At 59.2% G+C, this 55877-nt stretch carries 58 protein-coding genes and 1 tRNA gene; 47 read left to right on the top strand and 12 right to left on the bottom strand.

The genetic code is table 11. From position 1 onward, the window contains the following. Positions 1-54 precede the first annotated feature (54 nt). Positions 55-345: a hypothetical protein gene (locus tag AC1DF8_RS26455; RefSeq protein WP_478155640.1), complete on the bottom strand. Its 291-nt coding sequence runs from the start codon at positions 343-345 to the stop codon at positions 55-57. A gap of 21 nt (positions 346-366) precedes the next feature. Between AC1DF8_RS26455 and AC1DF8_RS26450 the strand changes: the two genes are divergently transcribed. The 3 genes from AC1DF8_RS26450 to AC1DF8_RS26440 are packed head-to-tail and all read left to right on the top strand — an operon-like array spanning position 367 to position 4244. After that, on the top strand, positions 367-978 hold the full coding sequence (locus AC1DF8_RS26450) for a terminase small subunit (RefSeq protein WP_478155639.1): 612 nt from the start codon (positions 367-369) through the stop codon (positions 976-978). Then, complete coding sequence (locus AC1DF8_RS26445) at positions 945-2381, top strand: PBSX family phage terminase large subunit (RefSeq protein WP_478155638.1); 1437 nt, start codon at positions 945-947, stop codon at positions 2379-2381. The genes AC1DF8_RS26450 and AC1DF8_RS26445 overlap by 34 nt, the downstream gene beginning before the upstream one ends. Positions 2382-2390: 9 nt before the next feature. Next, complete coding sequence (locus tag AC1DF8_RS26440; RefSeq protein ID WP_478155637.1) at positions 2391-4244, top strand: anti-CBASS protein Acb1 family protein; 1854 nt, start codon at positions 2391-2393, stop codon at positions 4242-4244. Position 4245: 1 nt separating this feature from the next. Here the strand turns inward: AC1DF8_RS26440 and AC1DF8_RS26435 are convergent, their stop codons facing one another. Then, a complete protein-coding gene (locus AC1DF8_RS26435; RefSeq protein ID WP_478155636.1) occupies positions 4246-4731 on the bottom strand; it encodes a hypothetical protein in 486 nt (161 codons plus the stop codon). 92 nt (positions 4732-4823) lie between these two features. On the opposite strand from AC1DF8_RS26435, the gene AC1DF8_RS26430 reads away from it, so the two are divergent. The 11 genes from AC1DF8_RS26430 to AC1DF8_RS26380 all read left to right on the top strand — a co-directional run bounded on the left by AC1DF8_RS26430 (position 4824) and on the right by AC1DF8_RS26380 (position 13044). Continuing rightward, positions 4824-6431 (top strand): SGNH/GDSL hydrolase family protein, encoded by a 1608-nt coding sequence (locus AC1DF8_RS26430; RefSeq protein ID WP_478155635.1) that lies wholly within the window; start codon positions 4824-4826, stop codon positions 6429-6431. Positions 6432-6942: 511 nt separating this feature from the next. Beyond that, positions 6943-7209, top strand: a complete 267-nt coding sequence (locus AC1DF8_RS26425) for a DUF6894 family protein (protein WP_478155634.1) — start codon at positions 6943-6945, stop codon at positions 7207-7209. 310 nt (positions 7210-7519) lie between these two features. Further along, on the top strand, positions 7520-8653 hold the full coding sequence (locus AC1DF8_RS26420; RefSeq protein WP_478155633.1) for a DUF2213 domain-containing protein: 1134 nt from the start codon (positions 7520-7522) through the stop codon (positions 8651-8653). Between the two features lie 13 nt (positions 8654-8666). Then, positions 8667-9134 carry a structural cement protein Gp24 gene (locus AC1DF8_RS26415; RefSeq protein WP_478155632.1) on the top strand — a complete coding sequence of 156 codons (468 nt, stop codon included), beginning with the start codon at positions 8667-8669 and terminating at the stop codon, positions 9132-9134. Positions 9135-9146: 12 nt separating this feature from the next. Continuing rightward, positions 9147-10163: a DUF2184 domain-containing protein gene (locus AC1DF8_RS26410; RefSeq protein ID WP_478155631.1), complete on the top strand. Its 1017-nt coding sequence runs from the start codon at positions 9147-9149 to the stop codon at positions 10161-10163. A gap of 12 nt (positions 10164-10175) precedes the next feature. Next, the gene (locus AC1DF8_RS26405) at positions 10176-10487 is read left to right on the top strand and encodes a hypothetical protein (protein WP_478155630.1); all 312 of its coding nucleotides are present in this window, start codon (positions 10176-10178) and stop codon (positions 10485-10487) included. Between the two features lie 14 nt (positions 10488-10501). After that, complete coding sequence (locus tag AC1DF8_RS26400; RefSeq protein WP_478155629.1) at positions 10502-10996, top strand: DnaT-like ssDNA-binding protein; 495 nt, start codon at positions 10502-10504, stop codon at positions 10994-10996. Further along, complete coding sequence (locus tag AC1DF8_RS26395) at positions 10993-11361, top strand: hypothetical protein (RefSeq protein ID WP_478155628.1); 369 nt, start codon at positions 10993-10995, stop codon at positions 11359-11361. The genes AC1DF8_RS26400 and AC1DF8_RS26395 overlap by 4 nt, the downstream gene beginning before the upstream one ends. Then, positions 11358-11531: a hypothetical protein gene (locus tag AC1DF8_RS26390; RefSeq protein ID WP_478155627.1), complete on the top strand. Its 174-nt coding sequence runs from the start codon at positions 11358-11360 to the stop codon at positions 11529-11531. The genes AC1DF8_RS26395 and AC1DF8_RS26390 overlap by 4 nt, the downstream gene beginning before the upstream one ends. Continuing rightward, a complete protein-coding gene (locus AC1DF8_RS26385; protein ID WP_478155626.1) occupies positions 11531-12583 on the top strand; it encodes a phage minor head protein in 1053 nt (350 codons plus the stop codon). Before AC1DF8_RS26390 ends, AC1DF8_RS26385 begins: the two co-directional genes overlap by 1 nt. Then, complete coding sequence (locus AC1DF8_RS26380) at positions 12583-13044, top strand: hypothetical protein (protein WP_478155625.1); 462 nt, start codon at positions 12583-12585, stop codon at positions 13042-13044. Before AC1DF8_RS26385 ends, AC1DF8_RS26380 begins: the two co-directional genes overlap by 1 nt. Here AC1DF8_RS26380 and AC1DF8_RS26375 read toward each other — a convergent pair. Continuing rightward, a complete protein-coding gene (locus AC1DF8_RS26375; protein WP_478155624.1) occupies positions 12998-13213 on the bottom strand; it encodes a hypothetical protein in 216 nt (71 codons plus the stop codon). The two genes, AC1DF8_RS26380 and AC1DF8_RS26375, sit on opposite strands and share 47 nt — an antisense overlap. A gap of 16 nt (positions 13214-13229) precedes the next feature. On the opposite strand from AC1DF8_RS26375, the gene AC1DF8_RS26370 reads away from it, so the two are divergent. The 4 genes from AC1DF8_RS26370 to AC1DF8_RS26355 all read left to right on the top strand — a co-directional run bounded on the left by AC1DF8_RS26370 (position 13230) and on the right by AC1DF8_RS26355 (position 15426). Beyond that, the gene (locus tag AC1DF8_RS26370) at positions 13230-13661 is read left to right on the top strand and encodes a phage tail terminator-like protein (protein WP_478155623.1); all 432 of its coding nucleotides are present in this window, start codon (positions 13230-13232) and stop codon (positions 13659-13661) included. A 58-nt stretch (positions 13662-13719) separates the two neighbouring features. Further along, complete coding sequence (locus tag AC1DF8_RS26365) at positions 13720-14460, top strand: hypothetical protein (protein WP_478155622.1); 741 nt, start codon at positions 13720-13722, stop codon at positions 14458-14460. A gap of 190 nt (positions 14461-14650) precedes the next feature. After that, a complete protein-coding gene (locus AC1DF8_RS26360; protein ID WP_478155621.1) occupies positions 14651-15079 on the top strand; it encodes a hypothetical protein in 429 nt (142 codons plus the stop codon). Positions 15080-15138: 59 nt separating this feature from the next. Next, complete coding sequence (locus AC1DF8_RS26355) at positions 15139-15426, top strand: phage tail assembly chaperone (protein ID WP_478155620.1); 288 nt, start codon at positions 15139-15141, stop codon at positions 15424-15426. Here the strand turns inward: AC1DF8_RS26355 and AC1DF8_RS26350 are convergent, their stop codons facing one another. Next, positions 15427-15714 carry a hypothetical protein gene (locus tag AC1DF8_RS26350; RefSeq protein WP_478155619.1) on the bottom strand — a complete coding sequence of 96 codons (288 nt, stop codon included), beginning with the start codon at positions 15712-15714 and terminating at the stop codon, positions 15427-15429. Positions 15715-15771: 57 nt separating this feature from the next. Here AC1DF8_RS26350 and AC1DF8_RS26345 point away from each other — a divergent pair, with 57 nt between their 5' ends. From AC1DF8_RS26345 to AC1DF8_RS26315, 7 genes are read left to right on the top strand one after another with little or no spacing between them, the layout of a single operon-like run. Then, complete coding sequence (locus AC1DF8_RS26345) at positions 15772-18603, top strand: phage tail tape measure protein (RefSeq protein ID WP_478155618.1); 2832 nt, start codon at positions 15772-15774, stop codon at positions 18601-18603. Positions 18604-18605: 2 nt separating this feature from the next. Then, positions 18606-19337 carry a hypothetical protein gene (locus tag AC1DF8_RS26340; protein WP_478155617.1) on the top strand — a complete coding sequence of 244 codons (732 nt, stop codon included), beginning with the start codon at positions 18606-18608 and terminating at the stop codon, positions 19335-19337. After that, on the top strand, positions 19337-19951 hold the full coding sequence (locus AC1DF8_RS26335) for a hypothetical protein (protein ID WP_478155616.1): 615 nt from the start codon (positions 19337-19339) through the stop codon (positions 19949-19951). The genes AC1DF8_RS26340 and AC1DF8_RS26335 overlap by 1 nt, the downstream gene beginning before the upstream one ends. Before the next feature lie 6 nt (positions 19952-19957). Next, on the top strand, positions 19958-20374 hold the full coding sequence (locus AC1DF8_RS26330) for a DUF6950 family protein (RefSeq protein WP_478155615.1): 417 nt from the start codon (positions 19958-19960) through the stop codon (positions 20372-20374). After that, positions 20371-22572 (top strand): phage tail protein, encoded by a 2202-nt coding sequence (locus AC1DF8_RS26325; protein WP_478155614.1) that lies wholly within the window; start codon positions 20371-20373, stop codon positions 22570-22572. The genes AC1DF8_RS26330 and AC1DF8_RS26325 overlap by 4 nt, the downstream gene beginning before the upstream one ends. A 13-nt stretch (positions 22573-22585) precedes the next feature. Continuing rightward, positions 22586-24175 carry a hypothetical protein gene (locus AC1DF8_RS26320; protein WP_478155613.1) on the top strand — a complete coding sequence of 530 codons (1590 nt, stop codon included), beginning with the start codon at positions 22586-22588 and terminating at the stop codon, positions 24173-24175. Then, a complete protein-coding gene (locus AC1DF8_RS26315; RefSeq protein ID WP_478155612.1) occupies positions 24169-25209 on the top strand; it encodes an SGNH/GDSL hydrolase family protein in 1041 nt (346 codons plus the stop codon). The genes AC1DF8_RS26320 and AC1DF8_RS26315 overlap by 7 nt, the downstream gene beginning before the upstream one ends. Here AC1DF8_RS26315 and AC1DF8_RS26310 read toward each other — a convergent pair whose 3' ends face one another. Then, positions 25210-25554 (bottom strand): hypothetical protein, encoded by a 345-nt coding sequence (locus AC1DF8_RS26310; protein WP_478155611.1) that lies wholly within the window; start codon positions 25552-25554, stop codon positions 25210-25212. Between the two features lie 385 nt (positions 25555-25939). Here AC1DF8_RS26310 and AC1DF8_RS26305 point away from each other — a divergent pair, with 385 nt between their 5' ends. The 4 genes from AC1DF8_RS26305 to AC1DF8_RS26290 are packed head-to-tail and all read left to right on the top strand — an operon-like array spanning position 25940 to position 27712. Further along, positions 25940-26533, top strand: coding sequence for a glycoside hydrolase family 19 protein (locus AC1DF8_RS26305; RefSeq protein WP_478155610.1), 594 nt, complete (start codon positions 25940-25942; stop codon positions 26531-26533). Continuing rightward, positions 26530-26880, top strand: coding sequence for a hypothetical protein (locus tag AC1DF8_RS26300; RefSeq protein ID WP_478155609.1), 351 nt, complete (start codon positions 26530-26532; stop codon positions 26878-26880). Before AC1DF8_RS26305 ends, AC1DF8_RS26300 begins: the two co-directional genes overlap by 4 nt. After that, positions 26880-27263, top strand: coding sequence for a ubiquitination-like system serine protease family protein (locus AC1DF8_RS26295; protein ID WP_478155608.1), 384 nt, complete (start codon positions 26880-26882; stop codon positions 27261-27263). Before AC1DF8_RS26300 ends, AC1DF8_RS26295 begins: the two co-directional genes overlap by 1 nt. After that, entirely contained in the window at positions 27263-27712 is a 450-nt protein-coding gene (locus tag AC1DF8_RS26290) for a hypothetical protein (protein ID WP_478155607.1), read from the top strand. The genes AC1DF8_RS26295 and AC1DF8_RS26290 overlap by 1 nt, the downstream gene beginning before the upstream one ends. A gap of 125 nt (positions 27713-27837) precedes the next feature. On the opposite strand, the gene AC1DF8_RS26285 is transcribed toward AC1DF8_RS26290, so the two are convergent. Beyond that, complete coding sequence (locus AC1DF8_RS26285; protein ID WP_478155606.1) at positions 27838-28191, bottom strand: DUF982 domain-containing protein; 354 nt, start codon at positions 28189-28191, stop codon at positions 27838-27840. An 873-nt stretch (positions 28192-29064) separates the two neighbouring features. Here AC1DF8_RS26285 and AC1DF8_RS26280 point away from each other — a divergent pair. Next, positions 29065-29265: a hypothetical protein gene (locus AC1DF8_RS26280; RefSeq protein ID WP_478155605.1), complete on the top strand. Its 201-nt coding sequence runs from the start codon at positions 29065-29067 to the stop codon at positions 29263-29265. Positions 29266-29910: 645 nt separating this feature from the next. Further along, complete coding sequence (locus tag AC1DF8_RS26275; protein ID WP_478155604.1) at positions 29911-30318, top strand: DUF1515 domain-containing protein; 408 nt, start codon at positions 29911-29913, stop codon at positions 30316-30318. Positions 30319-30421: 103 nt separating this feature from the next. On the opposite strand, the gene AC1DF8_RS26270 is transcribed toward AC1DF8_RS26275, so the two are convergent. The 3 genes from AC1DF8_RS26270 to AC1DF8_RS26260 all read right to left on the bottom strand — a co-directional run bounded on the left by AC1DF8_RS26270 (position 30422) and on the right by AC1DF8_RS26260 (position 34026). Continuing rightward, the gene (locus AC1DF8_RS26270) at positions 30422-30643 is read right to left on the bottom strand and encodes a hypothetical protein (RefSeq protein WP_478155603.1); all 222 of its coding nucleotides are present in this window, start codon (positions 30641-30643) and stop codon (positions 30422-30424) included. 17 nt (positions 30644-30660) lie between these two features. Then, positions 30661-30939: a hypothetical protein gene (locus AC1DF8_RS26265; RefSeq protein WP_478155602.1), complete on the bottom strand. Its 279-nt coding sequence runs from the start codon at positions 30937-30939 to the stop codon at positions 30661-30663. Positions 30940-31710: 771 nt separating this feature from the next. After that, on the bottom strand, positions 31711-34026 hold the full coding sequence (locus AC1DF8_RS26260) for a P-loop ATPase, Sll1717 family (RefSeq protein WP_478155601.1): 2316 nt from the start codon (positions 34024-34026) through the stop codon (positions 31711-31713). Between the two features lie 499 nt (positions 34027-34525). Here AC1DF8_RS26260 and AC1DF8_RS26255 point away from each other — a divergent pair. Further along, positions 34526-34599 (top strand) — tRNA-Cys (locus tag AC1DF8_RS26255). 69 nt (positions 34600-34668) lie between these two features. Here the strand turns inward: AC1DF8_RS26255 and AC1DF8_RS26250 are convergent. Next, positions 34669-34959, bottom strand: coding sequence for a hypothetical protein (locus AC1DF8_RS26250; RefSeq protein WP_112545157.1), 291 nt, complete (start codon positions 34957-34959; stop codon positions 34669-34671). Positions 34960-35428: 469 nt separating this feature from the next. Between AC1DF8_RS26250 and AC1DF8_RS26245 the strand changes: the two genes are divergently transcribed. The 6 genes from AC1DF8_RS26245 to exoR all read left to right on the top strand — a co-directional run bounded on the left by AC1DF8_RS26245 (position 35429) and on the right by exoR (position 43366). Further along, positions 35429-36094, top strand: a complete 666-nt coding sequence (locus tag AC1DF8_RS26245; protein ID WP_183845886.1) for a protein-L-isoaspartate O-methyltransferase family protein — start codon at positions 35429-35431, stop codon at positions 36092-36094. 232 nt (positions 36095-36326) lie between these two features. Further along, positions 36327-37214: a PopZ family protein gene (locus AC1DF8_RS26240; protein ID WP_478155600.1), complete on the top strand. Its 888-nt coding sequence runs from the start codon at positions 36327-36329 to the stop codon at positions 37212-37214. 119 nt (positions 37215-37333) lie between these two features. Beyond that, positions 37334-40177, top strand: coding sequence for a valine--tRNA ligase (locus AC1DF8_RS26235; RefSeq protein WP_478155599.1), 2844 nt, complete (start codon positions 37334-37336; stop codon positions 40175-40177). Positions 40178-40567: 390 nt separating this feature from the next. Beyond that, complete coding sequence (locus AC1DF8_RS26230; RefSeq protein WP_112545785.1) at positions 40568-41848, top strand: OmpP1/FadL family transporter; 1281 nt, start codon at positions 40568-40570, stop codon at positions 41846-41848. 32 nt (positions 41849-41880) lie between these two features. After that, positions 41881-42540, top strand: a complete 660-nt coding sequence (locus tag AC1DF8_RS26225) for a hypothetical protein (RefSeq protein WP_478155598.1) — start codon at positions 41881-41883, stop codon at positions 42538-42540. A 22-nt stretch (positions 42541-42562) separates the two neighbouring features. Further along, the gene (gene exoR / locus AC1DF8_RS26220; protein ID WP_112545783.1) at positions 42563-43366 is read left to right on the top strand and encodes an exopolysaccharide production regulator ExoR; all 804 of its coding nucleotides are present in this window, start codon (positions 42563-42565) and stop codon (positions 43364-43366) included. Positions 43367-43443: 77 nt separating this feature from the next. Here the strand turns inward: exoR and xth are convergent, their stop codons facing one another. Together xth and erpA are read right to left on the bottom strand one after the other, a co-directional pair. Then, a complete protein-coding gene (gene xth / locus AC1DF8_RS26215; protein WP_478155597.1) occupies positions 43444-44235 on the bottom strand; it encodes an exodeoxyribonuclease III in 792 nt (263 codons plus the stop codon). A gap of 118 nt (positions 44236-44353) precedes the next feature. Further along, positions 44354-44686, bottom strand: a complete 333-nt coding sequence (gene erpA / locus AC1DF8_RS26210) for an iron-sulfur cluster insertion protein ErpA (RefSeq protein ID WP_112968516.1) — start codon at positions 44684-44686, stop codon at positions 44354-44356. A 220-nt stretch (positions 44687-44906) separates the two neighbouring features. On the opposite strand from erpA, the gene AC1DF8_RS26205 reads away from it, so the two are divergent. The 9 genes from AC1DF8_RS26205 to tatC all read left to right on the top strand — a co-directional run. Further along, positions 44907-46124 carry a deoxyguanosinetriphosphate triphosphohydrolase gene (locus AC1DF8_RS26205; protein WP_478155596.1) on the top strand — a complete coding sequence of 406 codons (1218 nt, stop codon included), beginning with the start codon at positions 44907-44909 and terminating at the stop codon, positions 46122-46124. 62 nt (positions 46125-46186) lie between these two features. After that, entirely contained in the window at positions 46187-47944 is a 1758-nt protein-coding gene (argS, locus tag AC1DF8_RS26200) for an arginine--tRNA ligase (protein WP_112968514.1), read from the top strand. Between the two features lie 61 nt (positions 47945-48005). Continuing rightward, positions 48006-51362, top strand: coding sequence for an SPOR domain-containing protein (locus AC1DF8_RS26195; RefSeq protein ID WP_478155595.1), 3357 nt, complete (start codon positions 48006-48008; stop codon positions 51360-51362). 108 nt (positions 51363-51470) lie between these two features. Further along, positions 51471-52484: a beta-N-acetylhexosaminidase gene (nagZ, locus tag AC1DF8_RS26190; RefSeq protein WP_478155594.1), complete on the top strand. Its 1014-nt coding sequence runs from the start codon at positions 51471-51473 to the stop codon at positions 52482-52484. Between the two features lie 25 nt (positions 52485-52509). Next, positions 52510-53370, top strand: coding sequence for a segregation and condensation protein A (locus AC1DF8_RS26185; RefSeq protein WP_183887861.1), 861 nt, complete (start codon positions 52510-52512; stop codon positions 53368-53370). Beyond that, complete coding sequence (gene scpB, locus AC1DF8_RS26180; protein ID WP_112545776.1) at positions 53367-54089, top strand: SMC-Scp complex subunit ScpB; 723 nt, start codon at positions 53367-53369, stop codon at positions 54087-54089. The genes AC1DF8_RS26185 and scpB overlap by 4 nt, the downstream gene beginning before the upstream one ends. 183 nt (positions 54090-54272) lie before the next feature. Beyond that, positions 54273-54464 (top strand): twin-arginine translocase TatA/TatE family subunit, encoded by a 192-nt coding sequence (locus tag AC1DF8_RS26175; protein ID WP_007813596.1) that lies wholly within the window; start codon positions 54273-54275, stop codon positions 54462-54464. A gap of 51 nt (positions 54465-54515) precedes the next feature. Next, positions 54516-55157 carry a Sec-independent protein translocase protein TatB gene (tatB, locus tag AC1DF8_RS26170; protein ID WP_478155593.1) on the top strand — a complete coding sequence of 214 codons (642 nt, stop codon included), beginning with the start codon at positions 54516-54518 and terminating at the stop codon, positions 55155-55157. Next, positions 55154-55877 (top strand): twin-arginine translocase subunit TatC (gene tatC, locus AC1DF8_RS26165; RefSeq protein ID WP_478155592.1); only part of this gene is annotated, 724 nt, incomplete at its 3' end. The genes tatB and tatC, both read left to right, overlap by 4 nt.

Genomic DNA, 55877 nt, shown 5'->3' with positions numbered 1-55877 from the left:
CCTAACGGCGTGCCGGTCCTATCAGCCTCCGGGTGAGGGGATATGGCGGGCGCTTTAGGAGAGTTCGTCAGCGCGCCACAGGGTGGCGATGATGTACGGGTTCTCTCCCGCCATGTAGATGAGGCGATCGCCTTTGCCTTCATCGCGATCGGCCTTGAAGAGAGACGGTGACTCAGCGATTTCCCGCTCCGACAAGTGCCTCTTGGCCATTCTCTCGATCTTCGCAATGATCTGGGCTTCAGTCGCGTTCGATAACGGGATGAACTCTTCAGAAATCATCTCGGCACCATCCATTTCGACGATGCGCCATATCTGCTCTTTGAAGCCCTCAACTATCTTCTTCACTTTTCCTCCAATTGGTGATGCATGCCAGTCCTAAAGAATCCACGGCATGAGAAATTTGCTCAGGCTCTCTTCAAAGGCAAGACAGCAGATGACGCATATGCGGAGGCCGGCTTCAAACCTGACCGGGGAAATGCATCTCGCCTACAGCATAAAGACAACATCGTACAACGCGTTGCCGAGCTTCTTGAGTGGGAGCAGACGGTGGAGCGGAAGGCCACCGAAAAGGCGATCGACAAGCTCGCCATCACGAAAGAGCGAGTCCTGGCTGAACTGGCGAAGATCGGTTTCTCCGACATTCGCAAGGCCATCAAGTGGCAAGGCACGCTGGTCACTGAAGAGGACAACCCCGAAGGCGGCGATGTCCTCGTGGTGAAGACCGTCGTCACCAATAACGTCCAGCTCATTTCCAGCGACGAGATCGACGACGACACGGCAGGCGCGATTGCAGAGATCAGCCAGAACTCGACAGGCGGCATCAAGCTCAAGCTCCATGACAAGAAGGGCGCGCTCGTCGACATCGGCAAGCATCTGGGCATGTTCGTCGAGCGTCACGAGCACACTGGTAAAGACGGCGCGCCGATACAGACCGAGACGAGAACATGGCGGGAAGTGCTGCGCAGCGAAAAGAGCTAGACGCGACCACCCATCTCACCAACCCGGCCCTTCACGATTTTTGGGAGCAGGTTTTCCTCGGGCAGGCCGACATTGCAGTTCTCCACGGTGGACGTTCAAGCTCAAAGACGAGAGACACGGCCTGCCAGCTCGTGCGCCTGGTCGATCATGTCGGCGTCAGGATGCGCGTTCTCTGCATCCGTCGCTTCCAGAACCGTATTCAGGATTCGGTCTATACCGAACTGAAGTGGGCGATCGCTCATCTCGGGCTTGAAGCCGCATACGACGTCCAGAAGACGACAATCATCCACCGCCGGACCGGCGCGGAGTTTATCTTCTACGGCATCGAGCGAAACCTTGAGGACATCAAGGGCACGTCCGACGTCGATATCCTCTGGGTGGAAGAGGCGGAGAAGCTGACAGAGGATCAATGGACCGTCATCGGCCCGACGATCCGCAAGGAAGACAGCCTGGCGATCCTGCTGTTCAACCCGAAGCTCGTCACCGACTACGTCTGGAAACACTTCGTCGTCAATGTTCCTCCGCACTGCATCGTGCGGAAGATCAACTATACGGAAAACCCGTTCCTCTCCGCAAAGGCATTGCGCGACATCGCAGCAATGCAGGAACGAAACCCGGAGCTGTTCGAGCACATCTACGGCGGGGTGCCTCTCGGCGACGGCGAACTGTCGATCTTCAAGCGCAAATGGCTTGAGGCCTGCGTCGATGCCCATAAGGTTCTCAAGCTATCGCTGACAGGCCGGAATATCATCGGTTTCGACCCGGCGGACGACGGCGAGGACAAGAGTGCGACGGCCGACAAGATCGGCGGCATCTTCATAGATGCCGAGGACTGGTCATCTGGCAAGGACGAGCTCGTCCAGAATGCCAAGCGCGTTTGGGCCAGGACAAAGCACGCTGATGCCACGGTCTCCTACGACACCATTGGCGTCGGTGCATTCGTGGGCGGCTACATCGACGAGCAGAACCAGGTCAACGGGGCGAAGGTAAAGCATTACGCATTTCACGCCGGCGGCGCTGTGATGGACGGCGACAAGCCGAGCGACCCTTTCAACAAAAACAGTCCTTTGAACAAGGATGAGTATCTGAACCTTAAGGCGCAGGCGTGGGCCAACACGGCCCGCCGCGCCATGCTCACGTTCAACGCGGTGACGCGAGGCCAGCCGATCAAGCCCGAGGATGTTTTGTCGTTCTCATCGCATATCGACGCCAAGAAGCTCGATGCGCTGTTCACTGAGCTTTGTGTTCCGTGGTGGGTAGAGACCGAAGGCAAGAAGCGAGTAGTTCCGAAGGCCAAGCTCAAGAAGGATTTGGGCGTCAAGTCGCACAATCTCGCTGATGCAGTGATCGCCGCCGACAACGTCCATATCACCGGCTCAACCTTCACGCTCGACAACATCTGAGGAACAAGTATGTCCAACGTCATCGCCTTCGTGCGCGACAGCTTGACCAGCCTTGTTTCGAGAATGGGGACCGACCGAGATAAGGCGGCGACCACCTTCTATACGCATACGATCCTGTCGGACGAGCAGCTGATCGCGTCCTATAGCTCGTCTTGGCTGCCGCGGAAGATCGTCGATATCCCAGCGCTCGATGCGTGCCGTAAGTGGCGAGACTGGCAGGCGAAGAAGCCGCAGATCGAAGCCATCGAGGACGAAGAGAACCGTCTGAACGTCAAGGGCAAGATCCTTGAAGCCGCAAAGAAGGGCAGGCTGTTTGGCGGCGCCGCGGTGTACATCGGCACCGGCGATGCCAATCCAGCGGAGCCGCTTGACGTTGAAGCCACGAAAAAGGGTGGCATCCGCTACCTGAATGTCATGACGCGACGCCAGTTAACGAGTGGCGAGATCGATCGCAACCCGGAATCGGAATGGTACGGGAAGCCGAGGGAATACCGGCTTTCCGGCGTCAACGGCGTGGAGATTACGATCCACCCGTCACGGCTGGTGCTCTTCACCGGCGCAATGCCGGCCGATGACGAGCTCAGCATCAACCCATGGCAGGGCTGGGGGGACAGTGTTCTCCAATCGACACTGAACGCGGTGAAGAATGCCGATGCGACGGCAGGCAATATCGCCTCGCTCATCTTCGAAGCGAAGATCGACATCATCCGCATACCGGATTTCATGGCGAGCCTGGGTAACGAGGCGTACCGACAGAAGCTGCTGGAGCGCTACACTCTCGCGAACACAGCCAAGGGCATCAATGGCACGCTGCTCCTCGACAAGGACGAGGAATACGAGAGCAAGAGTGCGAACCTTGCCGGTCTCACCGACATCCTCATGGCGTTCCTGCAGATCGTTTCGGGTGCTGCCGATATACCTGTGACGCGTCTTCTCGGCCAGTCTCCGGCCGGCATGAATGCGACGGGCACGTCGGACATGAAGAACTACCACGACCGCATCCAATCGATGCAGGAGCTGGAACTTTCGCCGGCAATGCGTCGCCTGGATGAGTGCATCGAGCGCTCGGCCGGAGTGGTCGACAAAGATGTCTATTACCGCTGGGCTCCTCTGGAGCAGATGAGCGAGAAGGAACGTGCAGACATCTTCAAAACAACTGCCGACGCTGCCCGAGCGCTCGTTGGTACAGGGACGGGGCAGGAGATCGTGCCGCGTGATGCAGTATCAGATGCCTTGGTCAATCGTCTCGTCGAGGATGGTGTCCTGCCTGGTCTGGACGCTGCGATCGAGGAATACGGTAAGCTCAGCGAGCAGGAGCCCTCGGAAGAGGAGCTTGCCGCAGCCGTGGCCGCAAACCAGAACGCGCCGCAGCCCGCGCAAAAGCAGGCAGCGAACGACGCAACGCCGCGCACGCTCTATGTCTCTCGCAAGGTGGTCAACGCGGCTGAGATTATCGCGTGGGCAAGAGAGCAGGGGTTCAAGAATGCGCTGCCGGCCGACGATCTTCACGTCACCATCACCTATAGCCGCACGCCGGTTGACTGGATGGATATGGGCAGCGCCTGGGACGAAGAACTGACTATTCCCCACGGCGGTGCACGGCTGATGGAGAAGTTTAATGAGGCGCGCGTGCTGTTGTTCGCCTCAAACATGCTGCGGTGGCGTCACGATGAGATGGCCGAGCGCGGCGCTACCTGGGATCATCCCTTGTATCAGCCGCACATCACGATCTCTTACGACCCGGATTCGCCGGACCTCACCAATGTTGAGCCCTACCAGGGTGAGATCGTGCTAGGGCCGGAGATTTTTGCCGAGGTCAATGAAGATTGGAATGGAACAGTCGAAGAAGTAACCGCTTCGTAGGCTACATACCAGCGAACTCATTCGGGTCGACTTCCCAAGCTATGCCTTTGTGTGTTTCGCCGCTAGAATCGACGCAAACGGGCACGAGCTTCTGCTTCGTCTTTCTCCCGCTGGATATCAACGCCTCGCCAATTCCCGAGTAGGAATAGGTGCGATAGGCGCTCTCTCCATCAGTTAGTCGGATTGGGAGTGTTGTGTCGGGGAAGCCCTGAAAGCCATTGTCGAAATTTGCCAGTGTCGAACCGTTCGACAGTTCGATGTAGAGGCTACTGACCGTCACGTCCCGATGGCCGACGTTGGTCGCTTCTAACTTAGCGTAGGTTGGCCCGAGCGACTGGCCGTATACAGGCGTCACCGTCGACATTGTAACCCTAATTCTCCGGCGGTCTTTCTGCTTGGCTTCCCAGTAGTTGAAGATCGACAGCCCGGCACCAAAAACTGCAACGGCTAAGGTTGCGACGTCTCTGACTATTTCAAACGTGGTCATTAATTCCCTCATTGGTTGCGCCCGGAAGAGCGCCATAACATGAAATTCACCGACACTGCACCGATCGCGGTCACGCGACGAGAGGATGACTGATGCTCATCAAGACCGTCACCACGATTGCCACCACAGACAGCACGGGCAAGCCGGTTGATGCAATCCCTGTGCGTAATGCAAGTGCGGGTGAAACCGACGCTGCTGGGCGCCCTGTCGATATTATCCCGGTAACTGAAGATCCGAACGGCATCCCGGTTCGTGTGGTCACGGGGAAGGCAGCGCAGAACAGTGCGGGGCAGTGGATAGACAGCCTCCCAATACAAGGCGGCGTGGTACCGCTGCCGGCTCTGCCGCTCGCAGCCGGCGCCAAGGTCATGGGCCTCGGTCACAGCTTCATCGGCCTCGGCGCGGCGCAGACCTATACTGCCGGCCAGACGGCGACAAACGGCCATACCGGCTTCTACGAGAATGGCCGCACCGTCCTCTCATGGATCAAGGCAGCCGACGGCCGCTTCAACCTCGATATGTTCGCAGAGCTCGCTCACCCCTTCTTCGCGCCGAGTTCCTTTGCCGCCTTCTCGGGCGCCATGGGCGGAAAATCGGGCGATTGCCTCTTCCCCGTTCCYGGCCTCGAAGCACAGTTTCCCGGCACGCTGGCSCGCACCGCCTACGCTCTCGGCCAGAAGCCCGACATCGTCTATGTCGACATCGGCTATAACGATATCGTCCGAAACCGGACGCTTGCGCAGATCGTTGCGGACCTCGACACCCAGGTGCAGCGCATCGTCGATGCCGGCATTTACGTGATCCTGCAGACGCTGAGCTGGACCAGCACGCTCGACGATCAGCCCGGTACCGACGATCCCGCCTGGCCCGGCATTCTCGACGGCATCAACGCGTGGATCGTAGCGCAGTCGGGCCGAGAAGGCGTCATGCTCTGCAACACGCTTGYGCTCGACGGCCCGGCYTCGGGCATCTCGCCGGCCATGTTCGTCGACGGSCTTCACCCCAAGCCCGACCTGATGGCAAAACGATCGGACATYCTCCTGCCGAYCCTKCAGGGCATGGTCTCGGCCGGCGAAACGCGCTCGCTCGACCCGCTCGCCGCCTATAACATCTTCCCGCCGAAGGGCACGCCCGGCACCACAGGCGCCAAGACCAACGTCACCGGCGATGTCGCCACCGGCATGCGCCTGGTGCGCGGCACCGGCACCTCGACCTATGTCGGCAGCAAGGAAGTGGTGGCGACAGGAAACGAGAAGCAGGTCATTACGATCACGCCTGTCAATGACGCGGCTGCCGTTCATACCGTGACCTATGGCCTTCCTGCCAATCTCAGCCTKGCCACGCTCGGYCTCGTCGCCGGAGATTGGCTGGAGATCCAGATCCCGGTCGAKCTCAACGACTGGGCCGGCTGGGACTACCTCGACAGCTCCATCCGCGGCCCGGTCCAGATCGGCAACACGGTGACCGTCACCGGCGGTGGCTGGACGACGGGCAACTACATCGGCGGGCGTGGACGTTCCCTCATCTGCGGCTCGAAACTCTGGCTGCCGACGGGGCTGACGATGACGAACATCAGGCTCGATAACCTGCTGATCTTGCGACATCTCTGCACAACGGGAGGGACTGGTGTAGCCAAGATCGGGGCGCCGATCATCCGCAAGATCGCGAGCCCGCGAACGGCTTGGCAGCTGGCGGCATAGCGAGGAAAAGAAAACCCGCCGGGGTCGACGGCGGGTTTTCAGAAGAAGGATGCGCCGGTCAGGGCTAAGACATCCCTCTGCGTGCTGAGTTCGCGTCATCAGCGGGACAGAAACTAGGAGACAGAACGCGCTCTTCAATCGGACTAAAGCAAAGATTTTTTGTTAGTCCTTCATCAGAGAAATAAGGGCTCGCACTGCTCTGATGAAGGTAACAACGGCCCCTAGCAGGCCAACGGCTAGCAGCGCTATTCCCAACTTGTCCAGGGTGAACCCATCGGCGATGTCCCCGCGCGTCGGCTCGACAAGAATGAGCACAAGCCCAGCAGCGACACATAGGAGCGTGAAGAAGGTTACAAGCTGAACGCTGAGCCGCATGTGCATCTCCGTAGCTTACTCAAAGCCGCGCCTTCTAGTAAACCAGACGTCCGAAAGTCAACCATTTCCGGGGGTTGACTATGGAACCACTGCTCCGCGACCACGTTCATTTCACCAACTGGCGGGACGAACGAACATGACCACCTTCTACTTCGCTGTGAATGATTTGGACGAGAAGGTAGACGTCGACCTGCCTTTCGACTTCAATGACCTTTCCGCGGCGATAGATTATGCGCGTGAAATATTATCTGACATGGCCCTTGATGGCATCCCCGCCGCTTCAGGGGCGCGAAAATCTGTCATAGTCCTTGGTCCCGACAAAGTTCCCATTGCCGCTGTTAGTCTTCGCTTGTCGGTGGACTATGTCGGGAGCGCAAGAGGGAAAGCCGACGCTAACGAATGATGCGAGAGCTGACACCTAACGGAAATGGCACGGGCAGCCGCTTGGCGCTTCATTTCTCACGAGGCTAAATGTAAACCTCCATCGCCGTCGAAACATCCCGGCGGAGGAAAAAAAGCCCGCCGAAGCGGGCTAGTTAGGGACTGGAAACAGGGACGCTCGAACGCTGGTCTGGAGTCCACGAACGTCCCGCATACCCTACTTCCGACGAAGCAAAAGGTTCCCTCGGCCGTGAATTGGGCCGGATATGGGTTCCCTGCCTGAAATCTGAACGCCCACCCAGCCGGCTCTAGACAGAGCAGGGAGCGAAGCCATGAACTTTACCGATGCTGTCACCATCGCGGGAACGCGACGGACCGACGACGGCTACCTTGTCGCCGAAGCGAAGGCGGTTCGGACCGGCATCCAGCTCTATACGGGCGATGAGGTCGGCAAGCCGGAGATGTCCGTCGTGCGTGTCTATCGCCCGCCGGAATCAGTCTTCGCCGATGCCAGCCTGCAGAGCTTCACCCATGCGCCGGTGACGATGGATCACCCGAAGGACGCGGTTACCGCTGAGAACTGGAAGGATCTTGCCGTCGGCGAGGTCAGCACGGCCGCCAAGCGCGACGGTGAATGGGTCTATCTCCCGCTCATCCTCAAGGACGCAGCAGCAATCAAGGGCGTTGAGGGCGGCAAGCGCGAACTCTCCGCCGGCTATGTCTGCGAACTCGTCTGGGGCGACGGCATCACGCCGGATGGCCTGCAGTTCGATGCCCAGCAGACCAACATCAAGATCAACCACCTGGCCGTCGTCGATCGCGCCCGGGCTGGTTCAAAGGCTCGCATCGGTGACGGTGCGAATTGGGGCATCAGCCCCGTCACCCCTGATCACAACCCGACAAAGGAAACGATCATGACCCTGAAGACGGTTACCGTCGATGGCATCCCGGTTGAAGTAACCGATCAGGGTGCCACGGTTATCGCAACGCTGCAGCAGCGGCTTGCGGATGCCCACTCCAAGATGGGCACGGCAGACGCCGCGCACCTCTCCGCAATCGCTGCAAAACACAGCGAGCTCGCCAAGAAGGATGCCGAAATCGACAGCCTGAAGGCCAAGGTGCTTTCCGACGCCGATCTCGACAAGCGCGTTCAGCAGCGTGGCGATCTCATCGCAGCCGCTGCAGTCATCGCCAAGGACGTCAAGACCACTGGCCTGTCTGACGCCGCAATCCGCAAGGCTGTCGTTGCCGCCAAGCTAGGCGATGCAGCCGTGGCCGACAAGGCAGACGCCTATATCGACGCTCGCTTCGACATTCTTGTCGAGGACGCGAAGAAGGCGGCCGGCGCTGACCCTTTCGCTCGGGTTGTCGCCGACGGTCTCCGCCCCACCGCAGACGCTCATACCGGAGCCGACAAGGCTTGGTCGGACGGCGTCAACGACCTCAACGCCTGGCGCAACAAGTAAGGAGGGCTGATCGATGCCTATCACCTATAGCAACATCCTTGCCGCATACGCGGTCGGCCGCCGCGTCAACATGGAAGAGTGGAATGCGATCACTCGCACCCTCGAAGGCGCGACTCCTGTTGGCTTCGGCGTTCCGGTTATTGCCGGCACCGGCGCACACACCTGCGCCCCGCTCTCGGCGACCGGCCAGAACGTTCTCGGCATCACGGAAGCCGATCCGACGCTTCCTCGCCCCGGCGATGCCTATGCCCAGTATGACAACGTTCCGATCTGCGAAAGCGGCGTGATCGGTGTCCTGCTCGGCGCCAACGTCACGAAGGGCGCGCAGGCGCGCTTCGACATCACCAACAAGAACTGGACCGGTGCAGCCGCATCGGGAACGGTCCTCACAATCCCCGGCGCTCAGTTCGATGAAGCCGGTTCCTCGGGCGCGGTCGGGAAGATCCGTTACCGTCGTCCTGTTCCGTCTGTCTCGGCATAAGGAGCCACATCAATGTATGGACTTGGACACAATGGCGGCCCTGTGATGATGGCGGACGCCACGCAGGCGCTCGCCTTCGTCACCGCGCAAGCCTACCGCATCAATCAGACCGTCTACGAGACGCGCTATCCCGACTGGGATTTCGGCCGGCTGATCTACGTCGAAACCGAAGGCGATCCGTGGGCGCCCGGCATCCTGACCTATCTCTCCGATATGTCGGGTGCGGCCAACTGGCAGTCCGGCGCGGCGAAGGATATCCCGCTCGCTGACGTGAACCAGGATTTCCAGCTCAAGAACTTCCACCTGGCGGCCATCGGCTACCAGTTCAACATCTCGGAAGTCAACGCGGCGATCCAGATCCCCGGGGGCAATCTGCCGAACCGTCGCGCGAAGGCTGCTCGGCTGGCATACACGAAGTTCATGTATGACCTGACGCTCTTCGGCAGCGCCGAGAAGGGTCTCGGTGGCGTCACGAACTATCCGGGTGTTGCGGCTGCTGCGGTGCCAGCCGATGGAACTGGCTCCTCGACGTTCTGGGTTAACGCCGCCGGCGTCGGCCTCAAGACGCCCGCGCAGATCGTGCGTGATGTCAACATCGGCCTGCAGGGCATCAACCTTGCCACCAATAAGGTTGAACTGGCAGATACGCTTCTCCTGCCGGATGAAGCCCTGAACTACATTGCCGCCACGCCATACAGCGCGACGACGATGGAAACGATCCTGTCGTTCCTGCTCCGCACCAACCTGTACACGCTCACGACCGGCCGACCCCTCACGGTCCGCTCTGTTCGTGAACTGGGTACGGCGGCAACCACGGCCGGTGTCACCGGCAAGGGACGCATGGTCGTCTACAAGAACGACGAGAACTATGTGAAGCTTCACCTTCCAATGCCTCACCGGTTCCTGCCGGTCTACCAGGACGGCCCGCTGAACTGGCAGGTTCCCGGCATCTTCCGCACCGGCGGTGTTGAGATGCTCACCACCGCGGCCATCCGGTACCTCGACGGCATCAGCGAAACGCCGACCTGATAGGGGGCTTACATGGTCAAGGTGAAGAACCTGACGAACAGCCCCTATGATCTCCAAGGCAGGGACGGACCAGTCCGCATCCCTGCCTTCGGAGATGCCGAAGGCGAGTTCACAGACGATTACCTGCACATCCTGGAAGCTTCCGGATCTGTGGTGATCGTGACTGACGGTGGAGACGCAGGGCAGGCCGGTGAAAATAAGCCACCCGTCGAAGACCTAGCCAAGCTCCGCGCCGACTACCTCGACGTCATGGGCAAGAAGCCATTCAACGGCTGGTCTGCCGAGCAGCTTCGCGAAAAGATCGACGCGAAACTCGCTGAGTAATACAGGAGACCGACATGGCCGGATACGGTACCAACGCAGCTGCACAAGCCTACTGGGACGCAGCCGGCTATGTCGTTCCCGACGAGACGAACGATGCCCAGATAACCGCTGCACGTCAGCGCGGCTCTCTGGCCATCGATCGGTATGAAGCCCGTTTCAGTGGCACGCGCACCGGGGGCTTTGCACAAGAACGAGCATGGCCACGCACGGAAGCGTCAACCTACTACGGTGAAGCCATTCCATCTGACATGGTTCCGGTTGCGATCGAGAACGCATCATATGAGGCGGCTTGGCTGGAACTCGGCACTCCCGGCATCCTGTCGCCTGTCGTCACGGCAAATTCCACCGTGAAACGAGAGAAAGTCGGTCAGTTGGAAGTCGAGTATGCAGCTTCCTCGTCGACCAGCATGGAAGACATCATTGCCATGGCAACGCCGGTCGTCACTTTGATCGAGGGGCTGCTCTGGCCTTTCCTATGCCCGATCGTCCCGGGGATTCTGGTCGTATGAGCAACCCGCTCTACACCCGACTGCAGGCGACTGCGCAGCGCCTCATCACAAAATACGGGCAGGCCGGCACCATCCGCCGTATAACGCCGCCCGATCCGGTCACCGGTGGGGATGGAACGCCGACAGATTACCCCTGTCGCCTTTTCCCGGCCACCTATGACCGCCGCTACGTCGACGGCACGAACATCCTGGCATCGGACAAGCAGCTTTACATCGGCTCGATCGGGATTGGCGTCTCGCCAATGGTCGGTGATGTCGCGATAGGCGCTGACGGCAAGGAATATCACATCGTCGATGACGATCCGAACAACTACGACGGCATGACCAACGTCGTCTTCATCTGCCAAGGAAGGACAGCACCATGACGAACGTCTTGCTCACCAAGAAGTACAAAGGCCGGAACGCCGGTTCGATCCTCCAGGACCTCTCCGACGGCGAGGCAACCGCGCTCGAAACCATCGGCGTCGGGCAGAAGCTGATGGAAGTAGAGCAGCCGGCTCCGAAGAAGGCCGCAAAGGGCTCTGACGCCGAATAATGGCAACCCTTCGCCAGCAGCTGCTCGATCTCGTCGACAAACTCGCCCCGACGCTCGAAAAGGCATTTCTCGACGCGATCGACGACATCAAGAGCGAGATCATCCTCCGCGAGGTGGTAGCGAAGCTTGAGGCGAGGGATATCGAGGGCGCCATCCAGGCGCTGCATATCGATCCGGCCGCCTTCCGCCCGCTGTCTGAGGCGTTAAGGCAGGCATACGACGCCGGCGGCCTCCTGACCTCGCAGAACATGCCACGGCTTGCCGATGCATTCGGAAACCGCATCGTCTTCCGCTGGGACGTGAGCAATCAGGGGGCAGAGGCGAACATCCGCAATCTGTCCTCGACGATGATCACGAACATCAGCGGGCAGACAGTCGCAGCGGCTCGGCAGACTATCGTCGAAGCTTACTCGCAGGGCGGAGGGCCGAACAAGATCGCTCTCGACCTCGTCGGCCGGAAGTCCGCGACCACTGGTAAGCGGGAAGGCGGTATCATCGGCCTGAACGGTCCGCAAGCCGAGCTGATTGAGCGCACCCGCATCAATCTTCTGTCGGGCGATCCGGCGCTGATGCGGAAGTATCTGGCGCTCAAGACCCGCGACAAGCGGCTCGACAAAGCCGTCCAGCGCGCCATCGCCGCTGGCAAGCCGCTGGACAAGGAAACGCTCGGCAAGGTGCTGATGCGCCTGCGAGACCGGAACCTGCGCCTTCGTGGCGAGACGATCGCCAGAACCGAGACGACGACTTCGGTCATGTCCGCAAAGCATGAAGCCTTCAATCAGGCGCTTGCGAAGTCGGGCAGGGATGCGACGCTCGTCACCCGCAAGTGGCGATCGGCCGGTGATAGCCGGGTCCGACACACGCATCAGGTTCTGAACGCGCAAGAGGTAACGGGCATGGATCAGGCTTTTCAGTCTCCATCCGGTGCGCTCTTGCGCTTCCCAGGCGACACAGCGCTCGGCGCTGGACCGGACGAAATCATCGGCTGCCGCTGTGACGTTGAATACAATTTCGACTTCGCCGAAGCCTATGCCCGCTCGCGAGGCCGCTGATGTCGACTGAGGGACTGTCTTTCGCCGCTCAGGTATCGGAATGGGCGAAGGCAGAGCTTGAGCGCGAGGAAGCCATCTTTCACGAGGCAGCCCAAGCCGTCGCCAATGAGGTCCGGACGCCAGTGGCAGAAGGCGGACGGATGCCGCTCGAGACTGGCAACCTTCGCCGCTCGCTGATGGCTTCGACCGCAGACATGCCGACGATCCGCGAGGACAAGACAGAGTTTCAGGATAGCGGGATCGAACTCGTGATCGCAGGCTCACAGCTCGGTGACACGGTCTATCTCGGCTTTCAGGCCGCTTATGCTGCTCGCATGAACTATGGGTTCGTCGGCACGGACTCGCTCGGGCGCACCTATAACCAGACCGGCTTCGGATTCGTTGACGCTGTTGCGCAGAGATGGGCGCAGATCGTCACTCAGGCTGAGGCGAAGGTTCGGAACCGCTTTGATCAAGCTTGACGCCCTCTGTCAGCGCCAGGAACGCCGTCTGGATCATCGTCAGGTCACGGATCGCCATCGCGAGCACGTCTTGAGCATGCCTCGTCCGCACGGTGCGGTTCAGCAATAGCGACAGCGATTGGTGCAGCAGATCGTAAACTTCTTCATCGCTCAGCGGTTTTTCGGCCATGGGCCAGAGGTAGCAGATGGCCGATACGGTTGAAATGAAAATCTATCAGGCGCTGCTTTTGCGGTGCCAGGACTTCGTTCCACCCGCCGGCGTCACGATGATCCTGCCGGGGGTGACCTTCACTCCGACCGCATCGAGCAAGTTCATCAGCGTCGAGGTCCACTTCAACCGCTCGATCGAAACGGACCTGTCGCTTGCGATGGACCCGATCCGCCAGGGTTTCCTGCGCACCAACGTCATGTGGCCGAAGAATTCGGCGATCGTCGATGGCTACAACGTCGCCGGCCAGCTTCGAGCGCACCTTCGCCGTGGCACGAAACTCTTTCGCGTCGATACGCAGATCCGCATCGATGAGGATCCAGAGATCGGCGTCCTCGTAACCGGCGAGACGCACCACAACATACCCGTCACCACCCGGTGGCTCTGCTACCCGCAAGTTCCGGCCTGATTGGCCTGCCTCATTGCACCTTAGGCAAGTGCGCAATCAGACATGAAGGAAAACGATCATGCCGCAGCTTTACCCGGTTGCAGGTGCCAAGATCTATATCGGCCCTGCCGTCAACACGGTTCCCGATGATGCCGATATCGATGCCACCGACTTCGCTTCCGTCACCTGGACCGAGCTCAAGGGCTGGCAGACGATGGGCGCGATCGGCGATGCAGCAACGCTCATCTCCGAAGACGTCATTTCCTCGGGCCGCACGCTGAAGGCCAAGGGCACGCGCAACGCCGGTTCGATGCAGAACAACTTCATCATCATGCCGAACGATCCCGGCCAGATCGCTCTGATCGCCGCCGAGAACACGGATTTCAACTATCCGTTCAAGCTGGCATTCGACGATGCGCCGCCGGTCGTCACCGGCACTGCCACCATCACCATCGCCTCGCCGGGCGTGATTACATGGACGGGCCACGGCCGCCAGGTCAATGACCCGGTCAAGCTGTCGACCACTGGCGCGCTGCCGACTGGGCTGACTGCTGGCACGACCTACTATGTGAAGACGGTCACCGATGCCAACACGATCACTTTGTCCGCAACTCCCGGCGGCGCGGCGATCACCACCACCGGCACGCAGTCAGGCGTTCACACGATCGCCACCGTTCCGGCGGGCACCACCAAGTTCTTCTATGGCATCGTCATGACGGCGCAGGAGAACGGCGGCGGCGCGAACACTGCCCGCCTCCTGCAGGGGAACGTTGAAATCAATAGTCCCGTAATAACTGTCGCGCCTGTCGGTGGGGCTTAATCAAGCCACACCCAGGACCGGCCTAAGAAACCGCCGTCTTGCTGCATTCATGAATCGCGCATAGACGATAAGTAGCCATTTCGACCTTTCCCAGGTTGGGCTGGTTAGAGCCCGCCTGAGCGCTCCAACGCTCGGCGGGCTCGTCGTCTATAGCACCAAAACAGCTTGTTTTCACAGGAATAAGGTGACTATGACCGTTCAATCTGAAGATTTCGCCGATCTCTCCGGCCTCGAATCCTTGCTGCAATCCCAAGAGCAGGGGATCGAGATCGACATCCTCAATGAACAGGGCAAGCCAATCGGTCTCAAGATCGGCTTCGTAGGCCCTGACAGCGACCGCATGCAGAAGGCCATGCGCGACGTTGCAGCGGAGTTCGCAAAGAAGGCCGCTGAGCGCTCCAGCCTCGACCCCGCAGTCGATGCCCCAGACGACGCCGACGAACGGATGATCGCGATCCTCGCCAAGTCGACCACGCACTGGACGCCCAACCCGAAGATCGGCGGTCAAGTCATTCCCTTCTCGGAAGAAAATGTCCGCAACCTCTATGCCAAGTTCAGGATCATCCGTGACCAGGTCGAGGTGAGGGCGGTTCGCCGGAGCTCTTTTACCAAAAGCTGATCGCGAGGCTTTGTCGGCTCATCGTTGATCAGCAAGAGGGAAAGAAAATCGCGGTACCGGTGGCAGGCGAGCAGGTCTGGTACTGGTTCCGCGAACTCGACAGTCAGCGCACCGGGAATGGTTTCGGTGCGAATGCGATAGGGTTTCAGGCTATCGCCGAGTGGTCGCGGCTTCGTGGGGTGACACTTCGGCAATGGCAGCTTGACGCAATCATAGCCATGGATTTGAAGCGTCGGGAGCTGATGGCGCAGAAAGCGGTCGAGAAGGAAGAGCCGGAACAGCAGGTTTCCGAGCGGCCCCTTAGCAGCCGGCTCTTCGATGCGATCTTCCCGAATAAGCGGAAGTGATCATTTCTCGGTCCGCTTCTTTGTTGCGGCTTTGAATGCATCGACAACATCCGATTGCTTGACCAAGCCTTTCAGAAAGCAGTCGTCCACGACAGGGATGTCATCGGCGCTCATTTTGCCGGAACGGATCTGCGCCAACCTTTCGTGACAGTACGTCGAGTCCAGCTTGATCCTCGCGGCCTTGGCGGAGTGCTGCCTATCGCTTCTGCCCACCTTAGCGAAATACCCGATTCCGCCGATCACGACGATACAAGTCACAGCGATCAGCCACTTCATCCATCCATTCATGCACGTTTTCCCGATTTTCCGGGAACATAAGGCAACACTCGTTCTAAGGTAAAGCCAGTGACGGAAGCCACCCTCGGGTTCAAGATCGACAGTTCGCAGGCTTCGTCCGCTGCTGCCGAGCTCGACAAGCTGACCTCTGCCGCCGCTCGCACGCAACAGGCAGCGGATAAGCTCGAGTCTGAGGCCGCTTCGCTCGGTGGCTCGCTCTCCCGCGCTGCCGATGGTGCAAGCAAAGCTGCCCCTCCGATGGAGCGAATGGCGAAGTCTCTTGCGGACCAGGATGAGCATGTCCGCGCGTTCCGTATGGAGGTGGAACGCCTGACGTTGAAGTATCAGCCGCTCGCTCAAGCCACACGAAATTACGAGACAGCGGTCGGCGAGATCGAGCGGGCGCATAAGGTCGGTGCGATCAATGCCCAGCAGATGACACAGGCGCTCGATCGAGAGCGAATGGCCTATGAGAAGCTGCGCACGTCAGCAGCATCGGCGGGCGCAGCGATGAAGGCTGCAAATAGCAATAGCGGAGCGCAGCGCGCCTCTGCGATCAATGCTGGCTTCCAGTTTCAGGATATCGTCACCTCGGCGATTGGTGGGGCTTCAGTCGGCACTATCGCAGGGCAGCAGGGTTTTCAGTTGGCCGGCGCCATCTCTCAAATGGAGCGGCCAGTAGCCGGCCTCGCCGCCGCATTCGCTTCCCTTTTGAGCCCTGTCTCGCTTGTCTCGATCGGCCTTACGGCTGGCGTTGCGGCACTCGTTCAGTATTTTACGACCGCAGAAACCGGATCGGGAAAGGTCAGCAAGCTCTTCGAGGAGCAGAACGAAGTCATCCGCCGCGCGGCAGATCTCTGGGGCGATGCCACGCCGGCACTCAAGGCTTATGTCGATCAGCTCGACCGCGTTGACAAACTCACTCAGGGACGCGAGGCCGGTGATCTTCTGGCTGGTCGCGAGCTCGATGGGCTTTCAAAGAATTTGGATGCCGTTCAAAAGCAGGGGGTCGCGGCGTTCCGCGCACTGCAGGGGGATCCGCAAAACGCTACAATCGTCCGTGATCTTCGCGACGCCTGGGCTGACCTTCGCGAAAGGCTCGATAATGGCTCGGCAACGATGGCCGATCTTACACGAGTTCAGCAACAGCTTGGCAGTGCCGTTCAACAGTATGGGGTTGCCCCCGTTGTCGATTTCAGCAAAGCGTTTGCTCAATTGGCACCGAACATCGAGAAGGCCATTGAAGCGGCCGAACGCTTCCGCGGCGTATGGATCGAAGGTCCGCGAAACGTGCAGGACATCGTTGCCGGTTCGACCTTCACCGATGGTGGGCGGACCTTCCGACCTTCGGATTTCATTCCGTCAAACGTTCCGACCCCAGCCCGCCGCCCTCTCGATCTCGACCAAGATCCCGGCGCGCCGACGATCCTGAACAGCGACGGCCGGCTGACGAACGTCCCGATACCCGGCCAGAAGCCGAACTTCTTCGAGATCGACGACCAGACGGACAAGGTCAACGATCTGGAAAAGGCATATCGCCGCGCGCAGGAGGCAAAGGCCGATTTCTGGCTCGACATTAGCTTCCAGCAGCGCCAGGCCGAGCGCAGCGCCATGGATCAGCAGGTTGCGACCACGCTGAACCGCTACGGCTTCAATGAGGATCTGAACTCGCCAGAGGCCAACGCCATCCGCCAGCAGCTTCGCGGCCAGCAGGCAAAGGAGATCGCCACCGAGTTCGGCAATGCATTCAGCAGCGAGCTCATCTCCGGCAGCCACGATATCGGTAAAGCGTTTCTGAAGGGTTTTGAGGCCGCCATCACAAGCCAGGCATCCGACCTGTGGAAGAAGTTCTTCGACAGCATCGGAAACCTGATCTCCGGCTTGTTCACAGGCGGCAAGGGCGGCGGCACATCTGCCGGCGTCGGCTCGATCGCATCTGCGGTGATCGGCACCGCTGCCAACGACAACATGGGCAAGGCTCCGGTGATCCCGGTAAGCCGCGCGCCGCTCGGTGATATAGCGTCTTACATCAGCCAGGCGGCGACCGCCCGGGGCATCGACCCTGACATCGCGCTGCGCGTTGCGAAATCAGAGGGCGGCCTTAGCAGCTGGAATCAGCAATCCAACTTCATCATGAAGAGCGGCATCCGGGAGCCGTCGTTCGGTCCCTTCCAGCTCTACAAGGGCGGCGGCCTCGGTAATGCGTTCATGTCGAAGACCGGCCTCGACCCAGCGCTAGCGCAGAACGGCCCGGCCGGTGTCGACTTTGCCCTCGACTATGCCTCGAAGAACGGCTGGGGAGCATGGTACGGCGCAGGCAAAGCCGGGATCGGCAATTTCGAGGGGATCGGCGGCGTAAGCAAGACCGCGGCAGATGCGGTCAACAAACTCGCAGATTCCGCGGGATCTGCCACGCAGGGGCTTTCGCAGCTTGGCACGGGACTTTCACAGGCTGGTCAATCGCTAGCTGCCGGCGTCTCCGGTGGTGGAGGTGGATTGCTGGGCGCGCTGTCAGGCGTGGGCAAGAGCATCTTCTCTTCGTCCGCGCAGTTCGCGAACGCATGGAAGCTCGGCGGCATCGGCCTTTATGCCGACGGAACCAACTATGCCCCGGGCGGCCTGTCGATCGTCGGCGAGCGCGGGCCTGAGCTGGTCAACCTCCCGCAGGGCTCGCAGGTCTTCAACACCAACCGCAGCGCCCAGATGATGGGTGCGGGAAATGACAATGGCCCGACGTCGCCTCGGAAGCTGGAAGTCCATGTCCACGGCGGAAGCGGTGACGAGCATGTCCGCGAGCTCGCCAGGCAGGGTGCTCAGGAAGCGCTCTACCAGGACAAGATCGACCAGGCGCGCGGCGGCTTCGGAAGCACGCAGAAGAAGTTCAATTCACGGGTGGGCTGAGGATGGCGACATACACCGATCAGCCGATGTTCCCCGTGGATTTCCTGCGGCCGACGGAAGCAAGCTTCGATAACCCGGGCAGCGGCCTCGACGGCGGCGTGAACGGGGTGGGGGAGCCGATCAGCATCGAGACATCGGGCGGCGGGATCATCACCGCCACCTATTCGAACATGGTGCTGGAAGGCCCGGACGAACGCTTCGAGGTGCTGAACTGGCTTGGCGCTCGCCTCAATGGCGGGTTCCGCTTCATCAACGTCCCGATCGTCAACGACAAGATCGGGCCTTTTCCGGTGATCAGAGGCACGCGCCGGCCGATCATCAAGGGCATTCCGCATTCGGATGGCGCTCTGTTCTCGGATGGCTCAGGATACTCACAGGCGACGGTCTACGGCGAGGTGAGGGAGGATGCGCCGCTCAATGCCGGTATTATCTCCATGCAGGTCTTCGGCGCAGCCAGAGACCTCCGCTGGTCGGATTGGTTTTCTATTTATCATCCGACCAAGGGATGGCGCGTTTATCGTCACTGGGAGGTGATCGACAAGAGTGACGACGCCGACCCGATTTACAGGTTGGCGTTGAGTCCTCCATTGCGCGAGGCGGTCACCGGAAGCACTCGCGTCGAGCTTGCCCGCCCTCGCTGCGTGATGAAGCTGCCGAAGGGTGTCACAGTCCCGTGGGCTTATAGCGGCTGGTATTCCTCCCGCCCGACCGTGCAGTTCACGGAAGCGTTCTGATGTCATATTCGGCTCAATACGTGCCGGCCGAGGTCATCGAGGAGATGCGCGGCAGTCATCAGCTCGGCGTCTTCCTGCGCATCGACACGGACCCGGCGCTCCATATGTGGTTCGGCGTCAATGACGTGCCGATCGGCTTCGACGGTATCGACCCGGATGGGACTGTCTATCTCGGCGGCGGAAGGTTGATCGGCGTTCCATCGCTCGAGGTGTTGGTGAACGGAACCTCCGATGCGGTGGACTTCTCGGTCTCCGGTATCGACCCGGCCACCGGCGCCAAGATGATCGACAGCATCCCGCCGGTGCGCGGCAAGCTCGTTCAGGTCGGACTGACGACGCTCGATCGCTACTACCAGCCGATGAGCAAGATCATCCCGATCTGGACCGGAGTTGCATCGCATCCGAAGGAAGCGCGGCCGCCGATCCGGGAAGGGGAGACGGCAACGCTTTCACTCAGCCTCGCAGTGGTTGCCGGCGAGAATACGCGCTCCCGGCCTTCCAAGGTTCTCTGGTCGGACGCGATGCAGCGTTCGCTCTATCCCACAGACGCATTCTGCGACGGCACGCCAAGGCTTGCTCGCGGGATCCAGCCTAAATGGCCAGTCTTCAGCTGAGGCTTCATGGACATTCATCATTTCCTTGCGCTCCCGCACCGTTTCCGGTGGGGCGGGGTGGGCGGCGACGATTGCCTGACCTTCCCGGCCTCATGGGTCCAACGCGCGACAGATATCGACCCCGCTGAAGAGTTCCGTGGGCAATACCGGACCCGCGAGGGGGCCTACCAGATCCTCGAAGCCTATGGCGGCTCTCTGGCGCTCATGGAGCATCAGCTTGCACCGCTCAAGGCCAAGCGCATCCAAGATCCTGATACGGGCGATATCGGGCTGATCAAGGCCATGACCGGCGAGACGTTTGAAGATCAATCAGAAGCACTGATCGGGGCCATCCGCTTCGGGCCTCTGTGGGCATGCATCCACCCGAGCGGCGTTCGCGCGACCAAGGCCGAATTTATTGCCGCCTGGAGACTGCCCGCATGAGCTTGAAGACGACCTATGAGAGCGTCCCTAGCGAGGCCGAGCACTGTTTCGATGCTCACCGGTGGGAATGGCAGGACCGATTTCTGCGTGGCACGACCGCGCATTACGATCCTATCTTCACGCCGCTGTTCACCAGCCTGTTCACATCCCTCGGCTTCTCTGCCGCGACTGCCGGCATTCTGGCGACGGGTGCGGCCGCTATCGCAACCACAGCGATCTCGATCGGCATTCAGGCGCTGCTCGCGCCGAAGCCGCCAAAGCCTGAAGACGGTAAGATTCCGAAGATCCAGTCCATTCCTTACCGCTGGTGGGGTGTCGGCCGGAATCGTATCGCAGGCGCCTATATGCTGTGGGAGGCCGTCGGCAAGAACCTCTATGCCGTGCAGGCGATCGCAGGGCATCGGATCAAGCGGATCAATCGCTGGTGGCTGCATGACGATGAGGTGGTGCTCGAAGCAGATGGCACGATCGAGGACGGCACGAACTACCGCAGGAACGTCCGTGTCTATTACCGCTATGGAACAGTCCCGGAAACGCCTTACGGCGAGATAGCCGCCAACCTCCAGGCCCAAGGTGTCTGGACCACAAATCACCGCGGCGACGGGCAGGCCTCGATCGCCATGATCGCAGCCAGCGACAAGGCCGAGCGCCAGAACAAGACGTTCCCCTATGGCCCGCCGCAGCTCTCATGCGAAGCGGATATGGCGCTCTGCTGGGACTTTCGCGACCCTACGCAGAACCCGGAAGATCCGAACACCTGGCAGTGGACGCGAAATGCCGCCGTCATCATGGCGTGGCATCAGTGCTTCAACGAGTTCGGCCACCGTCGAGACTACAAGCGCGCTATCCTGCCGGTGCTCGACATGTGGCAGGAAGAGGCCAACGTCTGCGACGAGCTCGTGCCGCTGGCGGCGGGCGGCTTCGAGCGTCGGTATGAATGCAACGGCTTCGACACGACCGAGAACGACCCGAAGGCGGGGACGAACGCAATCCTTGCTTCCTGTGACGGCTGGATCTGCGAGCGCGGCGACGGCGCTCTCCTGCTCATCGTCGGGAAGTTCCGGGCGAAGTACCTCACCACCCTGACGGACGCTGACATCGTCGGGCACCAGATCGAATATGACGTGCTCTTCGAGGACGAGTGCAATCGGCTGGTTCCGAAGTTCTGCTATCCCGAGATCGGCTATGCCACGTCCGATACGGATTATTTCGAGGACGTCGGCGCTCAGCTGACAGCTGGTCGTGTCCTGGCGCAGGAGGCAAACTACCAGTGGGTGCAGCAATGGCGGCAGGCCAGACGGCTCGGGAAGCGAGACTGGCTTCGCCTTCAGCAGAAGGTGACGGGGCAGCTCAACGTCAGGCTTTCAGGGATCAACTCGGTCTATAGCCGGTGGGTACGAATTGCCGCACCGAACATGCTTCCGAGGCTGGACGGCAAGATCGTCGAGAACCGCAAGTCGGTGCTCTCGCTCCTGCAGGGCGGCTTCGTGATGGACATCATGCAGCACCCGGAGAATATCGACATCTGGAACCCCGCTGTGGATGAAGGGCGTCAGCCGTCGACCCCGCCGAGAACAAGCCAGGCCGGCGTCCTAACGCCGGTCATTAATCTTGTTCAGGCGAGGCCCAACGGCGACAGTGTCTATGTCCGGGTCGTCATTATTGACCCGGAGGATGACAGCCTCATTCCGGTGGTTCGATATCGCCTTGTCGACGCGGGGTCTGGTTCTCCGGGACCTTGGATCGAACAGCGGTTCCCAAACCCGGTCCCGGTCGGCGGCTTCATCGACATGAGCACGAATGTCGTGCCGTCGAACAAGCTGCTGGACGTGCAAGTCGCGTTCATCGCCTCTGACGGCGACTACGGCCCGTGGTCGATCACTGCAAACGTCACCTCGACCGTCGATCCGTCGGCGCCGGCCGCCCCGATCAACATGACCACGAGCAATGCCTCTGGCACCGTCACGGTCACCGCGACAGCGGCCAATGACAACACCCGCTTCCTCGTCTTCAAGCGAGGCACCACAGGCCAAAGCTTCGCCGCGGCGACCCTGATCGGTCAGTACAACGTCACGGCCAACCAGACGATCTCATTCCCCAACACACCTGGTGCGGGAACCTGGAAATACTGGTGTGGAGCCGAAAACGGCTCTGGCATCCCGTCTGCCACACAAGCCTCATCCACGATTACCATCTAAAGAAAGAGCGAACATGCCAGAGAGCGCTGTTGTCATTTGGGCCGACGGCCCGGCGACTGACCCGTATGAGCCGGACAAGGCTCAAATTCGCGCGTGGGGAACCTGGGTTGAAAACACCATCACATCATTCCTCGCCACTGGCGGTAAGATCTATGGTACGAGGGCGGCGCTATACGCGGATCTGACGCAGAGCGCGAACACCATGGCGTGGGTGCTCGGAGATCCTGCTCCCGCTTTCAATGGCATTTACCAAAAGCTGGGCGCGGCAAACACTGGTTCGTGGGCAAGGCGGGGCGACCTGCCATATTCCTTCATTGTCGCAACTGATGCCGGAGCGGGAACGCCGAACGCCATTCAGGCAACGACAAGCATCCCTGTCAGCCAGTCGGCGTTGATTATGATGGGCGTGTTCGAAGCGACTGACGCTTCCCCGGTGACAATCGCCTTCAACGGTGGATCGCCGCTGACCATCAAGACGAACGCGGGTAACGACGTCGCTCCGGGCGGTCTAATCGCAGGCATGCAGATCTTGGGCATCGTTTCCGGTTCGACCTTCCGTCTCGTGTCGGATCAGGTTTCGAACGCAGTGGTCGCAGCTGCCGAGGCAGCCCAGGCGGCGGCCGAGCAGGCTGCCGTTGATGCGAATGTCGCGGCCGGCTCGCTGTTGTTCCGGATCTATCCGGATGTCGCGACAGCTCAGGCAGCGAACATCGCTTCGAGCGCGACGCATATCGCCATCGCTTCGTTCTCGCCGCAGCCGCGCTTCTACAAGCGCCTCACATCCGATCCTGGTACTGGCGATCGCTTCCAGTCTGCCGATGGAGCATGGTGGCAAGGTCTACCGCTGCCGGGCACCACAATCGACTACGTCAATGCCGTCCAGCGTACTGCGAACGCATCATTGGTGTCCGGCGACCTCGATAAGGCGCACCGCTGGACCATCCCAGACGGGGCAACCTATACCGTGACGCTGCCAAACCCGGCTCTGAATGTCGGGCGCGTCCTGGACATCGGCGTCAACGATTCCTCGCGTGGCTTGCTGGCAGTTGCCTATACGACGAATCCTGTAGGCAAGTACGCTTCCGGCGGCCTCTTCATGTGGGCCGGCGAGAACATGACCCTTATCGCTCGCGCCACTGAGTGGGAAATCATTGGCGGTCGGTGCATCCCTTGTACGCTCTATGCGACCGCTCCTGGCCCCGACATAGGCATGACAGCCAACGTGCAGCTCAATCTGTCGGGGTGGCAGTCGGCTCTCGACAACACCATGCATACCGGCGCTGAGCACGCAATCAATGCCTCTGGTCAATTGGTCATCCCGCGGCAAGGGTTCTATACAATGGAGCTTGATGTCTCCTATGCGTGGACCGTGGCGCCGGCGAGCCTTTACGCAACTTGCCACATCGACTCTATTCTCAATCGCTACTTCGACCGCGTTGCCGGCCTCAACGGGGTCATTCACGCGCGGCATGCAGCGGCGTTCTCAGCTGGGACCGTCCTCACGCCCTCGACGACCGCCGGGACGGGCGGAACCTCGGTCGGCGTTCGGTCGACGACGTTTGGCCCACCACAATTCAAGCTCGTCGAGGTAGCGCAATGGTAGGGCTTCTCACGCGCGTCATGCCATTCCCGGGCATTGGCATTCCGTCACCGGACATTCCCTACGTTGCGTCTCCGACGTTTCTGAAACCGGRTGATGCCCGTATCGATGTGACAGACTATGCATCGATCGTCGAGCGAAGCGCCACTCGACTTCGTTTCATCCGCCCAATTACAGACGGGAACAATTATCAGCACTGCTCGCCTGGCTCACGAGCGCGGATCAGGACGGATGCGACATCGATAACCTTCAAGGTCTTCTACAACGGTCTAGTCACACGGCTAGATGCGCGAAACTTCATTTCGACGCTGCTGGTCGATGGAGTTGTGGCGGCCACGTTCACGAGCCCGGTCGGTGACACAGGGAGCGCAACCGTGGTTTATACGCTAAGCCTCACCGGCGTCTCTATGCGTACGATCGAGCTGATCTGGCCCTATGGCGACGGCATGGATCTGTTCTCGATCGAGGTCAACCTCGGGGCGACATTCGAAACGCCAGCCGGGCGGCCGACGGGCGTACTCGTTCTTCAAGGCGACAGCATCACGCATGGGTTCCTGGCCACGAAGACGACAGACAGCTGGGCCTACAAGCTCGCCGCTGCCAAGGGACGCCAGTTGCTCAACGAGGCAAACGGTTCGAACACTGCGGTGGCGACGCAGGCGAACTCTCTGGCTGGCAGTGGGGCTGACCGCGTCACGTATATGATCGGCTATAACAACTTCGTGGCTCAGACGGCGCTGGCGACGTTCCAAGCATCAGTGGAAGGGTGGATCAACAACGCCGAGGCGGCTCTTCCCACCGCGAAGATCTACGTTATAAGCCCGATCTATAGCCCGAACACCAACACGATCACGCTGGCGCAGTATCGATCGGCGATCCAGAGCGCGGTCGCGAATGCCGGCGGCGCGAACGTCACATACATTAACGGCTTGTCGATCATGCCCAATTCCGCTGACCGGCTTGCGGACACGATCCATCCGAATGATCTCGGGGCTTCCGAGATAGCTGCGGCTCTAAGTGTGCTGATAGCGGCGTAGCTACCAGGATCGCATCTCTTGATCTAGCTCGATCTCGTCGCCCGTTGCCATTCTGTAAAGCGGACGGCCATACCGATAGCCTAGAACATAGAGCGCTCTTGGCCCGACTACCTGCCGGCCATCGGCGAGGGTGGCCTTCACGTTCTGCCCGAGGAATTCGATGTGACCTCTCCTCATCGAGAGAACAGCATCGACGGCCAGAAAAAAGAACCGCCGTACGAGTTTAACCGAGATCCCAATGGCATCCGTCGGCGGATAGCGGTCGTGCGCAAGCGTGGGAGCGCCGGCATCTGATGCCAGGTGCACGAGGTAGTTTCTGATCTTGGAACGAAGCTCGGCCGCCATGGCGGTTACATATCTCTAAGCGCTATCCGATGTGTCTCGAATAACACTTAGACGTTCAACCAACAACACCGCCTCCGGGCGGTTTTTTCTTTCCATCGGAGACATCACCAACCGCGACTACCGCAAGATTGGTTGGGAGAAGCGTCGCCCCTTTGGTCAGCTCAGGGCGAGCACGGGCGCGGATACCACTGCCAGAACAATCATAGAAGCGAGAGCTAATTTGATACGGCGAATGCGCCTAGTGCGCGCGCCGGTCCAGTCATACGCCATAACCGAAGATCCTTATGATCACCCGCGAAAACATGCTCGCGTCATTTGATTCCTGCAAGCCGCTGAATCCACCACGAAGCTTGCGCGAAACTTTCCCAAAATCGGAGACATCACCATGAACCGGGCGCACTTTTACGCCGCGGTGCGCTCGTCGTTGTTCGGCGGGTCGCTCTCGCAGTCGCAAGTCAATGGCATGGAAGCAGTGCTGGACGAGGCCGGGAAGGCTGTCATCGATCCTCGCTGGCTGGCTTACATGCTGGCAACGGCCTTCCATGAAACCGGCCAGACAATGCAGCCGATCCACGAGCGAGGCGGCACGGAATACTTCTTCCGGATGTACGACCCGAAAGGTCAGAGGCCGAAGGTGGCTGCCGATCTAGGCAACACCCAGAGCGGAGATGGGGTTCGGTTCGCTGGTCGCGGGCTCGTGCAGCTGACCGGCCGGCGCAATTACACGACCTTCAGCAAACTTGTTGGCCTCGACCTGGTGGCGAACCCGGACGCCGCCATGCAGGATACGATCGCGGTCAAGATCATGTTCGAAGGCATGCAGCGCGGTCTGTTCACTGGCAAGAAGCTCGCGGACTACTTCACGCCGAAGAGTTCGGACTGGGTGAGCGCTCGCAAGATCATCAATGGCCTCGATCGAGCCAACGATATCGCCGGCTATGCCAAGCGCTTCTATGATGCTCTGCAGGACGCCGCATGATGCCGAAGCCGAGAGAGGCCAAGCGCAGCGGGGAGCCTGGATGGCAGTGGCGCCGCGCCGTGATCTTCCCGCTCATCATCTTCGCCTGCTGGCGCCTGATGGTCATGGAGAACGCGCCTGACACGGTGGTCAACCAGACGATTGCGTGGGGATGGATCGTCCTGATTATCTCGCTGGCCTTTTTCTACACAGGTTTCGCGACCGCCCAGGATATCGCCGCGATCCTCGCGACCCGCACCGGGCTTCCTTATGCGTCCCCGCCGGTCGCAGTCGATGGCGAGCCGGTCATCGATCCCTATGAGCCTTCGCCTCGTCCCTACAATCCGAATGATACAGGAGGCCGATGATGGCCGCGATTTCCAAGAAGCTTCGGAGCGTCCAAGGCGGACGCCTCATGTTCTGGTGCCCTGGCTGTGATGGCGCTCATATGGTGGGCGTCGGCGAAGGCGATGGTCCGCGATGGGGCTACAATGGCAACCCGGACGCGCCCACCTTCACGCCTTCAGTGCTCATCCGCGCCGGTCACTATGCTGATGGAACGACCGCAGAGGATTGCCATATCTGTAAGCGAGCAAAGGCGCGCGAGGTCGATCCGCTTTGCAGTGTCTGCCACTCGTTCGTCACCGACGGCAAAATCCAGTTCCTTGGCGACTGCACTCACAGTCTCGCTGGTCAGACCGTCGACATGCCGGACTTCGATCCGGGATATCAGATCATTGGGGAAGCCTGATGCTCGCGATCCTCGGCGCTGTCGCCCGGCTTATCGGAATCGGAGGCGTCCTGTTCGTCGGACTCCTGCTCTACGAGGAAGGCATCCCTGGCGCGAACCGCATTCCCTTCCTCCCGAGCATCCCGATCCTCGGCGATCTCACCGCCGGCCGGGTCCACACCTACGCCGCCCAGCAAGTGAAGCTGGCGACAGCCGACATGGTGACGAAGTTCGAACGGGACACGCTCGTCTCACAGCTTGCCGAGGAGCGCCGTCGCACGACCGAAGCGGCGCAGATCACCGAAGAGTATCGAAAACGCGCTGATGCCGCCCTGCGCCTCAAAGCCGAAACGCAAGACAAGCTGGAGAAGGCTATTGCTGAAGACACTGGCACTGATAGCCCCAATTGGAGCGATGCTGATATCATCTGGCTGTGTCAGCACGGCTCAACGCGCTACTGCAGCCGCTGAGACGAAGGGCAGGGCTCAAGCGGCCGTCATCCTCCCCGATCTCCCGGGCGAATGCCGCGCGAAGATACCCCGGGCCTATGCGTCCTCGAAGGAGAAACCGCGCAACACCCTACTTCGATGGGAGTTCATCGCGGATGGGGAAGATCAGAAGAACGATCGGTGCGCCGGCTTTTACGATCAGGTGAAGAAGACTTACGCCGGCGGGCGGTAGGCTTCCTGTCATCGTCAGGCGATACCACGATCCCTGCATCGTGCGCCGCTTCGACAAAAGCCTTGCGGGCTTTGTCGCCGCTGCCACCAACCGCGGCGTCCATGCAGGCGCTCATCGCGCGGCTGAACCTGGGCGAAGACTTGTTCGGCCACCGCGTGCTCATGAGCATTCCCATGAGATCTTCGACGGTCGCGCCAAGTCGACCGGGGCCTTTGTCGCCTGCCTGAATAGTCAACGGTCTGATCGGAATTCCAGTCGCTGCATTCATCGCGACACCTCACGCTTTACTGATTCGCGACTCAACAGATGCGCCTGTGATTCGTTCCGTCAATAACCCTTCCGGGCGACGCCATGGTGACCTGGTTGGGGGTTTAAAGCCGGTGCTTGGTGCCGACCCCGCGTTTCAATCAGCGGGACTTAGGGGTTCCACACCAATAGACTGGAAAACCCGAGGCCGGCCACGAATTGTGGTGACATAGCTGCGTTTAAAGCAAGTTATCAAAATGACCTAATGCAATCCGTCATGATGAGCATGCACGATCCGATAGGACAACGGCGGCGGTGCCTTGGTGAGTTGAGGAATGACATTCGGCTTGATTGGTGGGATCACGCGGCCTCCGGGCTAACAGAGGGAGGGCAGGACATGCCGCCACGCGATCCCAATATAATGACTTACACACGATCGGTTTGTTCCCCTTCTGCGAATGAATTTGCTTCGTCGCCATGGCACTTGGCCTCGGCCGTAATCATCTCGATGAATTCGGCACTGGACATGAGCCGGGTTGCCGATAGCAGCCCGAATTCGCAAATGAATGTGACTGCCCATCGTGCTTGATCGATCTGCACTGCGGTATGAAATGAGCTGAGCATAGCTGGCCCTCCTGATAGCCAGGAGTTCAGCACGTCGTCGGCAGTAGGTCGAACCCCCGCATACGGGGGGCGAAAAATAGCCCGCCGAAGCGGGCTAGTTGGCACAACAGGAAAGCGGACCGCGCGGCGAGGCCCACGAAGGCTCACTGTTGGAGACAGATTCACCACGCGGTCCCGCGCTTCAACCGAGATATATGGCAAAAGTTCCCGGCGCGTTGGAACTGTCGATCATTTTTGTGGTTAGTTCACGCCAATTGATTAGAATAGCCGCATGGCGGACGACATCAAAGAACTCGTAGCGCAGTTGCGCGACCCTGCGAGGGTCTACACCATTCCTGGGGACGAAATGGCCGCCAAAAAGATTGCCGACCTTCTGGATACGTCTGCGGAGCGAAAAGTTCCAATGAGTTCGGTGGATGTTCTGAAAGCTACGGCCGTGAAAATCCTCAACGCGTCTCGATTGGCGCACTGACCAGCCCCATCATCATGGGTGGCGAGGCCCGGTGCAACAAAGGCCCATCGCGGGGTGGCGATGAGCCTCTAGGCAGTACAGGAAACAACGGCCCAGCGCGAAACGTTATCGGAGACAAAGGGTTCCACATCGTCCTGTGGAAAAAAAGCCCGAGGCGGGGAGGCTCGCGGGCCTTGAACAATCGATGCTGCCAACCTCTGAGGTTGCGTGAGAAAAGATGTCTCCGCGCCGTTAACATTTAGCAATTGGCGCAGGGCAACAACTAGCAGAGGTCGTCTGGCTCAGATCATAGGTATGGTAACAGCGAGCACGGCAGCTAGCGCAGCTGTAAGCACCGATGTCTCGATGAGAAACATAGCGATTTGCCTTCCTGTGAGGCCGGGAAAATAATATTGCATGATTTTTCTCCTTAAAAAAAATTATTCTACAAGTGCATTGTATCACTGTTTCCCAGAAAATATTTTTTTATTTTCGTAAATTCTAAAGTTTTGGCATGGCTCGGGTCCCCGGCGCCAGTCGGTTACGACTCGGGGCTGACGTTGGCGGGGGCGATGCTTGAGTCCGTGTACCGGAAACCCGATCGCTCGTTCATTTGGGCGGCTTTTCGCCTGAGCATAGCATTGGCATTGGAAGGACTAACGGCTAATGACTTCGAACGATGATATTCTTCGCGCCCTCGGTCGCGTCGAAGAGGGCGTGAAGCGTATCAGAGAGGATTTTCAGGAGGAGAAGCACAACGCTCATGAGAGCCGAGCCGTCATTCATGCTCGATTAGACAGCCAGGCTAAACAGATCGGTCATCTCGATACCACAGTCGCAATCAGCGGCGGTGTTGATGCCCAAATCCGCGAGGAGATCAAAGCCCTGAAGGAAACGGTGGATCGTAATTATGCTTCCGTCCAGCCCGCTCTCGATGAGTGGAAGCGAATGAAGACGCTCGGCGTTGGCATCTCGGGGCTGATAGCGTTCGCTGGCCTGACGATTGGCGGGATCGTCGCCTACATCGGAGACGGTGCGGTTGCTGCCATCAGGCACTGGCTGAAGATCAATTAGCCCGCAAAGAACCTCGCGAGGCCCCATAATCCCCACGCCACCAGCAGGGTTACGATGATCCAAAAGGGCTTCTCATACCGACGAAACATTCTCCCTCCGCTATTTAAAGCGGCTGCACTAGACGCAGACCATTGCTGCCGGGAACGATCTCAACGACTTTATCGCGCGCTAACTGCTCAATAGCACTCGCCAGCTCATCCTGGTTGAAGCCCTTGGCTACTAGCGGCACCCCGATCGCGTACATGCTGAACTCCTCACCCACCTGCTTCCCAAGCTCTCTGATGACGTTGACGACGGCGGCGCTGACCTCCTCGTGCCGTTCCATATTTCCTCGCGACAAAATTATAGGAAGCCCTTCCGCTTCAAAACTTTCAAAGCCGCTTCCACTTCGGCATTGGCTTCCATCATCAGCGCCTGATTGTCTGCGAGCTCGATCATAGCGACGAGCACCTCTTCCGCTTTCCAGCCCGCCACCACGGCACGCTTAACGAGATCCTGAAACTCGGCGTGCAAAGCGTCCTGACAGCTGATGAAGCGGTCGGAGTCGTTCTCGTCCACGGTGGGTGGCGGGATTTCGGTCATCAGCCCGAAGATGGAGGAGTCCGATGCGGTGTCAAGCATTTGGGCTTGAGGCTTAGAGGCACCAATGGTGGGACCGCACGGTTCTTTGAGGGGAAGGGTTGGCGAGCCAGCCCCCGCGCGGTCCCGAAGCATATACTTAGAAAACCGGGTTTTGTTCCGGCGGGTCAACGAAACAAAAAGAGCCCGCCGAGGCGGGCTAGTTCAAGCTGCATCCGGTGGGATCGCGCAGGCTGATAGATAAACGGGTGCCAGAGGGGCGGACACCACCGCACGATCCCGACCGCCCTTACTGCGCACCTGGGCCTTTGTTCCCGATGCTTGCAAAAGATCTGTTGGGAGGCTCGGTGGGATCGCACAGGTTGAAGGCAGGTGACAAAGTGGAGAAACACCCGCTGCACGATCCCGATGGTCATACTTAGGAACTCAGCGGTTGTTCCCACCGCGATCCCAAAAATGTGACGCGGTGGATTGATATCGCCCTCTGTCGGTACTTCGCAATAGAGAGCATTTCAAGCATCCCATGACCAAGCATCCAAAGCCAAAGCGGTGCCATCATTTTCGGTAGTTAGGGCTTTTGATCATGGAAGGGCCTCCGCTCGTTAGCCGCACTGATGGACATTGCGCGAAACTTACCTAGCCCAAACGGGCTTATTGACAAGCTAAGGCTGTGTAACTACAAAAATAGTCAGTCGCGCGATCTACAGTGTTTTGAAGCGCGGTCGGTGTCAACGATGGGGGCAGCCATGTAACCGCGTCTCACTTCGACAAAGTGGATCAAAAGAAAAAGGCCGCTCGCGCGGCCTTTATTTTTTAGATCAACGCAGCACTAAGGGCGGAATTGATGACGTAAAGTTGTCCATCGCCTCCTAATTTTGTCTCCGCGAGCAGACGCTTAATGCTGTAGTCAAAATCGTAGATAAATCGATCTTTGCCGTCCTGTCTGACAACACCTAGGACGCCGTACCACAACATCAGATTGAACGCATCGTCCAAAATGTCCTCTGCAATATCGGCGGCTTTGAAACGTTCTAAGACCTCATCTTTTCTAACATTTTTGTTCAAGCCGATGAGGGAGTAAAGGATATCAGACGATAAGCCAGAGGCGTCTCGGATTTCGAAGCCAAATTCCGAGATGAGATAGTTTGAATGCTGACGAATGGCATCGATTAGGTCGGCTTCTTGAACCTTAACATTTCCTCTGTTTATAGCATTCGAGATGGCGTTCTCCACGATCGTGATCAAAAATCGCGGCCTCATCAAGCTGTGCTCTACACAATAGTCAAAAGAATCGATTCCCCCGGCTTTCGCCACGAAGTGGTCTAGCCATAGTTCGGAAAACGTTGCTGTTTCCTTTCCGGTGGAGGCTTGTAGGCGTCGATATATTACCATCCTCAGCTTCGCGGGGTCATTCCAGTCCATCCTAATCTGGCCGGCTTTCCCGCGATCGGGTGTTTGCTCAACGAGCAATTCATAAATGTCGTTTCTCAAAAAAACGACGCTGGCAAATGTTCTATCTGCTACGTCGAGATCTCGACGTATTTTGTCGAGGCTTTCCACCATCAAACGGATCATGCGGACGTCGAATTCTTCAACTCCCTTGGTGGGCCAACCTTTATCAATGTTGTCAAATAGAAGAAGGAGATTAGTCTTCGGATCGGAGTGCTGTATTATGAGTTGCTTGATACGATTTATTCCGCCGCGAAAAACTATGTTAGTCAGCTTGTCGGCCTGCAGTGAACCGCCTCTGCTACGCGCCACATGAATCTCTTCTGTAACGTATTTACTGAGACGATTGATGCGTGTCGTAAAGTCGCCACTGTCTTCAATCCCAAACTCCTGAAGAGCGGCATCGATTTCCGTCAACGCCTGAAGTGCTTTCATTTCGTGAGCGGACTTTCCTTTCAAGGACCGTTTGATGGTGAAGAGCATTTCCGACAAAAAGACGAAATACCAAAACGCGGCCAAGGTATGGTCGAAAACACCTAGATCGACCAGCTTCAAGAGCTCTTGGCGAAAGAGGCTGAGTTGGTGGGACTCTGGCTTTAGATCGGTGACCTGAGTATTCCTGCGCGTCCTAATCGCGTCGCGCACCATGAAGAAGATCGCCGTTTTCCCTGACCCTTTTCGCCCGGACACGACTGTAACTTCGCCTCGGAGAGTCCTCACATATTCTGAAGTCTCTACAAAGTAGTTCTCCAGCGTCCTAAACTCGTTCTCTGCGGCGGATGCACCCAGAGAGAGCTCTTGAAGCTTAGTTCGTCCCTTCCTTTTCCTCGCTTGTGGCTGTTGAGTGGCGAGAAACGCTTCTGAGCAAAATGCTCTCACGTCATCGAACAGTTGCTGCTCATTTGTAAAGGTCTGAACGAGATCGCGGTAATCGGCAGGCACTGGATTCGACGACCCGCCAAATTGAAGCAACATGGTCCGCTTCTGCATTCCATGGCTCAGGCCCGCGAGCAGAGCAGCTCGTAGATTGTGGCGGGGCGCATCATCAATGGTGCTTGCCAACAAAGGGATGACAACACCAGCAGAGCTCGAAATCTCATTGATGGCGTTGATCGTTGCAAAGCGATACGTTTCCATCGGATCGAAGCTTCTGAAAAAGACCCTCGATTCTTTAACCGCAGAGACTACAGCGTTTCGAAAATCGGTCTTTCGGGCCGCGTCAAGAAGATAAAGTGGCTGAGTGACATTGAGGGGTTTTGCGTAAAGTTCGTTAAGGCTTGCGGTTGGCAGCGATTTGAAACTATTCGCAAGCTCATCGGCGTTTTCATATCCGGTGTACCCGATGGTGTCGAAAAAGCCGTCGGATTGTAAATTCCTGGCAGCGTCTGCGAAGGCAACGTTCACAACAGGTGCAATTGGCTTTCCTCTTCCGATAGCAAAGCCAATTTCGTAGTAGACGTTGAAATTCGGGACCGTTACGTCCGCGATCAGCAAATCGGCCGAGTCGATGTTTGCCCGAACTTCATCCCCGATGCCCGCGCCGAAAATGTCCATCTGCGGCCAAGGCGTTATTGTTACATCAAGAGTCTTGGCTTTCGCTTTGGCGCAAGCGTTGTCGATGGTTGATTTTAGCTCAGCAGGCGCGCCGGCGTATGCGAAGAAAGCATTCCTATAACGCATTAGAATTCACTTTAGCGGTTCGGGCGATTGCAACCAGGGGCTATTTGGTATCGGCTTCTAATACGTAAAGCAAGTTGAGACCGCCAACTGCTGCACCACTCTTCCTCAAGGTAAATCCCGAGAGGCGACTATCAAAAAGGAAGCGCGTCGCTCGCCAATATTCCGTAAAACACGTGCATCTGGCGTCGGCAAGGGGCGCTACGTGTGGGATTGAACTTCCGACCTCGTCCGCGACCAGGTCGAATACGTCGGATCAGTCGTCCGGGATGGCTGTTTTGCCATCCAAAAGGTGAAAGGAGCTTTTCCGGTTTCCCGAGAGCGGGTTATCTTGATCGCCATTCGCTGCCGCCCTTTGACAACCATGTAGGGGGAACGTTCTAGAAACAGATATTCAGAATGAAAAAAGGACCTAATTCAGAATGAAGCCTCTTGCGCTTCGGTTAGGATCATTCTAAATCCGCGCCACCACACGATATTTAGACATATCGGTCAGAGGTGAGGCCTCGTGGCGGAGTGGTGACGCAGAGGACTGCAAATCCTTGTACCCCGGTTCAATTCCGGGCGAGGCCTCCAAAAATTCCACCGACATAGAAATCGATCCGCCTCGGAAATGAGGCGCGGCACCAATTCAGCAGTCTCGCGTCACCAGATGCCGGGAACCTTTGCGAAATCGAATTGGGCTGGCGTGATCCCGGTGAGGCAGTAAAGCGCCCGCAACCCACCGCTGCGCAGGCCAGCCAGATAGCTGGCATCGTCTGCTGCAGTGTCGTTCTCTATCTGTACATCGGGGCCGAGCAGTCGCCGCAGCCCCTGCGCCGAAATACGCGTGAAATTGCAGATCGCGCCGCTTTTGAATTTCACGAGCAGCAGTCGAGCCTCCGGATTGTAGTGGAGTGTCTCGATATCCGATGATTGAATGGCGAATGTTTGCATGCCGCCAACCTAGCGAAAGCTATGACCTGCGCAACAATATGGTTGATATAGAGTTAATTGCGCAATCAACTGTGCCGGCTTGATCCGAATGGACACGGAAATCCATTCTTCCGGTGCAGCAGCGGGCAGTTGGAAGATTTTCGCCGGCAGGGCGATCTGTCAGTTCGTCTCGTGGTCAAGCATCCCGCAGCAGAATATGCCGACGAGCGCTGCGACGATGAAAAAGTCGAACAGCGTGAAATATTCCAGAATGGCAGACATGGCCTGCTCCTCCTCATTTTCCTCCGGTTAGAACAATATCATGAATTCGTAATTTACTCCACGCGGAAGTTGCAGCTTTCGTCTTTCACCTGTTGCATGCGGGGAAGGGCCCGCGGGATTCTTCAAACGGGCCTCCGGCAAGCCTTGAAAGCATTCGTGCCGGAGATTAAGAGACGGAGGACAGAACCGATTTCATCGGCGAGAGGATATGATGGATTTCGAAGCAGCACGCGTAAAGATGGTCGACAACCAGGTCCGCACCACGGACGTTACCTCGCATTCGGTGCTGACGGCCTTCCTCACCGTCCCGCGCGAAGCATTCGTGCCGGAAAAGGCGAAGGTGCTGGCCTATATCGATAACGACATCGAAATTGCTCCGGCAGCTGCGGGCAATCCGGGCCGCTTCCTCATGGAGGCGTCGCCACTCGCCAAATTGCTGCAGCTCGCCGCCGTCACCAAGGATGATGCCGTTCTGGAAGTCGGCGCGGGCACCGGCTACACTTCCGCACTGCTGTCGCTGATCGCAGGCTCCGTCGTGGCGCTCGAATCGGACGAGACCCTTGCTGCTGAAGCCAAGGCAAATCTCGCCGGTTATGCAAATGTGCAGGTGGTGACTGGCGCGCTTGAAAAGGGCAATGCTGCCGGCGCTCTCTACGATCTGATCTTCATCAACGGTTCCGTAGAAGAAGTTCCTGCCGCACTTCTCGGCCAGCTGCAGGATGGCGGCCGTCTCGTTGTCGTGCAGGGTTACGGCAATGCGGCCCGTGCGAAGGTCTTTGTCAGCGAGCGTGGTGCTGTTTCCGAAAACGTCTTCTTCAATGCTTCGGTCAAGCCGCTGCCCGGTTTCACCAAGGCTCGGGAATTCGTATTCTAAGGCGTTTCTGGCGCGGTTTTTATGGAGCGGGCGCCATCGGCGCCCGTTTTCGTTTCGGCTGTCTTAAAAGCCCTCACAGACTTCGCTTACACTCGGGTAACAAAACTGTGCATGGCTGCATTTGTTTGATTCGCGATGATTTTTTTCCCCTTTGGGGTATTCTAAGGTCATGGTGATTCGGATGTATGCTCCACGCCATCCGGTCGTTGTTTAAGGGATAACGGGGATAGATATGGCTCAGCCAGGTGTAGTGCGTGAACCGTCCATGGAAGAGATCCTGGCCTCCATTCGTCAGATTATCGAAAGCAATGAACCGGGCGCCGGAAAGGCGATTTCAACCTCTCTTCCTCCCGTATACGGCGCAGAAGAGGAAAACGACTCCGAAATCCATCTGACGGTCGACGAAACCTATGCCGGCGTCGAATTCCCCGAGCCGCCTGCGCTGCGTTCCGATCCGCGTTTCATCGCAGCAAATTCTGCCGGCACGGCGCCCGAGCCGGAAGTGCCGGCCCGTGCCATGTCCCTTGCCGATGTTGCAGCCCGCGTCCGTGCCGCTTCCGAGCGCAGCGCCGTCCAGGCCGGACAGGCTCTTCGTGACGTGCCCCAGGTATTCCGTGATCCGCAGCCGCAATTCGAACCGCAGTCGGCTTATGAAGCGCCGCGCGCAGCAGCCGCTCCCCGCCCGGCCGAGCCGGCGCCCCTCGTTGCCCCGATTGCTCCTGCTGCCCAGTATGCACCAGAGCCGGCGCCCGTTTTTGCCGAGCAGCGTCTGCCCGAGGTTCTGCGGCCTGCGCTCGTCGAGGAGGCGCCTGCGCTTCCCGCGGTCGAGCAGCGTATCGAGCCGGTGGCATACCAGCCTGCCGACGTCGCGCCTGCCAGCGTTACGGAAGAAGTACAGCCGTCACTTCTGTCGCAGAACACCGGCCTGCAGGTTGCCCGTTCCTTCGAAGAGCTTGCCGCTGCCATCGATGGTGCAGCCGAGCGCCGCTCGCTGGATGAGATTGCCGAAGACATGCTGCGGCCGATGCTGCGCGAATGGCTTGATGACAATCTGCCGACGCTGGTCGAACGTCTCGTCCGCGAAGAAATCGAACGCGTGGCGCGCGGCCCGCGCCGCTGACCGGAAACGCTTTTTCCAGACAAGAGCCGCTCCGGTCTCCGGGGCGGCTTTTTTATTGACTTGGCCGTAGCCATCCTATTTACAAAACGCCCATCCTCGAACCTCGAATTGGTCAGAAAATGCTCGAAAAGACCTACGATTCCGCTGCCGTCGAACCGAAAATCGCCGCGAAATGGGATGAGGCGGATGCCTTCCGCGCCGGTGTGAACGCAAAGCCGAATGCGGAAAGCTTCACCATTGTCATCCCGCCGCCGAATGTCACAGGCTCGCTGCACATGGGCCACGCGCTCAACAATACGCTGCAGGACGTCCTGGTGCGGTTCGAGCGCATGCGCGGCAAGGATGTTCTCTGGCAGCCGGGCATGGACCATGCCGGCATCGCCACGCAGATGGTTGTCGAGCGCAAACTGATGGAACAGCAGCTTCCCGGCCGCCGCGACATGGGCCGCGATGCCTTCATCGAAAAGGTTTGGGAATGGAAGGCTGAATCGGGCGGCCTGATTTTCAATCAGTTGAAGCGTCTCGGCGCTTCGTGCGACTGGTCGCGTGAGCGCTTCACGATGGACGAGGGCCTGTCCCAGGCTGTCCTCGAAGTCTTCGTCACGCTCTACAAGGAAGGCCTGATTTACAAGGACAAGCGCCTCGTCAACTGGGATCCGAAGTTGCTGACCGCGATCTCCGACATGGAAGTCGAGCAGATCGAGCTCAAAGGCAATCTCTGGCATCTGCGCTATCCGCTGGAAGAGGGCGTCACCTATCAGTACCCGATCGCTTTCGACGAGGAGGGCAAGCCTACCGAGTTCGAAACGCGTGACTACCTCGTCGTTGCGACGACGCGGCCGGAGACGATGCTTGGCGATACCGGCGTTGCGGTCAATCCCAAGGACGAGCGCTACAAGTCGATAGTCGGCAAACACGTCATCCTCCCGATCGTTGGCCGCAGGATTCCGATTGTTGCCGACGACTATGCCGATCCGACAGCCGGCACGGGCGCGGTCAAGATCACACCCGCGCATGATTTCAACGACTTTGATGTCGGCAGGCGTGCTGGCTTGCGCGCCATCAATGTCCTCAACGTCGATGCTTCGGTGACCATCAAGGAAAACGAGGACTTTCTGGAAGGTCTCGATCATCCGGCCGCCTTGCATGGCGCGTGGGACCGGCTGGAAGGCCAGGATCGCTTCGTCGCACGAAAGATCATTGTCGAGATTTTCGAGGAAGCAGGCCTGCTCGACAAGATCGAGCCGCACAAGCATATGGTTCCGCATGGCGATCGCGGTGGCGTGCCGATCGAGCCGCGTCTGACCGAGCAATGGTGGGTCGACAACAAGACCCTTGCCAAGCCCGCCATTGCTTCCGTTCGCGAAGGCCGGACAAAGTTCGTTCCCAAGAACTGGGAAAACACCTATTTCCAATGGATGGAGAATATCCAGCCGTGGTGCATCTCCCGTCAGCTCTGGTGGGGCCACCAGATTCCGGCCTGGTACGGTCCTGATGGTCAGGTTTTCGTCGAAAAGACCGAAGAAGAGGCGCTGCAGGCCGCCATCCAGCACTATTTGTCGCATGAAGGGCCGATGAAGGCCTATGTCGAGGACCTGCTCGAGAATTTCCGGCCGGGTGAGATTCTGACGCGTGACGAAGACGTGCTCGACACCTGGTTCTCCTCGGCACTCTGGCCGTTCTCGACGCTTGGCTGGCCGGACAAGACGCCCGAACTGGAGCGATATTACCCGACGAGCGTTCTGGTTACCGGTTTCGACATCATCCCGTTCTGGGTTGTTCGCATGATGCAGATGGGCCTGCATTTCATGAAGGACGAGGACGATAACCCCGTCGAGCCGTTCCATACCGTCTATATTCACGCTCTCGTGCGCGACAAGAACGGGCAGAAGATGTCGAAGTCCAAGGGCAACGTCATCGACCCGCTCGAACTGATCGACGAATATGGTGCGGATGCGCTGCGTTTCACGCTGGCGATCATGGCGGCCCAGGGCCGCGACGTGAAGCTCGACCCGGCGCGCATCGCCGGTTACCGCAATTTCGGCACCAAGCTCTGGAACGCCACGCGCTTTGCCGAAATGAACGGTGCCAAGAGCGATCCGCATTTCGTGCCGGAAGCAGCCGAACTCACCATCAATCGCTGGATCCTGACCGAGCTTGCCCGTGCGGAACGTGACGTAACGGAAGCGCTTGAAGCCTACCGTTTCAACGATGCCGCCGGCGCGCTCTACCGTTTTGTCTGGAATCAGTTCTGCGACTGGTATCTCGAACTTCTGAAGCCGGTCTTCGGCGGAGAGGACGCGGCCGCGAAGGCTGAAGCCCAGGCTTGCAGCGCCTATGTTCTGGAAGAGATCTACAAGCTGTTGCATCCCTTCATGCCCTTCATGACCGAAGAGTTGTGGGCGCATACGGCGGGTGAGGGCCAGGAACGTGACGGATTGCTCTGCCACGCCGAATGGCCGTCGCCGTCTTACACCGACAATGCTGCCGCCGATGAGATCAATTGGCTGATCGACCTTGTTTCGGGCATCCGCTCGGTCCGCTCGGAAATGAACGTGCCGCCGTCGGCCACCGCGCCGCTCGTCGTCGTCGGTGCCAACAGCCTGACGCGTGAACGGCTGTTCCGTCACGACGCGGCCATCAAGCGCCTGGCGCGTGTCGAGGCGATCTCGCTTGCCGAATCTGCCCCGAAAGGTGCCGCTCAGATCGTCGTCGCGGAAGCGACTGTCTGCCTGCCGCTTGGCAAGCTGATCGATCTCACGGCGGAAAAGAGCCGCCTCGAAAAGGCGATTGCCAAGGCCGAAGGCGAAGTTGCGCGCATCGACGGCAAGCTGTCGAATGAGAAGTTCGTGGCCAATGCCAACCCGGAAGTGGTGGAAGCCGAGCGTGAGCGTCATGAGGAGCTGACAAGCCAGATCGCGAGTTTGAGGACTGCTCTAGCGCGAGTTAGCGAAGCGGGATAATCGCGCTTAACGAGTATATTTTTTCTGGAGGCGCGTTCCATCGGAGCGCGCCTTTTGCATTAAAAAGTATGACGATTCGACGGAAATCACGTTCTTTTTCGGTTTCCGCCTGTGGATATCACCCGTTTGGGCGATGCTGCGTGCGAAAACTGCCACTGTTGTCGCTTTGATACAGATAGCGCCTTTTGTGGAATAAAAATCTAACGGGTCCCTTAAAGCCAATAGATAGAAGAATAGAATTTTATCTATCTGATTTTTTGACGTGCCCGTCAATTAGTTACGTAAATTAGCCATAACGCAACTTCGCGTCGCAGCGGCGCGCTTCGTTGCGATTTATTAAGTTCACTAGCACAGTGTAGCTACATCAATTGCTTGAGTGGGGGAGACACAATGGCAGCGCGTATGTTTTCCAGGGGCGTAACATCGCTCATTGCATTTTCGGCACTGGCTTCGCCGTCCTTCGCGGGCGGCCTGGAGCGCGGTGGCTACAATATCGATCAGCTGTTCGATACGTCACCCTTCTCGTTCCAGTCTGGCATCACCTATGTTACCCCCCAACGTAAGCTGAAGAATGTTCGCGACACAGATACTTCTGCGTCTCCAGGCGGCGGCAATCTGAACAACCGTCCGAGCACCGCTGACGATACCGCGAATTACGCCATCCCTTATTTTGGGTTCAAGGGCGGCTTCGGCGACGTGGTCGACTGCCTCGTCGATTATTCCGAGCCGTTTGGCGGGCACACCAATCCCGGTCTGAATTGGGCTGGTGCCAACAACAATATCGAGACGGAGATCAAAACCCGCAATTATGGCGGTACTTGCTCCTATCGTTTCGATGTCGGTCCGGGACAGCTTCGTATCATCGGCGGTGCCTTCTACCAGGAAGTCGAGGGCTTCAAGGAACGGCTGGTTTCGACGGTTCCGCTTCTGGTCGGTACGGGTGACGGCGTCGGTCGTCTCGATCTCGAAGACAATGGCTGGGGCTGGCGCGCTGGTCTTGCCTACGAGATTCCGGAATATGCGATGCGAGCGAGCCTCGTTTATAATAGCCGCGTAAAGTACGACAACCTCACCGGCACGGTGGACCTTACCCAGGTTACTGCACCCGTTGGACAGCTGAGCGCTGCTCCCTATGGAAGGATAACGCCCGTTTTCGGTTCCGCCGAAGCGCCGGATTCGCTGGAACTGAAGTTGCAGAGCGGCATTGCTCCGGATTGGCTCGCTTTCGGTTCGGTCAAGTGGACGAACTGGAGTGTTCTGCAGTCCGTGCCTTTTTGCCCGACATCGACGAAGGGCCTGGTCGCTTGCACTTCGGGCGGCGGGACGGAACTCACGTCGCTCGATCTTCTCTATCGTGACGGCTGGACGATTACCGGCGGTGTCGGCCACAAGTTCAACGATCAGTGGGCGGGCGCAGTCAGCCTGACATGGGACCGCGGCACCAGCCAAGGCTACGGGGCACAGACCGATAGCTGGACGCTGGGTGTCGGCGCAGCCTTCACGCCAACCGAGCATATCGAGTGGCGCGTCGCCGGTGCCGTTGGCCTCCTGACGAGCGGTTCGTCAGGCGTGGTCACCCAGAACGGCGTCACCTTTGGAGATGATGTCTCCTATTCCTTTGGCAACGACCTTGTTGCCGCATTGTCGACCAGCCTAAAGGTCAAGTTTTAATTCCCTGATTTGAAGAATTGAAGAGCCCGGCAATGCCGGGTTTTTCTTTGTTTGCCGCCATTAATCATCCCATCTTCTCGTCTCGTTTTGTGACGATTCAGCAACACTTTTTTACGATGGTTCGCGTATGGTGTCGGCAGGGCGAATTTGTCCATTTCCCGCCACAAAGAGGGCGCAGCGCTATTAGCGGGCGAGGAGATGACAAGCGTAGGGTGTGCGTAAGCAGTAGCATGGGTCGAATTTTTTCCGGCAACGCCAGACATCGCGACAGCAGGGGCGAGAAGCCAGCGGCAACGGCCGCTTTGCTTTTCGTCAAAGGCATTTCCGGCCAGAAATCCGCCCTTTCGGTAGTGTTGCAGATTTGCTCGCTTCGTTCATTTTCAGTCCCCCGGCATGACGCTTCGTCCTTCAGGCACGGTAGCGATACCGGTTTGGTCACATTTGCTCTTTACGAAGACGATAAAGGCGGACGGGCGGAAACCTGGACCGCAAAGGGAGTACCTGAGGCATCATATGCGGGCCGTGCCGGGAGCCGGGTGGTTCGCAAGGATGTGCTGGTTTTGAAAGAGGGGCATGGGGCTGGAAGCGACGCGGGTAAAGGGGCCTTGGAGCCCGCCGCGGGATCGCTCGCCTGGAAGGAATGCATCCACGCGGGCAGAACGGCAAAAAAAGCCGCCGCCAGGCGTCTGTGATGAACGAAAGAAACCGGTAAAGATGGTAACGTCCGAGTTCAGATTGTTCAAATTCATGCTGCTCAGCATGTCGATGGCCGTTTCCCTGGCTTTGGCCTGTCCGGTCCTGGCATTCGACATCAAAACGGGCGTCACGAAAGAATCGGGACCCTTCGATCTCTTCAAATTCGGTTTTAAGGCATACAAGAACGGTCAGAAGGAAGAGGCGGTAGAAGCCTATAAATACGCCGCCGAAAAAGGCCACACCGGTTCGCGCTGGGCACTCGCCAACATGTATGCTGACGGCGACGGCGTGGCGCAGGATGATTTCGAAGCCTTCAAGATCTACAGCGAGATTGCGCAGCAGGGCGTGGAGCCCGGCTCGGAGGATACCGGCTTCTTCATCAATGCGCTGCTGTCGCTCGCCAACTATTACAAGCACGGCATTGCCGGCAGCCCGGTGAAGATCGATCTCAACCAGGCACGCCAGCTCTATTTCCAGGTCGCCTCCACCTTCGGTGTTCCCGAGGCGCAGTTCCAGCTTGCGCAGATGATGCTTGCAGGCGAGGGCGGCAGCGCCAATATCAATCAGGCCAAGAAATGGCTCAATCAGGCCCGCAAGAGCGGCCATCCCGGCGCCATGGCAGTGTTCGGCAATATCCTCTTCGATGAAGGCCAGTCCGCCCGCGGTCTCGCACTGATGACTGCGGCTCTCGATCGCTGCAAGCCGAAGGATTGCAGCTGGATGCAGTCGCTCCAGGAAGATGCCTTCTCGGTTGCCAGCGAAGCGGATCGGCGCACGGCAGTCTCCCTGTCGCACTCGATTGCGACAGGCTCGGACGACTGAGTTGTTCGAGCAATTCCAGCAAAAGTGCGTAGCGGTTTTGCGTTCCGGAATCGCGTAAAATGGAAATGCCTTAGATCTCAGGCAGCGAAATCGAAGTAAGCCACCACGGGCACGTGGTCGGACGGCTTCTCCCAGGCGCGCACATGCTTTTTGATCGCCGCTGACACCATGCAGTCGGCAGCTTCCGGTGACAGCATGAGATGGTCGATGCGAATGCCGTTGTTCTTGGGCCAGGCGCCGGCCTGGTAATCCCAGAAGGAGTAGAGCGTCGTCGCGTCGGTTGCCGAACGTACGGCATCGACGAGACCGAGATTTTCCAGCCGGCGGAAGGCTTGGCGCGTCTGCGGCAGGAAGAGTGCGTCGCTTTCCCAGACCTTCGGGTCGAAGCAATCGTGCGGTTCGGGAATGACGTTGTAATCACCGGCCAGAATGAAAATTTCCTCATACTCCAGACGCTCGGCCGCGAACTTCTGCAGGCGTTCCATCCAGGCGAGTTTATAGGGATATTTTTCGGTTTCCGGCGGATTGCCATTGGGCAGGTACAGGCAGCAGACGCGTGCCACCTTGTTGCCGGGAAGCGAGAAGACCGCTTCGAGGAATCGTGCTTGCTCATCGAGCGGATCGCCCGGCAGGCCGCGATTGACTTCGGAAGGCGTGCTCTTGGATAGAATGGCAACGCCGTTGAAGCCCTTCTGCCCATGCGTTTCCACATGGTAGCCGAGCGCTTCGATTTCGAGCCGCGGGAAGCCTTCGTCGATTGTTTTGATTTCCTGCAGGCAGACGATGTCTGGACTGGAATCCTTCAGCCATTGCGTCAGGTTGTCGATACGCGCCTTGACGCCGTTGATGTTCCAGGTCGCTATCTTCATGGCTTTATCCTGCTAACTTGCTTCGGCTCTTTTATCGCGCTCCCACGTTGGCGGACAAGACAGGAAACCGGCCGGAAGAAAATCTTCGGCCGGTTATTCGTGGAAAGTCGGTTTTGGATCAGATTGCGAAGCTGGTGCCGCAGCCGCAGCTTGCCACCGCGTTAGGGTTCTTGATCTGGAAGGACTGGCCGAGCAGGTTGTCGACGAAATCGATCTCGGAGCCGGCCATGTAGACCAGCGAGAGACTGTCGATCAATACCTTGGCATCATTCTTCTCGACGACGATGTCGTCATCAGCCGCGCCGTCCACGAGATCGAATTTGTAGGAAAAGCCGGAACAGCCGCCCCCTTCGACGGAGACGCGCAACGCGCTCTTGCCGGGATCGCTGCCGACGATAGCGGCAATACGCTTTGCCGCGGCATCGGAAAGGGTTACATTCGCTTCAGTCATTTTTCCTCCTGCCGGGGTCAAGATCCGGAGAGAATCTAATTTGGACGTTTGATATTCAAACGCATGATATCAAAGAAACTTATCATGATCCTTCCATAAAGGACAGGATCTGGCGAAGCGGTCGACAAAGCGCCTCTTTGCCGTTTCTGTAAGCTATAGGTATGAAGAGCGGAAAGCGGCGTCAATGGGCAAGGTCGCAACGCGTTAGTGACGGTGAAGAATGAGCTTCGACAGGCATGCATTGGGTTTCGGTTATGGCGAACGGGCGGTCTATGCGGCAGATCCATGGAATTCGCGCGGGCGCCTCTATCCGGAGAGCGGCAGCCCGACACGGTCCGATTTCCAGCGTGACCGCGATCGCATCGTCCATACGACGGCCTTCCGCCGCCTGAAGCACAAGACGCAGGTCTTCATCGCCCAGGATGGCGATCACTACCGAACACGCCTCACGCATACGATCGAGGTGGCTCAGATCGCCCGGGCGCTTGCCCGCGCTCTCAAGGTCGACGAGGATCTCGCAGAGGGCGTGGCGCTCGTCCATGACTTCGGACACACGCCCTTTGGTCATACCGGAGAAGATGCGCTGCACGAGGAATTGCTGCCCTATGGCGGCTTCGATCACAATGCCCAGTCTTTGCGCATCGTGACGAAACTCGAGCGACGCTATGCCGATTTCGACGGCATCAACCTGACATGGGAAAGCCTGGAGGGTCTCGTCAAGCACAACGGTCCGCTGCTGACGGCCGATGGTGTCGGCACGCGAGGGCCGGTGCCGCAGCCGATACTCGACTATTGCGAACTGCACGACCTGGAATTGGCGACCTACGCGAGCCTTGAAGCCCAGGTGGCAGCGATCGCCGACGATATTGCCTACAATACGCATGATATCGATGACGGGCTCCGCTCGGGCTATCTCAATTTCGAGATGCTGGAGGAAATCCCGTTCCTTGCCGGGCTGATGGCCGAGGTGAGGGAGCGCTACCCACATCTGGAGCCGAGCCGCTTCACGCATGAAATCATGCGCCGTCAGATCACGCGCATGGTGGAGGATGTTATCGGCGTAGCGCAGAAGCGCCTGACAGAGCTAAACCCGCTAAGCGCCGACGACATCCGCAATGCGGATCACGTCATGGCAACTTTTTCAGATAAGATGGCCGAGACCGACAGGCAGATCAAGGCGATGCTCTTCAAGCGCATCTACCGGAACGCCGATATCATGCGCATCCGTGCCGGTGCCGCTCAGATCGTCAAGGATCTCTTCGGTGCCTATATGGCCAATCCCAAGGAGATGCAGAGCCATTATTGGGTCGACCATATCGCCGGTCTTTCCGACGCGCCGAAAGCCCGCCATGTCGGGGACTATCTGGCCGGCATGACGGATACCTATGCCATCAGTGCCCACAGGCGATTGTTTGACCACACTCCGGATTTGCGATAGGCAGCGGGCGCCCGGCAGCCGCCGGCAAACCTGTTGGCACAGCCTGTGCATGGAAGAGTGCGATGAACCTTTTTACCGATTTTGAAGCCAGGATTAAAAACGCTCTTGAACAGCTCGATCTGGTCAAGGAAAAGCGATCCGAGCTCGATTTCGGTCGCATTGCCGTGGAGCCGCCGCGTGATGCGACCCACGGCGATGTCGCGACCAATGCCGCCATGGTGCTCGCCAAGCCGCTCGGCACCAATCCGCGTGCGCTTGCCGAAATCATCATCGCCAAGCTGCAGGAAGACACCGACGTCGCCGAGGTTTCGGTCGCCGGTCCGGGCTTCATCAATATCAGGCTGTCCGTCGGCTACTGGCAGCGCCTGCTTGCCTCGATGATCCAGTCGGGCACAGGCTACGGCCGCTCCGGACTGGGGCAGGGCAAGAAGGTCAACGTCGAATATGTCTCGGCCAACCCGACCGGCCCGATGCATGTCGGCCATTGCCGTGGCGCCGTCGTCGGTGATGCGCTCGCAAATCTGCTTGCCTTTGCCGGCTATGACGTCGTCAAGGAATATTACATCAACGACGCCGGCTCGCAGATCGATGTGCTGGCTCGGTCTGTTTTCCTGCGCTACCGCGAGGCGCTTGGCGAGAAGATCGGCGAGATCCCGTCCGGCCTTTATCCCGGTGACTATCTGGTCCCGGTCGGAGAATCGCTCGCCGCCGAATACGGCGTGCGCTTGCACAACATGCCGGAAGAGCAATGGATGCCGATCGTCAAGGATCGCGCCATCGAGATGATGATGGTGATGATCCGCGAGGATCTGGCAGCACTCAACGTCCATCATGACATCTTCTTCTCGGAGCGCACGCTGCATGCCAATGGCGCGGCAGCAATCCGCACCGCCATCAACGACCTGACCTTCAAGGGCTATGTCTACAAGGGCACGCTGCCGCCGCCGAAGGGCCAGCTTCCCGAAGATTGGGAAGACCGCGAGCAGACGCTTTTCCGCTCGACCGAAGTCGGCGACGATATCGATCGTGCTCTGATCAAGTCGGACGGCTCCTATACCTATTTCGCTGCCGACGTCGCCTACTTCAAGAACAAGTTCGACCGCGGCTTCGATGAGATGATCTATGTGCTCGGCGCCGACCATGGCGGCTACGTCAAGCGCCTCGAGGCGGTTGCGCGTGGCGTCTCCGACGGTAAGGCGAAGCTGACGGTGCTGCTCTGCCAGCTCGTCAAGCTCTACCGCGATGGTGAGCCGGTTAAGATGTCGAAGCGTTCGGGCGATTTTGTCACATTGCGCGATGTCGTTGAAGAAGTCGGACGTGATTCGGTTCGCTTCATGATGCTTTACCGCAAGAATTCGGAGCCGTTGGACTTCGATTTTGCCAAAGTAACGGAGCAATCCAAAGATAATCCGGTTTTTTACGTGCAGTATGCGCATGCCCGCTGCATGTCCGTCTTCCGGCAGGCGAGGGAAGCCTTCCCTGATCTCGCCCCGACACCCGAGCTTTTGGCGCAATCCGTTGCAGGCATTACGGATTCCACCGAATTGCAGCTGATTGCCAAGGCTGCAGAATTCCCGCGTATCGTCGAAAGTGCAGCCCAGTCTCAGGAGCCGCATCGCATCGCTTTTTACCTCTATGATCTTGCCAGCGCCTTCCACGCCCACTGGAACAAAGGTAAAGATCAGACGGAATTACGATTTGTTAACGATAAGAACCGAGAATCAAGTATTGCCAGACTTGGGCTGGTGTACGCCGTCGCGTCGGTTTTGAAGTCGGGACTTGCCATTACAGGCACTGCCGCACCGGACGAAATGCGATAACGTCACCATTTCCCCACAATGCGCTGGCATTTGAGTGTTTGCGTTTTTGAGTGGGATGGGCATGGCTGATAAACGACTTGCGTATGACACGCGTGGTAAAGACGATATGTTTGCCGACGACGATCCGTTGGCAGAACTCGCTCGTATTGTTGGCTTTGAACCTCGTGTCGCGGCCAATACCGTAAGCGAACCCACACGGCAGGAGCCGGCTCTCAATCTCGAGGACGAGCTTCTCCGTGAGTTCGAGCGCTATGATGCGCCACGTCCTTTGGCCGATCTCGATCATCCGACGGAGCCGATCGCTCAGGCAGCTGAGACTTACGATTATGTCGAGCCGGTCCAGGAAGATGTGCCTTCGATTGGCGAAGAGCTCGCCCCCTCGGTTATGTCCGGTTTCGAGACGCCTGCCGTTGAGCCTGAATTTCCAGAGAGCGTTGCTGTGGCCCCCGAAGTGGAGGCGCCTGAGCCGGTTGCCGCCGAATGGGAAGCGCCCGTCGCCACCGACTGGGCTCCCACGCCTTCGAAGCCTGTCGCCGTTCCCCCAGAGCCGCCGGTCACCTTTACGGCCTATGGTGGCGCCCGCGATCTGATCGAAGAACTCGAGCTTTCGATCGGTAACGCTCTTCCTGCGGCTCCGGTCGTTCAACCGCCGGCCAAGGCGCCGCAATGGTCGGCCGCCAGCATCCGTCTGCCGCTCGCCAATTTTCACGCCCCACGTCGCGAAGAGCCGGTTCTTTCCGAGCCGGCCGTCGAGGCGCCAGTCGTCGATTCATCTGTTCTTGAGCCGGCTCACGCTCCCGTCGAAGCCTTCACTGCCGAGCCGGAATTTGTTGCTGAGCCGGAAGTGCTTGTCGAAGCCGAAGTGGTTGCGCCTCAAGTGGCTGACGAGCCTCTGCCGGTCGCCATGGTTGAAGCGGCAGATTTCGAGCCGGTTGCTGCCTCCTTCGGTTTCCCGGCCGAGATTGACCGCCACGAAGAAGTTGCCCTTCCTGAAGAGCCTGTCGCAAGGTTCGAAGAGGCTGCTGCCTTCGAAGAGCCGGCCGAGCCTGACAATGCCGGTTTTGACCTGATCGCCGCTACGGCCGAAGGCGATGTTCATCCCGACGCGGCGCTGACGGAAGCGCTGCCGGAAAGTTTCGATTCGGATGCCTTCGATCTCGACGATCTCCTGGCGGATGTCTCCCGTTATCCGGTGCCGCAGCGCGCTGCTGGCTCCGTCGCATCAGAGCCTGTTGCCGCGGCACCTGAACCCGTTACCGAGCTGTCGCCGGTCCCGGCTCCTGCCGCGCCTGTTTTCCAGGCTCCCACGTTTGACGCTCCTGTCTTCGAAGCACCTGTCTTCCAAGCCCCCGTCTTTGAAGCGCCCGTTGCTCGTGCACCTGCGCAACCGACAGTGATCGCGCCCGTGCCGATGAGCCGTGCGACGCCTGTTCTTCGTCAGCCCGAAGCACCGAAACCGGTCGTTCGGGAGCCGGTGGAGCCGATTTCGACGCCTATCGCACCCGCGCCGGTCGTTGCACGCCAGCCGGAACTGGACGCCGAAGATCCTTTTGACGGCCATGATTTCGAACTGGATCTTGCCGGCATAGAGCTTGAGCTCGCCGATCTTGATTTCTCCGAGCCACAGGCTCCGCAGCCGAAGCCCGAGCCGGTACGTGCAGTTCCGGTGGTCGCGGCACAGCCTGCGCCGCGTCCTCAGCCGCAACCCGCACCGGTTTTCGTGCCTGAGCCGCAGCCAGCTCCGGTGAGCTACAGCAGGCCGGTGCCCGCAAGCGAACCCACCGACGATCTGCCTTTCGATCCCTCGATGATCTCCGACCCGGAGGATCGTCCCGAGACGGTCGAGGACATGCATGTTCCGACGCTGCCGCCGGTCGAGCATCCGGAACCGGTTGCCAAAACCGCCGACTTCGATTTCGATCTCGATGCCGAGATTGCAAGCTTCTTCGAGCCCGCCAAGCGGCAGGAGAAGCCGCAGGCTGCGCCCGCCTGGGCGCCTCCGGCCGCTGCCGCGACGGCAGCCGCTGCAGCCAAGCCGGCAAGCACTGTGTTCGCCGACGGTCTTGATGACTTCGAACGCGCGCTGGAAGAGGATTTCCGCCGCAGCGTGCGTGAGCCCGTCGAGCGCCGCGAGAGCGTTTCCGAAGTCCATATCCAATCCGCAAGCCAGGCGGCGGATTTCAATCGCGCCCGCTCCATGCGCCGCCTTCTGGCCGCAGCGGCCATGCTGGTCGTTTTTGCTGGCGGCGCTTACGGCATCTACAGCTGGGTGTCCAATGGCTCTGGCCTTAGCATCGTCAGCTCCGGCGAGCCGCGGGTCATCGCTGCTGACAAGGAGCCTGTGAAGGTCGTTCCGGAAAATCCGGGCGGCAAGACCGTGCCGAATCAGGACAAGGCGGTCTATGACCGTGTTGCAGGTGCTGCCGAAGAGCCGAAACAGAAGGCTCTGGTCTCCTCCGACGAACAGCCAGTCGATGTCGTCCAGCGCACGCTGACGCCTGAAGTTTCGCCCGATGACGACGAGGGTACGGGCGATTCGGTCCTGCCGACTGCCGTCGGCGAGACGCAGGATCCGCGCCTGCTGCCGGACCACAACGCGTCTGCGGATGCCTCCTCTGCCGATGACAATGGGACGCCATCCGTTTCGCCACGCAAGGTCCGCACGATGATCGTCAAGCCGGACGGCACGCTCGTTGCCCGCGAAGAGCCGGCACCTGCCGAGCAATCCGCGTCGGCAAAGGAAGTCGCATCGGCAACGCCTGCAGCCCAGCCGGCCGCGACGCCGTCTGCTGCAAGCTTCCCGGCCAGCGCCGGCAATCAGAACGGCAATCAGGTTGCATCCGCCGCCATTCCGCCTGTCGGAGCAGCGCCAGCAGCCCAGCCGGCCCAGACCACCGCCAAGATGGCTGAGGTGAACGCCGCAAACGCAAATCAGGTCGACCCGCCGGTTCGTGCAGTCAAGACCACACCGATCACCGATGCAGCCTCCGCTGCGACGACCGATACGGCGCCTGTCCCGACGGCACGCCCGGCCGAACAGCCGGTCAATGTGGTCGGCACGGTAACCGAAAACGGCAATGTCCGCCCGACGGCCCAGCAGAAACCGACGCAGGTCGCTTCTGCACCGGCAGCGTCCGCTGCCCAGCCGGCACAGCAGGCTCCGGCCGCTGCAAGCGGCGGCTACGGCATCCAGATCGCATCGCTGCCGTCAGAAGATGAGGCAAAGAAGTCCTATGCCAGCCTGTCGAAGAAGTTCGCAGGCGTGCTTGGTGGCCGCGCTTACGAAATCCGCAAGGCGGATATCGCCGGCAAGGGCACGTTCTACCGCGTCCGCATCCCGGCCGGTTCGAAGGACGAGGCAGCTGCTCTTTGCGAGCAGTATCGCTCAGCCGGCGGAAGCTGCCTGATCTCCAAGTAGGCTTTCCGGCTTCCTCTATCGCAACGGCGGGCTTGTCCCGCCGTTCTTTTTTGTGGGATCGCGCTTGACCTCGCTCGCAATTCGCCGGGCGACCCTTATGATTCGGGTATGACCGAATCAAAAGCAATGATCCTTGGCTGCAGCGGCCTCAAGCTGACCGACGAAGAGAAGGCCTTCTATAGGGCAGAGCGCCCGTGGGGCTTCATCCTTTTCGGACGAAACATTTCCGAAGCCCGGCAGATCAGCGATCTCGTTGCCGAGCTGCGCGATTGCGTCGGCTGGCATGCGCCCGTGCTCATTGATCAGGAAGGCGGTCGCGTCCAGCGCATCCGCCCGCCGATCCTGCAGCACTATCCGCCGGGGCAGGCGCTTGGCGATCTCTATCGCCGCGACCGTGCGCTTGGTCTGCGCGCCGCCTGGCTTATGTCGCGTCTGCATGCTTTTGATCTCCAGAAATTCGGGATCAATGTCGATTGCCTGCCGGTGCTCGACGTGCCCGTCGAAGGCAGCAGCAATGTTATCGGCAACAGGGCCTATGGCGGCGATCCTGTTACCGTTACGGAGATGGGCCGGGCTGCTTCCGAGGGGCTGAAAGCCGGTGGTTTGCTGCCGGTCATGAAGCACATGCCAGGCCACGGGCGCGGCTTTGCAGATTCGCATCTGGAACTGCCGGTCGTCACCGTATCGCGCGAAGAACTGCAAGTTCACGACTTCCCGCCCTTCATCGCCATGAAGGATGAGTTGATGGCCATGACCTGCCATCTCGTTTTCACGGCGATCGATCCGGACAATCCGGCAACCACATCCCGCAAGGTGATCGACGAGGTCATCCGAACCGAGATCGGCTTCAAGGGACTGCTCCTGTCGGACGATAGCTCGATGAACGCGCTTTCCGGCACGATCGGCGAGCGCGCGGCGAATATCATTGCGGGCGGTTGCGATATCGTGCTGCATTGCAACGGCCATATGGACGAGATGCTTCAGGTCGTGGCAAATGTTCCGCCGCTGGCAGGTCTTGCGCGCGAGCGGGCACGGCTGGTCGAGGATGGCTTCCCGACCGCCGATGCTGCAGACGAGACGACGATAAGGGCGGAATTCGACGCCATGTTTGCGACGGCTTGAGAAGAGGCGGGAAAGGCAGGGTAGGGTGAACACGATCAAGGGCACGGAGCGGTCCCAGGCGGCGTCAACGCCGATGGACAAGCTGTGGCAGGAGAACGGTTCGGAACGCGCCACCCACGAGCCGGCATTGGTGATCGATGTCGCCGGCTTCGAAGGCCCGCTCGACCTCTTGCTCTATCTTGCCCGCAACCAGAAGGTCGACCTGTCGCGCATTTCGGTTCTGGCCCTTGCCGAGCAATATCTTCAGTTCGTCGAAAGCGCGCGGCGGATCCGCATCGAGCTTGCCGCCGATTATCTCGTCATGGCCGCCTGGCTTGCCTATCTGAAATCGCGATTGCTGATCCCGCAGCAGGTCAAGGACGATGGTCCCTCTGGTGAGGAAATGGCCGCAACGCTTGCTTTTCGCCTGAAGCGGCTGGAGGCGATGCGCCAGGTGGCCGACGGCCTCGTCAATCGCAACCGGCTCGGCCGAGACATTTTCGCCCGCGGCGCGCCCGAACATATCCCGCATCGCCAGCAATCGGCCTATGAGGCCAATCTCTACGATCTCCTGAGCGCTTACGCAGCGCTGCGACAGCGCCATGCGATCACGCAGGTGACGATCGAGCGGCGCAACGTCTGGTCACTCACCGACGCCCGCGAACTGCTGACCCAGATGATCGGCGATATCGTCGACTGGACGGCGCTAGAGCAATATCTGCTGCGGTACCTCGCAAGCCCCGCCGAGCGCGTCACGGCCGTTGCCAGCGCCTTTGCCGCCTCGCTGGAACTGGTGCGCGAGGGCAAGCTGGAGATCCGCCAGGATGGCGCCTTCCAGCCGCTCTATATGCGCCGCGGCCCGAAACATGCCACCCTTCAGGTGGTCGAACAGGAGCAGTCGGATTGATCGGCGCGCAGGACGATGACTTTGAAGGTGAAGATGGGGAGGGCGAAGACGCTTCCCGCAATCTGCAGGCCGAGATCGAAGCGGAGCGTATAGCCGAAGCGCTGGTCTTCGCCTCCGCCCAGCCGGTATCCGAAGGCTTTATCACCGAGCGTCTGCCGAAGGGCTTCAATGCGCGCGAGATCATGCTGCGCCTGAAGGACCACTATGCGCCGCGTGGCGTCAATCTCGTGCAGGTCGATGATGCCTGGGCCTTCCGCACCGCCGCCGATCTATCCTTTTTCATCCGTCGCGATGAGAATGAGGTCCGCAAACTCTCCCGCGCAGCCCTCGAGGTGCTGGCGATCATTGCCTATCACCAGCCGGTGACGCGTGCCGAGATCGAAGATATCAGAGGTGTGCAAACCTCGCGCGGCACGCTCGATGTGCTGATGGAGGCGGGCTGGGTACGGTTCCGCGGCCGCCGTCGCACGCCGGGCCGGCCGGTGACGCTCGGCACGACGCGTGATTTCCTCGATCATTTCGGCCTTGAGGAATTGCGCGACTTGCCGGGACTTGAGGAACTGAAGGGCGCCGGCCTGCTGTCCGGCCGAATCCCGGCCAATTTCAACATTCCGTCGCCCCTCATGAACGACGAACTGGCCGAGGATGAGGATCCAATTACACAACTGGACCTTGAAGAGCTTGGACTGCTCGCCCCGGGTGGCGCCTCCGAGGAATGATGACGGGTGGTCTTGCTTTTGCCACGGCCGCGCAAAACAATGTCAATCACGATTTTTCGATGGACGAATGGCTTGTCACAAAGGCCGATACCGTGACATTAAGCTCAATCCAGAAGGATTGATGTTGGAAACCGGATCGGAAATTCTTACATCGAGGGAACATCGAAACAGGGAGTATGCGTAATGGGTTCTTTTAGCATGTGGCACTGGCTTATCGTTCTGGCCATTGTGCTTTTGTTGTTCGGTCGCGGCAAGATCCCGGAACTGATGGGCGACGTTGCCAAGGGCATCAAGAGCTTCAAGAAGGGCATGACGGACGAAGACGCGCCGGAAGCAGCAAAGACCGTCGATCACAAGGCCGACGAAACGAAGTAATCACGTACGGGAAAGGGCGCTGCCCCCGCGCCGCCCGTTCAGGAGCCTTGCATGTTCGATATTGGCTGGACCGAACTCTTGGTTATCGCGGTCGTTCTGATCGTGGTTGTCGGTCCCAAGGATCTGCCGCCGATGCTGCGCGCTTTCGGCAAGATGACAGCACGTGCCCGCAAGGTCGCGGGTGAGTTTCGTGCCCAGTTTGACGAAGCACTGCGCGAAGCCGAGCTTGACGATGTGCGTAACACGATCAGCGACGCCCAGAAGCTCAACCCGGTCAACAGCCTGCGCGAGGCGATGAACCCGCTGCGCCAGATGGGTAACGAGATCAAGGCCGACCTGCAGAATTCGACGAAGGTCGACAATCCGGCAGAACAGCGCCCGCTGGAGCAGGGTACCGGGGCTGCGACGGAAGCGCCGCCTGCGGAAGTTTCCGCGCCGGCGCCGTCAATGAGCCTGCCGGAAACGCCGCCGGTCGTTCCTGCGCCGCAGCCGGCCGCTGCCGCCACCGTTGCTCCGGTCGCCGTGGCTGAAAAGCCGAAGGCCGTCCGCAAGCCGCGTGTGAAGGCTGCAGACAAGGCTGACGCGGTTGCGTTGGTCGCCGCACCGGTCGAGAAGTCGAAGCGTGCTGCCGCGACAAGGAAGCCGGCCGCCGTCGCAAAGCCTGCCGCCAAAAATAAGAAGGATGAGGCATGAGCGGTGATATACAAGACAAGCCGCAGCCGTTGATCGAGCACCTGATGGAGCTGCGCACGCGGCTGATCTGGTCGATCGCTGCGTTCTTCATCGCCTTCATCGTGTGCTTCATCTTCGCCAAGCACATCTTCAATTACCTCGTCTATCCCTACAAGCTCGCTGTCAGCTGGGCTCATCTCGATGTCGAGAAAGCGCAACTGATCTATACGGCGCCGCAGGAGTTCTTCTTCACCCAGGTCAAGGTCGCGATGTTCGGCGGTCTGGTGATCGCCTTCCCGATCATCGCTGCACAGATCTACAAGTTCGTCGCTCCCGGCCTCTACAAGAACGAACGCCAGGCCTTTTTGCCGTTCCTGATCGCATCGCCGATCCTGTTCCTGATGGGCGGGGCGCTGGTCTATTTCTTCTTCACGCCGATGGTCATGTGGTTCTTCCTGTCGATGCAGCAGGCGCCTGGTCATGACGAGGTGGCAATTTCGCTGCTCCCGAAGGTCTCGGAATATCTGAGCCTGATCATGACGCTGGTCTTCTCCTTCGGCCTCGTCTTTCAGCTACCGGTGATCACGACGCTTCTGGCCCGTGTCGGCCTTCTGACGTCGCAATGGCTCTCCGAAAAGCGCAAGTTCGCGATCGTGCTTGCCTTCGTGGTCGCCGCGGTGCTCACACCGCCCGATCCCATGTCCCAGATCGGTCTTGCGCTACCGACGATCCTTCTCTACG

Source organism: Rhizobium sp. 05N49, assembly GCF_056396805.1.
This window is presented reverse-complemented; position numbering and strand designations above follow the sequence as displayed.

Bases quoted from the DNA above. Each gene is read 5' to 3' on its own strand.
- nagZ (WP_478155594.1), top strand. From the start codon at position 51,471: ATGACCGAATCAAAAGCAATGATCCTTGGCTGCAGCGGCCTCAAGCTG.
- AC1DF8_RS26320 (WP_478155613.1), top strand. From the start codon at position 22,586: ATGCCAGAGAGCGCTGTTGTCATTTGGGCCGACGGCCCGGCGACTGAC.
- xth (WP_478155597.1), bottom strand. From the start codon at position 44,235: ATGAAGATAGCGACCTGGAACATCAACGGCGTCAAGGCGCGTATCGAC.
- AC1DF8_RS26205 (WP_478155596.1), top strand. From the start codon at position 44,907: ATGAGCTTCGACAGGCATGCATTGGGTTTCGGTTATGGCGAACGGGCG.
- AC1DF8_RS26370 (WP_478155623.1), top strand. From the start codon at position 13,230: ATGGCCGATACGGTTGAAATGAAAATCTATCAGGCGCTGCTTTTGCGG.
- AC1DF8_RS26405 (WP_478155630.1), top strand. From the start codon at position 10,176: ATGGTCAAGGTGAAGAACCTGACGAACAGCCCCTATGATCTCCAAGGC.
- AC1DF8_RS26340 (WP_478155617.1), top strand. From the start codon at position 18,606: ATGGCGACATACACCGATCAGCCGATGTTCCCCGTGGATTTCCTGCGG.
- AC1DF8_RS26310 (WP_478155611.1), bottom strand. From the start codon at position 25,554: ATGGCGGCCGAGCTTCGTTCCAAGATCAGAAACTACCTCGTGCACCTG.
- AC1DF8_RS26450 (WP_478155639.1), top strand. From the start codon at position 367: ATGCCAGTCCTAAAGAATCCACGGCATGAGAAATTTGCTCAGGCTCTC.
- AC1DF8_RS26420 (WP_478155633.1), top strand. From the start codon at position 7,520: ATGAACTTTACCGATGCTGTCACCATCGCGGGAACGCGACGGACCGAC.
- AC1DF8_RS26435 (WP_478155636.1), bottom strand. From the start codon at position 4,731: ATGACCACGTTTGAAATAGTCAGAGACGTCGCAACCTTAGCCGTTGCA.
- AC1DF8_RS26195 (WP_478155595.1), top strand. From the start codon at position 48,006: ATGGCTGATAAACGACTTGCGTATGACACGCGTGGTAAAGACGATATG.
- AC1DF8_RS26400 (WP_478155629.1), top strand. From the start codon at position 10,502: ATGGCCGGATACGGTACCAACGCAGCTGCACAAGCCTACTGGGACGCA.
- AC1DF8_RS26285 (WP_478155606.1), bottom strand. From the start codon at position 28,191: ATGAATGCAGCGACTGGAATTCCGATCAGACCGTTGACTATTCAGGCA.
- AC1DF8_RS26360 (WP_478155621.1), top strand. From the start codon at position 14,651: ATGACCGTTCAATCTGAAGATTTCGCCGATCTCTCCGGCCTCGAATCC.
- erpA (WP_112968516.1), bottom strand. From the start codon at position 44,686: ATGACTGAAGCGAATGTAACCCTTTCCGATGCCGCGGCAAAGCGTATT.
- AC1DF8_RS26250 (WP_112545157.1), bottom strand. From the start codon at position 34,959: ATGCAAACATTCGCCATTCAATCATCGGATATCGAGACACTCCACTAC.
- argS (WP_112968514.1), top strand. From the start codon at position 46,187: ATGAACCTTTTTACCGATTTTGAAGCCAGGATTAAAAACGCTCTTGAA.
- AC1DF8_RS26330 (WP_478155615.1), top strand. From the start codon at position 19,958: ATGGACATTCATCATTTCCTTGCGCTCCCGCACCGTTTCCGGTGGGGC.
- AC1DF8_RS26245 (WP_183845886.1), top strand. From the start codon at position 35,429: ATGATGGATTTCGAAGCAGCACGCGTAAAGATGGTCGACAACCAGGTC.
- AC1DF8_RS26275 (WP_478155604.1), top strand. From the start codon at position 29,911: ATGACTTCGAACGATGATATTCTTCGCGCCCTCGGTCGCGTCGAAGAG.
- AC1DF8_RS26235 (WP_478155599.1), top strand. From the start codon at position 37,334: ATGCTCGAAAAGACCTACGATTCCGCTGCCGTCGAACCGAAAATCGCC.
- AC1DF8_RS26410 (WP_478155631.1), top strand. From the start codon at position 9,147: ATGTATGGACTTGGACACAATGGCGGCCCTGTGATGATGGCGGACGCC.
- AC1DF8_RS26230 (WP_112545785.1), top strand. From the start codon at position 40,568: ATGGCAGCGCGTATGTTTTCCAGGGGCGTAACATCGCTCATTGCATTT.
- AC1DF8_RS26375 (WP_478155624.1), bottom strand. From the start codon at position 13,213: ATGGCCGAAAAACCGCTGAGCGATGAAGAAGTTTACGATCTGCTGCAC.
- exoR (WP_112545783.1), top strand. From the start codon at position 42,563: ATGGTAACGTCCGAGTTCAGATTGTTCAAATTCATGCTGCTCAGCATG.
- AC1DF8_RS26445 (WP_478155638.1), top strand. From the start codon at position 945: ATGGCGGGAAGTGCTGCGCAGCGAAAAGAGCTAGACGCGACCACCCAT.
- AC1DF8_RS26305 (WP_478155610.1), top strand. From the start codon at position 25,940: ATGAACCGGGCGCACTTTTACGCCGCGGTGCGCTCGTCGTTGTTCGGC.
- AC1DF8_RS26295 (WP_478155608.1), top strand. From the start codon at position 26,880: ATGGCCGCGATTTCCAAGAAGCTTCGGAGCGTCCAAGGCGGACGCCTC.
- AC1DF8_RS26240 (WP_478155600.1), top strand. From the start codon at position 36,327: ATGGCTCAGCCAGGTGTAGTGCGTGAACCGTCCATGGAAGAGATCCTG.
- AC1DF8_RS26440 (WP_478155637.1), top strand. From the start codon at position 2,391: ATGTCCAACGTCATCGCCTTCGTGCGCGACAGCTTGACCAGCCTTGTT.
- AC1DF8_RS26325 (WP_478155614.1), top strand. From the start codon at position 20,371: ATGAGCTTGAAGACGACCTATGAGAGCGTCCCTAGCGAGGCCGAGCAC.
- AC1DF8_RS26290 (WP_478155607.1), top strand. From the start codon at position 27,263: ATGCTCGCGATCCTCGGCGCTGTCGCCCGGCTTATCGGAATCGGAGGC.
- AC1DF8_RS26365 (WP_478155622.1), top strand. From the start codon at position 13,720: ATGCCGCAGCTTTACCCGGTTGCAGGTGCCAAGATCTATATCGGCCCT.
- AC1DF8_RS26335 (WP_478155616.1), top strand. From the start codon at position 19,337: ATGTCATATTCGGCTCAATACGTGCCGGCCGAGGTCATCGAGGAGATG.
- AC1DF8_RS26350 (WP_478155619.1), bottom strand. From the start codon at position 15,714: ATGAATGGATGGATGAAGTGGCTGATCGCTGTGACTTGTATCGTCGTG.
- AC1DF8_RS26280 (WP_478155605.1), top strand. From the start codon at position 29,065: ATGGCGGACGACATCAAAGAACTCGTAGCGCAGTTGCGCGACCCTGCG.
- AC1DF8_RS26300 (WP_478155609.1), top strand. From the start codon at position 26,530: ATGATGCCGAAGCCGAGAGAGGCCAAGCGCAGCGGGGAGCCTGGATGG.
- AC1DF8_RS26380 (WP_478155625.1), top strand. From the start codon at position 12,583: ATGTCGACTGAGGGACTGTCTTTCGCCGCTCAGGTATCGGAATGGGCG.
- AC1DF8_RS26390 (WP_478155627.1), top strand. From the start codon at position 11,358: ATGACGAACGTCTTGCTCACCAAGAAGTACAAAGGCCGGAACGCCGGT.
- tatB (WP_478155593.1), top strand. From the start codon at position 54,516: ATGTTCGATATTGGCTGGACCGAACTCTTGGTTATCGCGGTCGTTCTG.
- AC1DF8_RS26395 (WP_478155628.1), top strand. From the start codon at position 10,993: ATGAGCAACCCGCTCTACACCCGACTGCAGGCGACTGCGCAGCGCCTC.
- AC1DF8_RS26175 (WP_007813596.1), top strand. From the start codon at position 54,273: ATGGGTTCTTTTAGCATGTGGCACTGGCTTATCGTTCTGGCCATTGTG.
- AC1DF8_RS26260 (WP_478155601.1), bottom strand. From the start codon at position 34,026: ATGCGTTATAGGAATGCTTTCTTCGCATACGCCGGCGCGCCTGCTGAG.
- AC1DF8_RS26225 (WP_478155598.1), top strand. From the start codon at position 41,881: ATGCCGGGTTTTTCTTTGTTTGCCGCCATTAATCATCCCATCTTCTCG.
- AC1DF8_RS26270 (WP_478155603.1), bottom strand. From the start codon at position 30,643: ATGGAACGGCACGAGGAGGTCAGCGCCGCCGTCGTCAACGTCATCAGA.
- AC1DF8_RS26385 (WP_478155626.1), top strand. From the start codon at position 11,531: ATGGCAACCCTTCGCCAGCAGCTGCTCGATCTCGTCGACAAACTCGCC.
- AC1DF8_RS26415 (WP_478155632.1), top strand. From the start codon at position 8,667: ATGCCTATCACCTATAGCAACATCCTTGCCGCATACGCGGTCGGCCGC.
- AC1DF8_RS26265 (WP_478155602.1), bottom strand. From the start codon at position 30,939: ATGCTTGACACCGCATCGGACTCCTCCATCTTCGGGCTGATGACCGAA.
- AC1DF8_RS26425 (WP_478155634.1), top strand. From the start codon at position 6,943: ATGACCACCTTCTACTTCGCTGTGAATGATTTGGACGAGAAGGTAGAC.